Origin of the sequence: Streptomyces brasiliensis, assembly GCF_014647875.1 — a bacterium.
Lineage (GTDB): Bacteria > Actinomycetota > Actinomycetes > Streptomycetales > Streptomycetaceae > Streptomyces > Streptomyces brasiliensis.
Genome location: NZ_BMQA01000013.1, coordinates 167990 through 214816, shown reverse-complemented (window position 1 = coordinate 214816; position 46827 = coordinate 167990). Strand labels below are relative to the sequence as shown.

The following is a 46827-nucleotide window of genomic DNA, read 5'->3' as shown; positions in this document are numbered from 1 at the left end:
ATGCGGCCAACCCGCCCCCACACCCGAACCCCACCACAGAACCTAACAAAGCCCTACTAGTGCTGTGGCCGAGCACGGAATCAGCTCGACCGGACGGCTCCTGGTGCGGCCCGGGGCGTGCCTGCCTCGGGTCAGGTCGTCGGGGTTCGGGAGTGGAGCATTCGGCTCACCTCGTCCGAGCGTTCCAGGAGGGTGTTGCGGACCACCGGGGCCGCCTCGCGGGACGCCAGTCGGGCCTGTTCGATGTACGAGGGGCCGATGGCGCGCGGTGGGAAGAGCTGGCGCGCGAAGACCATCGCCGGGATCATTCCGCCTTGGTGCAGGTGCGGGATCGCGTCCAAGTAGCGCTGGGTATAGGGGGTCAGCAAGGCGTCCTGGTCGGTTCGCCAGAACACCGTCGCCACCTGGGCGACCGAGTTGACGGGGACGGCGCGGTCCACCGCCAGTTTCTGCCAGACCTCCGCCTTCGCGGCGGGGTCGGGCAGGGCGGCCCGTACGGTGAGGGCGCGGACCCACGCGTCGGGGTCCGGGTCGCGTTCCAGGAGGCGAGCGGTCTCGGAGGAGACATCGCCTCCCCGTTCCGCCTCACGGACCAGCGCACGCCAGTGCAGGTCCACGTCGTCGCCGGCCTGTTCGCGGAGCCAGGCCAGGTCGTCCGGGTCCGTCGCGGTGCGGGCCAGGCCGCGCAGGGCGATCCGACGGCGGCCGGGGTCCGCGGCGAGGCGTCGGCAGGCCGCGGCCACCTCCGCCGTCAGTCCGGCACGTTCGCCTGGCGGCGCCCACAGTTCGGCGATGTCCGCCGCGAGCGTCAGATACGGCTCGATCACCGCGTCGGACGTTTCGGCGGCGAGGACCGCGGTGATGCATCGGCCCGCCTCCGCTGCCGTGGCCTCGCCGGTGGTCAGCATGTCCCAGACCGTCGCCGTGGCCACACCCCGGGAGATGGCCGTGGGCAGGGACGCCGCCGCACGGAAGAAGGCGTCCCGGGTCGTGGGGTCGGGGCGGGTCGTGGCGAAGGTCAGGTCGTCGTCGTTGATCAGCAGAACGTCCGCTTCGGGCGGGAGGCCGGTGACCGGGGTACGGGTCCGCGTCACCCCGACGCGTACCAGCGCCGTGCGTTCCAGGGTCTCGCCGTTCCTGCCGTACGCCCCGACCGCCAGCACCTGGGGGCGTGGGGTGCCGGCGGCGACCAGCGTGACCGTGTCGCCATCGCGTTCCAGTGAGAAGCGGTCGGTACCGGCCGTCTCCAGCCAGGTCGTACGCCAGGTGTCCAGGTCGCGTCCGCCGGCCTCGGAGAGAGCGTCGACCAGATCCTGGAGCGTGGCGCTCCCCCACGCGTGGCGGGCGAAGTAGGCGGTCATGCCGGCCCGGAAGCGCTCTTCGCCGACGTACGTCATCAGCTGCTGGAGGACCGAGGCGCCCTTGGGGTAGGTGATGTTGTCGAAGATCGACGCGGCCTGGGCGACGTCGTGGATGGGCTGGTGGATCGGGTGCGAGACGGGGCCCTGGTCGGAGAGGTACGCCCTGAGCTTGTCGCCCGCCAGATGGCCCGCCCACGCGTCGGTGAACCGGGTGGCGCGCTCGGCCGCCCAGTGGCAGGCGAACTCCGCGAACGCCTCGTTGAGCCAGAGGTCGTCCCACCAGCGCATGGTGACGATGTTGCCGAACCACATGTGCGCCATCTCGTGCAGCAGCACCTTCGCGAGCAGCTCGCTCTCGGCGGGCGTCGGCGTCGCTCGCCGCAGGAACACGTCCGACCAGGTCACGCAGCCGTAGTTCTCCATCGCCCCGCCGAACTCGGGCACGAACACCTGGTCGTACTTGCGTTGCGGGAACGGCATCGCGAAGGCCTCGGCGAAGAAGGCGAGTCCCTGGCCGGTGAGCGTGAAGATCTCGTCGGCGTCGCGGTCGAGGATCGCGGCGAGGGAACGGCGCGTGAGGAGGCCGAGGTCGTGGCCGTCGACCTCGCGGCGGATCTCGTGGAAGGGGCCCGCGTTGATGACGGTGTTGTACACGGACAGGGGCGGGGTGTCGGGGAAGGTCCAGCGCCGTGCCCCCTCCACCTCCTCGACGCGCGGGTCACCGGAGTTGCTGGTGACGGTCCACGCGGGCGGGGCGGTGACGGTGAAGGCGTGCGGGGCCTTGAGGTCGGGCTGGTCGAAGCACGCCCAGACGAACCGGGCCTCGTCGGGTTCGAAGCTCATCCACACGTAGACCTCGCCGTCCGCGGGGTCGGTCGCCTTGTGCACGCCCTGGCCCGTGGTCGTGTCGGCCTGAACGCTCTCCACGCGCAGCACGTTGCGCTCGGTGAGGTCGGGCAGCGGTATCCGGCCGTCGCCGGTGGGGGTGAGGGGCTTGCCGTTCAGAGTGGCGCTCCGCACCTGTGCCGCGCAGTCCACGAAGGTCTCGGCGCCCGGTTCGTGGCAGTCGAAGGTCACGGTGGAGACGCACCGGACCTCCGGCCCCTCGGGCAGGTCGGTGAGGTCGACGTCCACGTCGTACCGCTCGACCGTCACCAGCGCGGCCCGGCGCTCGGCTTCGGTACGGGTCAGGCTCCGGATCTCCATGCGTTCTCCCTCGGCAGACGGCGGGCGTCAGCGTACGACGGAGAACGGAGTTGGGCGCAGGGGTTTTCGGTGTGTCGGGCGCGCCGCGGGTGTCTGGCAAGGCAGGTGAGCCACGGGTCCCTGGGGGGCCGGGGGTGGTCCCGTTACCGTCACGGCTTCTCCCCCCGGCCGGCATCCGGCCCGACCGCTTGTACGTACGTCAGCCAGGGCCGTACGTCGCCTTCACCGCGCACCTCGAAGCCGGCGTCCCGGATGAAGTCGCCCAGCAGGTCGACGCGGTGGTGCGCCATGGCGTGGGCGCTGCCCAGATGCACCAGGTGGCGGCCGAGGCGGTTCGTCGGCGGCCTGAACTCGACGACCAGAAGGCGTCCGCCCGGCTTCAGCACACGGCACATCTCCCGCAGGGCGGCCGGCCGCAGCTCCTCCGGCAGGTGATGCAGCATCAGACTGGTGACGACCGTGTCGAACGATGCGTCGGGGAACCCGAGGGCCTCGGCGATCCCCTCCTGATACGAACACGGCGCGCCCAGCACGCCGGCGCTCCTGCGGCGGGCGTAGTCGAGCATGGGCGGCGACGCGTCGACGCCGGTCACCGCGCCCTTCGGCCCCACCCGAGCCGCCATGCACCGCGTCAGATATCCGGTGCCGCACCCGACGTCCAGGACGCGGTCGCCGGTTTCCGCCCCGCTGAGCGCGGCGAGTCGGGCGAAGACCCGGGGCCGTCGGCCCGCGAAACAGACCGCGCCGAAGAGCTCGTACGCGCGCGGCGTCGCGATGGTGATGCCGGGGGTGTCGGCGCGGGCTTTGCCCTGCATGAGCTGTCCGAGGTTCACGACCCCACTCTCCTTAACTTAGTCACGACTAAGCACATGTCCAACTTAGTCGCGACTAAGGAAAGGGGCAAGGGGGCATACGATGGCATCCGTGACCGAGTCCGATGTGCCCCCACCGGCCGCCGCCAGGGCCTCCGCCCGCCAGGACGGTGGCCGCACGCGTACCCGTATGCGCGCGGCGGAGCGCCGTGCCTCGATCCTGGCCGCGGCCACCGAGGTGTTCGCGGAGACCGGCTACCAGCGTGGCAAGGTGTCCGACATCGCCAAACGGGTCGGCGTCACCGAGCCAGTGGTGTTCCAGAACTTCGGTTCCAAGTCGGCGCTCTACGAGGCGGTTCTCGATCATGCCGCGACCGCGGTGATCACGCTCCTGGCGGCCGCCGCGGATGCCGGACGCCCGATCCTCGAGGTACTGACCGCCTTCCTCGACCCGGCTCACATGGACCGCTTCCACCAGCGCGGCGCCCACGGCTTCCTCTTCGCCGACGCGGCGTCCCTCGCCCACGACCCGAACCTCGGCCCGGTCGCCCGCCACGTCCACCAGCACTTCGCGGGGGCCCTGGCGGACCTCGTCCGCCAGGGCCAGAGCGCCGGCGACATCCGCCGCGACATCAGTCCGGACACCGCCGCCTGGTGGCTCGTCTCGCTGCTGGCAGGACGCGGTTTCCGCGCGGCCGTCGTCCCTGACCACGGCGTGGTGGAAGCCCGGTTGACGCAGATGGCGCTCCGATCCCTCGCACCCGAAGCGGACGGCGCCTGACGCGGGACGGCATCCGGGTGAGAACCGGACACTCACCGGGGACAGCAGCTCCACGATGCCGTCCGTTCCGTTGATCCTGGCCGACGGGTCGTGAGCGGTGACGGTGTCCGCCAACTGGCGGGAAGCACCGGAGGCCGGCAGGCGGGCCACGCTCTGCGTGGTAGGCATCCCGTGGTGGCATGCGAGGAGCGGAGCGCAGGTGATCCGGGTACTGGTGGTCGACGACGAGGCCCTGGTCCGTACGGGCTTCACACACATTCTCAACGCGGCGGGCGACATCGAGGTCGTCGCGGCGGTCCCGGGCGGCGAGGCCGTACGGACGGTTCGGGAGCTGCGGCCTGACATCGTCCTGCTGGACATCCGGATGCCGGACGTCGACGGGCTCACCGTCCTGGCGTGCCTCCGCCGCCTGCCCGACCCTCCGGTGGTGGCCATGCTCACCACGTTCGACACCGACGAATACGTGGCGACCGCCCTGCGCTCGGGCGCTGCCGGGTTCCTGCTCAAGGACACGGACCCCGACCAGCTCCCCCACCTCGTACGAACCCTCGCCGAGGGCGGCCCCGCGCTGTCGTCCAAGGTCGCCCGCACGGTGGTGGACGGTTACCTCGACCACGGCATGCGCGACCCGGCCGCCGTCCGCCTCGCCGCACGGCTGACGGAGCGCGAGCGGGACGTCCTCGTGTTCATGGCCGAGGGACTCGCCAACACCGACATCGGCGGACGGATGCATCTGAGCACCGGCACGGTCAAAGGCCATGTCAGCTCCGTCTTCGAGAAGTTGCAGGTGACCAGCCGTGTCCAGGCGGCCGTGATCGCCGAGCGCGCGGGCCTGCTGGCACCGCCCGAGGCCGGGGACGCCCGGTGAGTCCCCGGAGACCGCCGGCTTTCCTGCTGGACGCCGCGCTCGTCCTGGCCTCGCTGGGGGACGTATGGGTCCACGTCGATGTCAATGTGCGGGCGGCCATGGCCTTCGCACTGCTCGGCACCTTCTCCCTCACACTGCGCCGGCGCCTGCCGCTGACAACCTTCCTGCTGACGCTCCCAAGCGCCATGGTCACCGACGCGGCGATCGCCCCCATGGTCGCCTTGTACACGCTCTCCTCGCTCAGCCGCCACCGCCTGCTGCTGGCCGGGTGCGCCCTCACCTTCGCCACCATCGACTTCATGCCCTGGCCGTGGTCCTCGCTGAAAGCCACCCAACTCACACAGGCCGACGTCCTGTTCCACCTCAGCTACACACTGGCCACCGCGACCGCCCCCGTCTTCCTCGGTCAGCTCGTCCAGGCCCGACGCGAGCTGTCCCTGCGGATCGCCGAGATCTCCGAGGCCCGTGAGCAGGAACGGCTCCTGACCGCCCAGAGCGTCCTGGCCAAGGAACGGGCGCAGCTCGCCCGGGAGATGCACGACGTGGTCTCCCACCAGGTCAGCCTGATCGCGGTGCAGGCCGGAGCGCTCCAGGTCGGCAGCCGGGACACCGAGACCAGACAGGCCGCGGCCACGATCCGCCGGCTCAGTGTGCAGACGCTGGACGAACTCCGGCACATGGTCAGCGTCTTGCGGGCTTCGGGCAGCCGTCCCACGGAACTGACCCCGCAGCCGTCCCTCGACGAATTGCAGCGCCTGGTGCACCTCAGCGGCATCGAGGCGAAGCTCGAGACGCACCTGCCCGACGACCTTCCGCCCGCCGTGCAGCGAGCGGTCTACCGCACCGTCCAGGAAGCCCTGACCAACGTCCGCAAGCACGCCCCCGGCGCCGCGGCCACGGTCCGCATCCACCACACGGACGGCACAGTGCACACCACCGTCACGAACACGGCGCCGACCCGCCTCGCACTCGCCCTCCCCAGCGCCCACCACGGCCTTGCCGGCCTGCGCCAACGCGCCGAACTCCTCGGCGGCACGGTCGCCTCCGGCCACACGGCCGACGGCGGCTACGAACTCCGCCTGGAACTGCCGGTGGAGCCGAACTGACCCGCTTCTCCCCCGAGCACCGCACCCTCTGAAAGGCTGCGCGGCATGGGCGGCATGGGCGGACCAACCGGGTCTGTGCGGGTGCACCTGCAAGAGCTCGGGCGGACGCCGGCCGGCGCTCCGCCGGATGTCGGTCCAGGTGGGCGACGAGGTCACGGTCACCGTCAGCGGGGTCGACCGCGAACGGCCCAGGTCGTGCCTCTCCGGACGACAGGCCTCACCCGCATGGTCCGAGCCCTGGGCAAGACCCGCACGAAGTCGGACCCTGGTCGCATGGAACCGCCGAGGCGCCAGGCAGACTCTGCGTGTTGTAGACCCGTTGGCAGAAGGATGACTCAGACATGATCACGCTCACGAAGGAAGACGGCCCGGCAGATCTGGACGGAGTGACCCATCTGTCCATCGGTGTGTCCTGGGACCCCACGGCCGGCACCAGCGGCGGCGTCATCGGCAAGCTCCGCCGCAAGGCCGGCACGGACCTCGATCTCATCGCCATCGCCATGCAGGGCGGGGACCCGGTCCGCCTGGCCGGCCTCGACTCGCTCGACCCCATGGGCAACGGCTCTCTGGTGCACAGCGGCGACAATCAGACGGGGCGCGGGGACGGCGACGACGAGACCGTCACGGTCGAGTTCGCGCGCATCCCGGCCAACATCACGTCGATCGTGTTCATAGCTGCCGCCTTCAAGAAGGGCAGCTCTTTCCAGAAGGCGCGCAACATCAGCTTCAAGGTCTACGACGCGACCGGGGGGAGCTCCCAGCAGGTCGCCGACATCTGGCCCAGCCTGCTCACCCAGGACAACGGCTGCGCGGTGGCCAAGGCCATGCGGGTCGGTCACACATGGAAACTCGAAGTCATCAATGTGACGGGGAAGATCAAGCAGGGTGACGAGCACGCCCTGATGCGCTTCGCGGTCAGCAAGTAGTCCGTCCGTCTCTTGGGCCGGGCGTCCGAACCGGCGCCCGGCCCAAGGAGTCGTGCACTTACACATGGGGGAATCGGTGAGCCAGGCGCTCTATTCCGAGCGGTCGTGGAATCCACTGGCGCGGACCGTGGAGCTGACCGGGGACCGGCTGCAACGGGGCGGCAGGACCACGCCGTTGACCGAGCTGAACCTCGGCGCCATGGCCGAGGCGTATCTGCGCGGGAGCTGGCTGGGGGGCGGCGGGGCGGAGCGGCCTCTGGAACGGCTGCCGCAGGGGGCCGAGATCGTCCCGGTGACCCGGGTGACCGGGACCGCCACGCCGGTGAGGGTGCGGCAGGCCGCCGAATTCGCCCGCGTCTTGGGCGAGTTGGCTGTACGGCACTGTGGTGGGCCCGATCAGGTGGTGGCCCTGGCGGCCCGAGCCCGGGCCGAGGGCGTACCGCTGTGGATCGCCCGGCGGTTCGCGCCGGGGCCCGCCGGGCCGGTAGCCGTCGCCGTCGACCGGCGTCTGGTGCGCGTGGACGTCTGGGGACCACATGCTCCTGTCGTACGGATCCGGGCACCACACGGCTTCCACCGCGACGCCCCCGGGCCGGCCAGGGGCCTGCATCTGACGGTCGGGGACATCACGGCGGAGTTGACACTGAAGCAGAAGCTACGCAAGTCCAAGAGCTCCGCGGAGGTGCGGCTGCCCGGGCAGCGCTGGGTGCTGCGGCGGGAGAACTCGGTGAGTTCGTGGCTCCTGCGCGACGAACGCCGCGTCGCCCTGCTGACGCGTCCCCCGCGCCGACCGGCGGTCGAGCCAGGGACCGTACTCCTGCCGCTCGCGGCGGTCCGGCACGAGAGCCTGGATCCGCTGGACGCCGTCATGGCGCATGCCTTCGCCGTCGCGTTCGGGCTGGGCGACACGACAGGCTCGGCCCGGTTCCGGCCGGAGCGGCGCCCGTCGAACGGAGCCGAGCCGATCGCCGCCGACGACGACTGGGACCGCCACTGGTTCAGCAACCTCGGCGAGGGCAGCGACGACAACGAGCCGGGCGGCGGCGACGGCTGGGGCTCGGACAGCGGCGACGGCGGTGGCGGCGACGACGGGGGTGACGGTGGGGGTGGCAACTAGGCCCGCTATGGCCAGTGGGAAGGCAGGACACCGGCCGGACCGCCACCCCGCGGAACCGTCGCCGCTCCACCCGTGCGGACGCCGCCACCCACTTCCGTGAACTCGCCGAGCACCGCGTGCCCGGGCACGCGGCGACCGGCATCGAGCGCGTACTCATCGACAGCGACGGCGCCGTCGTGCTCGGCGAGTTCGGTCAGACCGTCACCACCCGCCGTGCTGGTCGCGCCGGGTTCACTCTGGCACGCGGTCGTGTCGATGCGGCCCGACCCAGGGTCCGACCCGGCCCCGTTGCAATCGCGCATGTGCTGTGACTTCCCCCACCTGCTCTTGCCTCGGCCGGATAGGGTTACCTAAGTTCGGTCGTATGTCCTCCCATGGCCCCACCCAACCCGCCGATCCGGACGAACCCGACTCGGCGCGTCGGCGCGCGGCCGGGCGACCGGACGCTTCCGCGCCGCTCGACTTCGCCGTCGACCTGACCTCGCACGAGATGCTCCGCCGGGCCCACGTTCTGGACGCCCTCGGCCCCGACTGGGATCCGGTCGCGGTGCTGCGCGACGAAGAGGCGGCGTACGACCTGCTGTACTCCGGGCTCGGCGCCGAGCAGCAGAAGGTGTACGACGAGTTGGTCGCGGCCGGTGTGCTGCCGCGGAGAGGGAGCGGTCATGCTCCCGCTTGACCCGCAGGCCGACATCGGACGCCGGGCCTGGGTGGCGTGCCCGAAATGCGACGACGGGCAGGGCTGCGACACGTGCGAGCAGCGTCGTACATGTTCGGATCACTGGCGCTATCTGCTCTCCAACAACGGCAGCCTGCTGCACCTGCAGTGCCCCTCCTGCACCCACATCTGGGCCCATGAGACCGGGTTCGGCGCCACCCGATCCGGCTGGAAGCGCATCGTCGGCGGCCTGGGAGCGCACTGATCGGCGCGTGATCCTTTTCGCGCGGGCCAAGAGCCTCGAAACCTCCGCCGGCAGGCCACCTCGAGCCGCCAGACCTACCGTGGATGGTAGACAAGGGGCGGTTCGTATCGTGAGTGCGCGCGCCCGGAACAGCGACGTCAAGGACCACGTCATGTCGCGCAACACCAACTTCGCCGTCCTGGAGGGCTTCGGGTCGGCTGTGAACAGCGACCGGCTCGGTGAGCTCGACAGCTATGTCGCACCCGACTCGGTGGACCACGACCCGGCCCCGGGACAGGTCCCCGGCCCAGAGGGTTATGAGGAGATGTTCGCCTCGATGAGACGCGCCTTTCCGGATCTGCACGTGGACATCGAGCACATCATGGCGACCGACGACGAGATCGCGTTCGCGTACACCATCACGGGTACGCATCTCGGCGAACTGATGGGACACGGTCCCACAGGCAGGACGGTGCGGTACCGGGGTATACAGATCAGCCGGTTCGCGGACGGGAAGATGGTCGAGCGCTGGGGCAGCAGCGATGAGCTCGGCATGCTGCGTCAGCTCGGCTTCGCACCGTGATCACCGCGCGCCGTCCGTAGCCGAGCTCATTCGGAGACGGCTTTGAGCATCCCTGAAGGAGGCGGCCCGGCCGACGGACCGCACGGCACAGCCACGGAGGACAAGGGCGCGGCAGCGGCAGTGATCGACGAGGACGGTACCGTCGTCGGCTGGACGCACGACGCCCACCGGCTGCTGGGTTACGCCGCCGAGGAGGTACTGGGGCAGCCCTTCCCCGGTCTGCGGGAGCCCACCGACGCGGCGGGATGGTCCGGTACGGCACGGCTGCGTCACCGCCGCGGCCCCACCGAGCAGGAGGCGGTGGAACTCATCAACGCCCGTTTCCCGGCGTCCCCGTACTGACCGCAGAACACCGCCCTAGCCACCTTGGGTCCGGTGAACCCGAGCAGGTGGTCATCGCAGTACCGCACATACCGTAACCGCCTCGCACGGCGCGACGGCCCGGCGGGGCCCGAGGTCCTGATCTCCCGGCGGGCCGGCGACGTGTATGTGGCGGGCTGCTGGCACCTCCCGTCCGGACATCTGGATGGCCCATGGGAGGACATGGTCACGTCGCTGGTGCGCGAGACCAGGGAGGAGACCGGCGTCGTGGTCGATCCGGCCGATGTCCGCGCAGCCGTCACCGTGCACCACCGCTCCCCCGCCGGCCACGCGCGGGTCGGCGTCTTCTTCGAGGTCCGGCGCTGGCGCGGCACCCCGCAGGTCATGGAACCCCAGGTCTGCGATGCCATGGGCTAGTTCGGGCTCGACGAACTGCCGACGCCGATGGTCGCGTACTGCCGGGCCGGGCTGGACGCCTAGCGGGCCGCCGCGCGGATGGCCGCCATTTCCAGGAGCCCGGCGACCCGATCGCCTACGACCCAGCTGTTGACCGGCTGGTCCTGGTCCCCGACCACGGCAGCTGCGGCGTCGAACCGGAAGGCGCGATGCGCGCCTTCGCCGAGCGGGCGGTGGGCCGGATCACCGGCTGGACGGACGTCTCCTGGGCACGAGAGGAAAGCCGCATCTGGCGGGCGCACGGCGCCGAGGGCGGAACCGGGTACGTCAAGATCCACCAGAACGACCGCTTCCACCAGCGTGAAGTGACGGCGCTCCGTGGATGGGTCCCCGCTCTGGGCGCAGCCGCGCCTCGCCTGGTGGCTGCCGATGCGGGGCTGCGGGCCGTGGTGCTCACCGAAGTGGGAGGCCAGTCCCTGCATGGCGCGGTTCACCCGCCAAAGCAGCAGCGTCGCGTCTTCTACCGCATCGGGCAGCTCGCGGCGGCCTTCCACGGCAGTGCCCCGCCCCGGCAGGCCAGCGGCACACTGCCTCTGGGGAAGCTGGATCGGCACCCGGACGGTGCCCGCGCCCATCTCGCCTCCGGGGACGAGGAGTTCATCCGCGCAGCAGCCGAGGAGGCGGCCGCCCTGCCCGCCCTGGATGCAGTTTCCACGCACGGCGACTTCCAGCGGCTTCACTAGGCAAGTGGGATGTCGGAACTCAGGCTGTCGGGATCGGCGGGGCCCTGCAGCCGTGCTCGGGGCCCCTGGCCGCTCAAGCTGAGCGAGCGGTATACGGTCCGCGCCCCGGCGGAAGCCCACACGTGGTATGGGGATTGCGTAGGCGTCGATTGGTTCGTCTATGCGCCGGCGTGGAGGTAGCCCGCCCACAGGGAGGGGGTGGCCGGGTAGCGGTCACGTACCGCCCGGATGGTGTGGTGCAGTGCGGCAGCGGCCTGATCAGGATCGAGCATTCCGTGCGGGCCGGTGCTCAGGCGGGCGTAGAAGGACTCGGCGATCTCGACAGCCAGGTAGTCGTCGATGGGCCACTGCGTCCCGATCACGTGGCGGAATCCTGCGAGTTGGAAGGCGCTGGTGAGGTGGATGGCCTCGTCCAGCAGGGTGGAGCTTCCGGGGATCGCGGTGCTGCAGGCGGAGAGGTAGGCCAACTGCGCCTGTTCGAGGTTGATCTGGGCCAGTGCGGAGACGGTCAATGGCGTAGCGGCGTGGTCGTGCAGGAGCAGTCGGCTTCGCGAAGGGTCGATGGGGTCGGTGGCCCCGTGACAGGCGAAGTGGGCGATGGCGCACTGCGGGAGGCGAGCGAGGACTGCGGCCGTCGTCGGCATGTCGGGACTTCGGCAGGTCGGGGTGCCGTCAGAGCTCGGGGTGGATCCGGTGAGCTGGACCGGGCGATGCAGGAGGGCCCGGACCCGGCGGGTCTCCTCGGGTACGTTCCGTAGGTTGCTGTGACCGGGAGTAGTGGGCATAGCGACGATCAGGGACTGGGAGTGGCCGACGGCTCGACTGTGGCGCCTGCGAGCGTGCCGTAGGGCACGGATCGTCGGGGTGTAGGACGAGATGACCCGGTCCATGACCGTCCTGCGGAGTGGGCCGGACGCGGGATCGGTGTGAAAGCCCGCGGCGTGCAGGGGGAGCAGGCCGAGGGCCCCGCCGGGTATCCACCACACCCGGGACAGCGGCTGACCGTCCTGCTCCGGAGGGATGGCTTCGCCCTGCGCTGCCAAGGCGGACAGGACCGGTTCGGTGGCGGTTTCCCAGAGCCACTCCAGGATCCGACGGACTGTCTGCTGGGCGGCGATGCGATCACCGTCGGGCGCTGTCGTTTCGGCCAGGGCCCGGTAGAAGGTGGTGACCTGCTCGTTCACAGTGTCGTGGGTGAGTCTGGGCAGCGGGCAGGAGCTGATGCCGTTGCGGGTGAGCAGGATGGCATCGCTGCGGTAGAGGCTGACGTTCAACAGCACGACGGGTCCGTGTGCGGCCTCCGCCATCAGCTCCTCGGAGCTTGGCGGCAGGCCAAAGTGGGTGAACCCCTCGCAGGCCCGGATGCTCCGCAGCAGCTGCCCCAGCTCTGCCGCCAGTTGGTGGCGCACACGGCCGCCCGTCGGCTGTGCTGGGTGGCCGTCGGTCGTGGTGGCCGTGCTTCCCGGGTCCTCGTCAAGAAGCTCACGGAGTTCGGTGAAACGCTTGGCCTGTTCGGGATGTTGGGCGCGCAGGTCGGTAAGGTCGCTTCGGGTGTCCAACGCTTGGGACAGGAGTACGGCCCGCCCGGCCTCGGCCAGCCTGAGCGCTCGGACGGCTCGTTGCCGTTCGCTGCCTCTGGTGTCGGCCAGAGCCAGGGCGGTTGCGTTGGCGGCGAGACCGGAGGCGTAGCTGTCGAGGGCATGCTGCTGGTCACCGCGGCGCAATCGGCGCGGAACCATCTCCGGCAGTATCAGTACCGCCTGTTCCAGGAAGTCGGCTGCCTGGCCCGGATCCGAGGACCTGGCCAAGGCCGCTGCCCGACGTGCCGCAATGATCCGATGCCCCGGCGGACCCGCCTCCTTGGTGACGGCCTCCCCCAGTACGGACAGTGCCTCGTCCCGGAAGGCCGACTCCCCCGTGCCGTCGTACCGCGTCATCAGAATCACGCCGAGGTCGACTAGTCGTCCGACGCGGGCGGGGACGTCGTGCGGGGTGGCTTCGACGGCGTCGCGCGTCACCTCGATCGCCTCTTCCAGATCGTCTGGATTCCCCGTATGCCCGAACTGCAGCTCCAGGGCCCGGCCCAGCGTGCACTGGAGGGAGGCGCGGCTCACCGCGCCGTGAGGGATGGCCTGGACGGCGGCACGCCCCGCCGCCACTGCCTCATCGAGATCGCTCGACTGCCTGGTGTGCCAGAACCGCGTCTGCAGAGCGACGCTGAGACAGTTCATGTTCAGGGCCTGGAAGGGGTGGTCGTCGGGTGTGGCTGCGATGGCGGCGCGCATCGTCGCCACCGCCTCGTCCGCATCCCTCGGCTCGCCGGTGCGCTTGAAGCGTCGCGAGATGGCCACGCCGAGATTGACCAGGCGGAAGGTGTGCTCGGGGTTGTCGGAGGGTGTGGCTTCGACGCCGGCGCGGATCGTGGCCACCGCCTCATCCAGATCCCCCAGGTCCCCAGTGCGTGCGAAGCGGTTGTCCAGAGCCGAGCCGAGCGCCACCAGTTGCTTGCCGCGATCGGCGTGATCGTCAGGGATGGACTGGACACCGGTGCGGATCGTGGCCACCGCCTCGTCCAGATCTTTCAGCTCCCCGCTCCACTTGAACCGGCTCTCCAGGGCACGGCCGAGGCCGACGAGGAAGGCGGCGTGCTCGGGGTTGTCGGAGGGTGTGGCTTCGACACTGGCGCGGATCGTGGCCACCGCCTCATCCAGATCCCCTCGGTCCCCAGTGTGATGGAAGCGTTGAAGCAGAATGCCGCCGAGACAGTTCGCATACCTGGCATGGAAAGAGTCGTGAGGGGGCGTGGCTTCGAAACCGGCGCGACTCGCCTGCACAGCCTCATCAAGGTCCCCCAACTCACCAGTACGTACGAAGCCCTTCCCTAGGACAGCGCCGAGGTTGACCAGGTAAGGACCGCGCTTGGGCTGGTCGGGGGGTGTGGTTTCGACACCGGAGCGGAGTGTTGCCACTGCCTCATCCAGATCCCCCAACTCACCGGTGCGCTCAAAGCGCTTTCCCAGCGCGATGCCGAGGTCGACCAGGAAGCGAGCGTATTTAGGGTGGTCATGAGGGGTGATCTCTACAGCGGAGCGGGTCGCCGCCACCGCCTCATCCAGGTCCGCCAGTGTCCCGAACCGCTCGAACCGCAACCGCAGGACGTGGCCAAGAGCGTTGAGGCGCACAGCGCGGTCGGGGTGTTCGTTGGGGGTGGCGTCCGAGGCGGCGCGGCCCACGTGTACCGCCTCGTCCAAGTCCTCCACCGACCCGAACCGCTCGAAGCGGTCCTTCAGTCCGTAGCTGAGTCTGCCGAGGCGGGCGGCGCGATCAGGAACATTGTGGGGGGTGGAATCGAGTGCACCTCGATACGCCTGTACGGCCCCGTCCGCATCCGCCGCATCCCCCGTACGACCGAACCGCAACGTCAAGGAGTGCCCAAGATGGTCCAGAACGCGGGCATGGTGAGGGTGGTTATACGGGGCCACCGCGGCGGCGCGACTGGCCTCCACGGCCTCATCGAGATCGCCCAACTGCCCCGTACATGCGAACCGCGCCATCAAAGCCTCGTTGAGATTGGCTTGGAGGGCGGCGTAGTCTGGGGCGTCTCGGGACGTGGCCCTGACAGCGGCACGACCCGCTTCCACCGCCTCATTCGCATCCCCTGGCTCCGCAGTGCGCCGGAACCGCGCCACCAAGGCATTCCCAAGATTGGAAAACGCGGCGGCGTGGTGAGGGTGGCCGTGTGAGGTGGCCCTGACGGCGGCACGACCGGCTTCCACCGCCTCGTCTATGTCCCCCAACTCATGGGTGCGCTTGAAGCGTAGAAGCAGGGCGATGCTGAGATGGACAAGATTGGTGGCATGGTGGAAGTGGTCGTGGGCGGTGACTTCACCAATGGTGCGGAGTATGTCCACTGCCTCGGCCGAATCCCCCAACTGCCCAGTGCGCTCGAACTGCGCGACCAGAGTGCGGCCAAGGGTGGACAGGATCCTAAGGTGTTCAGGATGGCCGTGGGCGGCGGTGCTGAGGACTTTCACCGCCTCGTCCGCATCCCCCCAATGCTTGCTGTGTTCGAAGCGCCTCACCAGAGAGCGCCCGAGATTGGACGTCAAGGGGACATGGTCGGGGTGATCGAGCGGAGTAGCCTGGAGGGCGGCCCGACTGGCCTCTACCACCTCATCGAGATCATCCAACCGCCCGGTGCGCTCGAACCGCGCCTCCAGTGCGCCGGCGCGAATGGTCAGAATGACGGCGCGCTCGGGGTGATCGTGGGACATGGCCTCAACGGCGGCACGACTCGCCTCCACCGCCTCATCCAGATCCTCTGACTGGCCGCAGAGCCTGAACCGTACCTCCGATACAAAGCCGAGCATGCTCAGGCGCACGCCGCGTTCGGGGTGGTCGTCGGGGGTGGCTTCGACGGCGGCGCGGCTCGCCTCGACGGCCTCATTCATGTCTCCGGAGTTTCCAAACCGCGTGAACCGTTCCTGCCAGACGTGCCCGAGTGCGTACAGGCGATCTGCCTGGGCGGGGTGGTCGTCGGGGGTGGCTTCGACGGCGGCACGACTCACCTCCAGCGCCTCGTCCAAGTCCTCCGCGTCCCCCGTCCGCCGGAATCGCGTTTGCAGGACATAGCGGAGGCTGCTCAGGCAGTCGGCACGATCAGGGTGATCGTCAGGGATGTTGTTCGTGATGCGTCGCCACAGCTCCACGGCCGATGTCAGGCTCGGAGGGTCAGGGTTCGTGCATATCTCCTCCTTCAGATCCCGCGCGGCAGGGAGTGCCGTTCCGGCAAGAGTGGCGAGAAGAGACGGCGGTAGGCCCCCTACTCCCGCAACGAAGCACTCCGTGAAGAAGCGGATCGCGATCGCCCAGTCCTGCCCGGCTGCCGTCTGTGGGAGGGCATACGCGCGACGGTAGTGCAGCCACCCTAGGACAAATGCAGCCTCCAGATCCGGGGGATCGGCTTCGGCGTACGGCGCCAGCCGGTGTGCCTCCGCGTGGGCGGCCGTGGAGAGGACCGCGGATGTGTCGCCTGCGACGTTTTCCCGCTGCACGCGGTCCCAGACCGCCGTCACCAGCTCATCACGGCCTTCCACGAGCTCACCTCCCATCTGTCGGACCGTCAATTATGGAAAGAATGATGCCCGTTGCCTAACCAGGGCCGATTCGGACAGCATGAGCACTTCGACTACGGATCGGTGTCGTGATCTGCGCCACGAGACCACATGAACCGCTGTGAGGTACCGCAGAGATCGGGGGACGGTAGTGTCCGACCAAGCCAACCACTACGACGGCGGAACGGCACCGGACCTGCGCGAGGACATCGGCTACGTGTGCGACCAGTTGGACCGTATCCGCGCGGCTCTGGCGGCGTACGGCCTTGACGGCGCAGCTCCGCTGGATCGCCTGCTGGCAGCGTTGCGCGACGGGGAGGGGCTCGCCGCACCGTTGAGCGCGCTCCACGAGGCCCTGCTGGCCGCGGGCGACGCCGCGGGCGTCCGCGGCACCGCCCGCGGCCTGAACCCCATCGGCGTCGGCCCCGCCACGCCCGACGAATGGGTCCTGCTGTGCCCGACCCGTCAGTGCTCGCGTCACGCCTGGCCCGACAGCTCCGGCGCGACCCCATGCCGGATCAGCGGCCAACCCCTGCGCAAGGAGCGGTTGTAGTGGTGAACGGGTTCTTGAGCACCCTCGGGCAGAAGCTCGCCGAGCGCTGGCTGTCCCTGCTGGTGCTACCCGGGGTTCTCTTCCTCGCCACTGCCACCAGCGCCCGGATCCTCGGTCAGGCCCACGCCTTGGACTACGGCCGCCTCACCGATCGGATCACCCTCTGGGCCAAGAGTCCCGCTGCGACGACAGCCGGCGGCCAGGTGGTGCTGATCGGCGCGGTCCTCGCGGCCGCTGCCGCGGCCGGACTGGCTGCCCAGAGCCTGGGGACCCTGGTCCAGCGCACCGCACTGGCCGCCGACTGGCACACCTGGCCCCCTCCGCTGGATCGATGGGCCGGCGCCGTCGTTACACGCCGCCGCGCCCGCTGGACCGCCGCCGTACACCGCTACCGGCATCGACTCGACACAGACGCCCGATCCTTGGCCCGCACCGGGAGCCGACCCGATCCCGGACCACGCAGGGCTGCGCACGTCGCCATGCAGCGCATCGCCACCGAGGAACCAGACCGACCCACCTGGAGCGGTGACCGCATCCACGCAGCAGCCGTACGTCTGGAGCGGGACCATCACCTCGACGTGGCCGTGCTGTGGCCGTATCTGTGGCTGACTTTGCCCGAGATCCCCCGCGCCGAGATCACGGCGGCCGAGCAGGCCCTCACGCGTGCCGCCGCCCTCGGCGGCTGGGCCCTGCTCTACGCCCCGCTGACCGTCTGGTGGTGGCCCGCCGGCCCGCTCGCCGCCGCCCTTGCCCTGACCTCCAGGTACCGCTTCCGTAATACCGTCGACGCCTATGCCCAGCTCTTGGAAGCCGCCGTCCGCCTTCAGGCCACCGACCTGGCTGCCCAACTCGGCATGGACCACGGAGTTCCTCCCGACCCCGTCCTGGGCGACGCCCTCAGCCACTATCTCGGCCCCCGAGTCCCCACCCCACCCGCCTCCGGCGGAGCGTTGTCGGACTAACTTCAGAGTTTGGTCATGCCCGGCCGGAAGCCAGTGGTACGACGTATAACGACGATCTTGACTTGGGTGCCCGGGCGCGTGGCCTGGCCGGAACGGCGGCGCTCGGTGGTCGTAACGGGGAGGAGACGGAATGGCTGTCGAGGTGATCACGGACTGCGGCACGGCTGCGTGCCCGAGAGGCTCATGGGCGCTCTTCGGCAACCTGCACTTCAACACGGACGCCGGTGACAACGCCAACCGGGTCCTGATCAGTGACGAGAGCGTCGTCGACCTGTCCGCCTACGGCTTCCAGGGCAAGGGCATGTCGTTGGTGAACCGCACAGGGTATGACCTGACCTGCTACACCGGGCCCGCCTTCGTGTCCAACGAACTGGTGATTCCGAACGGGGGCGCTCGCCCGAACCTGCACGACACACGCGTGTCGAACACCAGTTGGGACTCCAGACGGTGGAGCATGAGTATCGACTCCGTGCGCATTGGCGTCCCCTCCGAGGGAGAGCTGCCCAAGAACCGTGTGTACCTGCTGGCTGAGCGGAAGTGGGGCTATCTCCTGGGCCTCGCCGACGAAAGCAAGGACAACGGTGCAGCTGCGCGGGCTACTCGAGGGAATGGCCAGGCCATTCACCAGTGGGAGCTGGCCCAGGTGGACGGCGCCCGCTTCACCCTGCGCAACGTCTTCAGCGGCAAGTGTCTGGACAACCCCGCGGGGAGTACTGAGGACGGTGCCAAACTCCATCAGTGGGAGGCCGACGGCAGCATCAACCAGCAGTGGCAGCTCACCCGGACTGCAGAAGATATCTACACCCTCACCAGCGCCGCCAGCGGCAAGCTCCTGGACGTCGTGTCCGCCGGCACCAAGAGTCATCACGTCGTGCAACATGAGGCAAGCGGCTCTGTAACGCAGCAGTGGCGCCTGATCCCGGTCGGAGAACCGCACGCCGTCATCGACCAGCAGATCAACGCCTTCTACGTGCGCGCCACGGCCGTGGTCAACGCAGACGGCACCCTGGTGCGTGCCAGGGGAGTCACCGGTGTCACCAAGCTCGGCACGGGCCGCTACGACGTCACACTGGAAGCGTCCGTGAGGCTGCGAGGAGCGGCCTACCAGGCAACACTCGACCAGAACGCAGCCCCGGGCAGCGAGGTCTACATCGGCGACTCCGACACCCCCAACAGCGTCCGCGTGATTACCGGCCGCAGCGGCAACGCCTCCGACCAGCCCTTTCACATCGCCGTCCTGTAACCCGGGGCCCAGACAGCCAGGCCCATGCTGAAGGCACCCGAATCGCTGGCGTGGCACCGGGCGGGCATCGGCCCAACGCCGCGAGGATTGCCGCCATCAAGAGAACATGACCACGTGTTGGGTATCGTCGAGCGAGACGAGGCGGTGCGTGAAGGCTGTCCGCATCGCATTGCAGCGACGATCTGCCGTGATCGGGCAGGGCGGATCTTGGCGCTGCGGCGGTCCGATACGCTGTCCCGTTTCCCGGGCTATTACGACGTGTTGGTCGGCGGTGCCGTGGACGTGGGCGAGTCGTATGAGGAAGCCGCGGCCCGGGAAGTGTCCGAAGAGCTGGGCGTTCGTGTGCCCGTGCGTTTCATGTTCAAGTTCCTTTGCCGGGAGGGGATCAGCCCCGTGTGGTTTGGGGTGCATGAGGCTGTCGTGACGGACCCTTTGGTCCCGGACCCGGATGAGATCGCCTGGCAGGACTGGTTGACACAAGCCGAATTGTGCGAGGTCGTCGATCAATGGATCTTCGTTCCGGGAGGGCGGGAAGCTCTGCGCCGATATCTGCAGTCCGGGTCCGGCAGCTGAAGAAGGAGTCTCCCCGGGCGATCTGCCGATGTCAGTGGCGGCTGCGATGCTGTCGGCATGATCCCTTGGAACCTGCTGGATATCGACAAAGCCCTGCACGCCAGTTGGGCCGCCGACACCTGTTCTCCGGACGACCTCGCTCGCTGCAGCTGGCAGCCCGGCAACCCGGCGTGGGGCCACTGTGACATCACGGCTCTGATCGTGAACGACATCTTCGGTGGCGGCCTCGTGGTCGGGGAGGTCCACTGCAGCGGGGAACAGCAAGGCTTTCACTGGTGGAATCGACTGCCCAGCGGTGTGGAGCTCGACCTGACGCGCGAGCAGTTCCAGGATGGCCAGGCTGTCACCGCAGCCCGTGACGTCAAACGCCCGCCGGGGCCTCTGCCTCGGCGCTGGGAGGAGTACCTCCTCCTGCGCGAGCGCGTCCTCAAACACCTCGGTCACCTCCCGGAATCGGCTGCCTGACCCGCGAAGATCGTGCTTCAACTGCACGTTCCGGTCACCGTGGTTCGTGGCGCGGGGGGTCGGCTGACGCGGCTTGTTCCGGCGACCGCTTCGCGGAGCCGGACGATCTCCTCGTGCTGAGCGGCGAGCCGGGCCAGGGCTTCGGTGCGGAAGTCCGTGAGACTGTCGATCGTCTGCTCCGACTGTGCCAGCCGCTCTCTGAGCTTGACGTTCTCCGTCTTGAGCCTGTTGATCTGGGCTTCGCGGGGGTCGGGGGTGTCTCCGGCCTGCTGGAGGGCCTGAAGGCGTCGCTCGAACTCGACGCGGAGGTGAGCGTAGGGGCGGGTGCCGTAGAAGGCGGTGCGGTCGACGCCCGCTTCGCGAGCGAGGGTCTTGATGTCGCACTTTCCGCTGGGCGGGATCTCGCCGCGCAGGAGGCGGTCCATGGCGGCGCGGATGCGGTTCTCGTTCTCGGTCCGCTGGGCTGCGGAGATTCTCATGCGGACTCCTCGGTCATGCTGGCGCTGGCGGCGTCGATCTCGGCGACGACGCGGCTGGCCCGGTCGAAGTCGGCCTGGAGCCGGGTGCGTTCGGTCTTGCGGGTGGTGCCGAGTTGGCCGATGAAGATCTTTGTCCTGTCGGCGTGCTCGGCCCAGACGGGCCGGTGGCAGGGGTGGTGGGTGGCCTGCGGGCAGCGGGCGGAGTCACACATCCCGATCAGCGGACGGTCTGCGGCGGGGGTGCCGGCGAGCCTGAGGCAGAGCGCCCGGGAGGGGGCGGTGAACCAGCAGTAGTTCGCCGGTCCGAGGTGGAGGACCTTGGCACGTTTGGTCAGCAGGTTGAGCACGTCGCGGTCACTGCGCTGGGCCTTCGGCGCCGGTGCGGCTGCCGGGGCGAGCTTTTCGTGGATGCTGGCGAAGAACTCGGTGAGGCTGCGGGCGCCGGGACCGGCTGACAGGATGCCCTGCTGGTAGTTGCGGAACTCGGCCAGAACCAGTTCGAGATTGCGTTGCCGTTCGTGGTCGTTGACCTCGGCCAGCAGTTCGGCTGGGGCCCGCCGGGGCGCGAAGCGCAGCCTTCCGTAGTCGCTGTACTCACGTGGTGCAGGTAAATCTTGGTCGCCGGCAGGCCGCCGGGGCGATAGGTGAGCTCGATCGCCAGCTTCCTTCGCAGCATCCTCAGCGTCAGGCGATCGCCGGGGATCGACGCGAGGCCGAGCCGCTGCCCGTCCGGTCCGTTCACCCAGTCGCGGAACCACTGGTAGCGGGATTTGAAGTGGAACCGGCCAAACAGCAGGTTGCCGTCCGCGGGGTCATCGTGGAGTTGTTCGGCGAGGCCGGCCGCCTCATAGATGTCCTGGATGACGACCCACTCGTCGAGGACGCCGCCGAGCGGCTGGCCTTTGACGAGTTTGCCGGCCAGTCCGTAGCGGACCAGTCCGGGGCCGCACTCCTCGGTGGGCTGACGGCAGCCGACCTGCAGTTCCATGAGTTCGCTCGCGCGCATGCCGGTGATCGACGCCAGTGTGAGGATCGCCGTGGTGCGGGCAACCTCCGAGCACCGCGACGCCAGCAGGGATCTCGGTCTTCACGTTGATGGCCATGGTCGCCGCATCCCCGGCTTGGTCTCCCCCCGGCACAGAGCCACGGAGGGCAAGCCGGTACGCGCAGACCCCGTAGCGCGCCCCGGCCGCCCTCCTGACGTGGCTAGTCCTTACCGGCCGCGCCCCGACGCATCGTGCGCGACCGTCTCCTGGCTCGCCCCGGAAACCGGCTCCGCGCTCAAAGCGCCCGTCGCGACTGCCGGTTCCGCCGCCCTGTCGCCGTGCCCCGGCCACCACGCCGCGTGGCCGATCAGTGCGGTGAGACTCGGCGTGAAGAACATCGCCATAACGAAGGCGGCGATCGCGATGCCGAAGGAGACCGCGAAACCCATCTCCGTGAGCAGCGAGTTGCCGGCCAGCATCATCGTGGCGAAGGTCGCCGCCAGGATGAAGCCCGCTGCGGCCACGGTCGGCCCGGCGTACCGCAGCGCCATGCCCGCCGCTTCGCGCGGGTCGCGGCCTTCGCGGGCCTCCTCTCGGAGCCGGGCGATCATCAGGATGTTGTAGTCGGTTCCGATGGCGACCACGAACAGATACATGATCACCGGGAGCATGAACATCAGGCCGGAGTGCCCCTGCCCCTCCTGGAAGATCCAGACGGTGGCACCGAGGGTGGCACCGAAGCCGAGGCCCACCGACGCGATCAGGTACCAGGGGGCGACCACGCTGCGCAGCAGCAGCCCCAGGATGACCATGATCAGGACGGCGGCCACGGGGAAGACCGTCCGGTAGTCGTGGTTGACCGCGGTGTCGATGTCCTTGTAGATCGAGGACATGCCGCCGACGAGGGCCTCGGTGCCGTCGGGCGCGTTGGAGTGCGCGACGTCTCGCACCTCGGCCACGGCGTCGATCGCCTTGTCCGTGGAGGCCTCGTACTTGAGCGTGACGGTGAAGTCGGCCGTGGTGCCGGCCTTGTTCAGCTGGGTCATCCGAGCGCTCGCGACCCCGTCCACGGCGCCGAGCTTCCTCGTATACGCGTCGAAGGCGGTCTTGTCCAGGGGCTTGCCGTCGGTGCTGGACAGATAGACATCGGTGGGCGCGGCGGCGCCGGCCGAGTACGCCTTCTGCATCTCATCCTGGACGACCATCGACTCCTTGGTCTTGGGCATGGAACCCGAGGCGAGGTCGAAGGTGGCGTTGTAGCCGAACGTGCCGAGCGACAGCGCGATCAGGACGAGGCCGGACGCCAGGGCGGTCAGCGCCGGACGACGTCGCACCCCGCGGCCGAGGGCGGCGAACCGGGCGTTCTCCGGCTCCCGCTGCCACGACTTGGAGGGCCAGAAGACCTTCGGCCCGATGAGCGAGACCACGGCCGGGATCAGGGTCAGACCCGCGACGAGGGTGGCGGCCACGGCGATGGCGAGCGCCGGACCCATCTGCTTGAGGAAACCGAGTGTGGACAGCACCAGCGCGAGGAAGGCGATGATGACCGCCCCGGCGGCCGAGGCGATGGCCTCGCCGACCCGGGCCACCGCGTTGACCATGGCCTGCTTCGGTTCGTCACCGGCCCGCAGGCGTTCGCGATACCGGAACATCAGGAAGAGGAAGTAGTCGGTACCCACGCCGAACAGGACGACGATCAGGATCGACGAGATCGAGCTGTTGGCCTGGAGGTCGAACAGCTTGGTGGCGTACGCGATCAGCCCGTTGGCGATGGCGGACACCAGGCCGATCAGGATCAGCGGCAGTACGGCCAGGATCGGGGCACGGAAGATGATCAGCAGGGTCACCAGGATGATCACGAAGGTGCCGATGCCGATCAACGCCTGGCCGCGCGTGGACGAGTCCTGCTGGTCGAGGGCCTGCGCGGCCGAACCGCCGAGCTTGACGTCGAGGTGCGTACCCTTGGCCAGTTCCTTGACGTCGTCGCGCAACACCTTGGCCGCGTCGGACTGTTTGGGCTGTCCGGCGTTCTTGCTGTCCATCTGCACCAGGATCAGGGCGTATCTGCCGTCCTTGGACGGCTGGCCGGGGACGACCTTCTGCACCTGGTCGATGTGCTTGGCACCCAGTTCGGAGGCGATCCGGGCGACGTCCTGCTGGTCCGACGCGGTCAGCTTGCCGCCGTCGGTGCGCTGGTAGAGCGCGATCGCGGACGGGGTGAAGGCGCTGGGGAACGCCTTCTCCTGGAGTTCGGCCGCTTTGATGGATTCGTAACTCTTGGGCAGGAAACTGCTCTCGTCGCTGTTCGACGGCAGGCTGGGGGCAGTGGCGACGATCGCCACTGCCGCGATCAGCCATGCCACGATCGTCCAGACGGGATGTCGGACGACAGCGTTCCCAATACTTCGGAACATGCGGAAGGTCCTCCTGGACAGGAAGATCACCGCAGCCCGGGGAGCGGACCCTGGCATCGGCGACCCCGACCGGTTCTCAACTGCGGACCGGTCGAACGGTTGTCTAGGGCTCCGATGGTAGTGAGGTCCCGCCGAGAGCATCACAGGAGCCCCGTCCTCCGGCGTGCCGCGCCAGGACAAAAGGGCTCACCTGACCGTCTTTTCGTCCGATCCGGCGGCTTCCGCCGCGTGCGCGCTGCGCGCGATGCACCGGCCCACATGGGTCCACGCCGGTTCTTCCGCGGTCTCGGGTCGCGAGCCGGTGAGACCGTCGAGGTGGTCGATGGCGTGGCGCGTGACATAGCGGTCGGGGTCGGGTGTCTGCAGATAGCGGCGTACGAGGTCGTCGTCGACCTGCTGCCGCTGAAGGTAAGCCGCCAACGCGCCGACCAGCAGATGGTTGTGGGCGAGTGCGTCGGTGAGGGCGTACAGAACCAGGCGTTGCCACTCCTCCATGGAGGTCTTGTGCTGGGAGCCGAGGTTCTGGGCCTTGGCGAGGTGCTTGCTGATGTAGCGGCAGTGATAGGTGACGGCCGCCATCAGCTCCTCGGGGACCGCGGCGGCCACGGGCCGTGGGTCCGGCTCGGCGGTACGGGCGTGACGGGCCGGCGGCAGCGCGTCGCGGATCTGCTGGAGTCCTTCGTCGGACGGCCGGGGCCCGCCGGGTTCCTCAGTACGTAGCGCTCGGCGCTTTCGCTGGTGTTGCGTCATGGCGGATCGCTCCTGCTGTTCCCACGGACCGACGTTGCAGGTGGCAAGGCCACACCGGGGAACGGTGATCGATACGGTATGTCCGGAGTCTGTCCGACCGCGGCAGACGTGGGCTGCCTCGGCACACGGTCAGGCACGGTCACGGCCTTGAGAGGTGGCACCGCTTGGTCAACGAGGTGCTCGACGACCGGTCACGCCTCGTCCCCGCCGAACAGAGAGGCGACGGTGTCACACTGCGGTCGGCGCGCTCTCAAGGGGGATGATCCGAGCCGCCGCGGTCGCCGACGCGATCGTCGCGCGCCCTGCCGGTCGTCAACGCCCCTTCGCCGGAGGCGATGTCGCCGTCCCGGTGCACCACGCGCCGTGTCCAAGGATCGGACCGGGGCGAACCGGCCGCATGAGCGACACGTCCAGTTCCCGCGTGGACTGGTATCGGTCGGACGGGAGCGTGGCGGGGAGGGCCGGACCGACCGTCACGGCCCGCTCTTCGACACCGTTTCTCGCACAGACCCGGCCTGCCGGGTTACATCCGTCGAACAGTTGGGGAAACGCTCGCCCCGAGGTCGGTCCAACTTCTTGTAGCGCACAATCTACGCGCGTATCTTCTCACCTGGCCCACAAACCGGCCTGCCACCTCCCACGGTTCAGGGGCCTCGTTCTGTCATCGACTCCTGCACGAAAGAGCCCCACGTGTCCTCACGCATACCGCCGTCCCTGCGCGGCAAAGGCGCCAAGGCCGGCCTCATAGCGCTCCCGCTCGGCATCGCCGGATCCCTGATCGGCCTTCCCCTCGTGGCCGAGGCGGCGCCGTCTCCGGACGCCGTCATCTCCGAGGTCTACGGCGGCGGTGGCAACTCCGGCGCCTCCCTCACCAACGACTTCATCGAACTGGGCAACGCGGGCTCCGCGCCGTTCGACCTGAGCGGATGGTCGGTGCAGTACCTCAGCGGCGCGCCCACCGCCAACAGCAAGTGGCAGGTCACGCCGCTCAGCGGATCCGTTCCCGCAGGTGGCAACTACCTGGTCCAGGAGGCCATGGGCACGGGTGGCGACACCGCTCTGCCCACGCCCGACGCCAGCGGCGCCATCCCGATGTCGGCGACCAGCGGAACCGTCGCGCTGGTCCACTCCACCACCGCGCTCACCTGCCTGACCGCCGCCGACTGCGCGGCCGACGGCACCGTCAGGGACCTGGTCGGCTTCGGCACCGCCGTGGTGCGCGAGGGCTCCCCCGCCACCGGGGCGAGCAACACCGCCTCCGTCGCACGCGGCACCGCTCTCGCCGACACGGACGACAACTCCGCCGACTTCACGGGCGGCACACCGAGCCCCCGCAACAGCACGGGCGGCGGCTCCGGCGACCCCTCGCCCTCCCCCACTCCGTCGCCCACCGACACCACGCCGGGAAGCCTGCGCATCCACGACATCCAGGGCAGCACCCGGATCTCGCCGCAGAACGGCAAGACCGTCACCAACGTGCCCGGCGTGGTGACCGGTGTGCGCAGCAGCGGCTCGAAGGGCTACTGGATCCAGGACCCCGACGCGGACGGGAACGCGGCCACCAGCGAGGGCATCTTCGTCTACACCGGCTCCGCCACCCCGACCGTCAAGGTCGGCGACTCGGTGCTGGTGTCGGGCAAGGTGAGCGAGTACTACCCGGGCGGCCAGAGCAGCGGCACGCAGTCCGTGACCGAGCTGACCGGCCCGAAGGCCATTGTGCTGTCGTCCGGGAACGCGCTGCCGGAGGCGGAGACCATCGGCTCGGCCACGCTGCCGGAGGCCTACGCCCCGCAGGCCCAGGGCGGAAGCATCGAGTCCCTGGAACTGAAGCCGGATGCGTACGCGTTGGACTGGCTGGAGTCCCGTGAGGGCATGCTGGTGCAGGTCGGCGACTCCCGCGTGGTGGGCGCCAGCAACGAGTACAACGAGACGTGGATCACCACCAAGCCCGAGCAGAACCCGACGCCTCGCGGTGGCACGGTACTCACCGGGTACGACGACCCCAACTCCGGGCGTCTGCTGGTCACTTCGGTCACGGGTGAGCAGCTCAAGGCCGACGTCGGGGACACCCTCGCGGGCACGACGACCGGTCCCGTGGACTACGCGGACTACGGCGGCTACAACATCCAGGCGACCGCGCTCGGGACGGTTGTGCCGGGTGGGCTGACTCCCGGCGTCGCCGAGCACGGCAAGTCCAACGAGCTCTCGGTCGCCACGTACAACGTCGAGAACCTCGACCCGACGGACCCGCAGAGCAAGTTCGACCGGCTCGCCGAGGGCATCGTCAAGAACCTGGCCTCCCCGGACATCGTGAGCCTCGAGGAGATCCAGGACAACAACGGCGCCAAGGACGACGGCACCGTCGCGGCCGACAGCACCATCAGCCAGTTCGTCGACGCCATCAAGGCGGCCGGTGGCCCGGCGTACGACTGGCGGTCCATCGACCCGGTCAACGACTCCGACGGCGGCGAGCCCGGCGGCAACATCCGCACGGTCTTCCTGTTCAACCCCGAGCGGGTCAGCTTCGTGGACCGGCCGGGCGGCGACTCCACCACGGCGGTCGAAGCCGTCCGTGACGACAAGAAGGGTGTCCGGCTCTCCGTGTCGCCGGGCAGGATCGACCCGACCTCGGACGCCTGGAAGAGCAGCCGCAAGCCGCTGGTCGGTGAGTTCACCTTCCGCGGCCAGCAGGTCTTCGTCATCGGCAACCACTTCAACTCCAAGGGCGGCGACCAGCCGGTCCACGGAGCCTTCCAGCCGCCGACGCTCGGCTCGGAGACCCAGCGCACGACTCAGGCCCAGGAGGTCAACACCTTCGTCTCCAGCCTGCTCGCCAAGGACGCGAAGGCCAAGGTCGTCGTCCTCGGAGACCTGAACGACTACCAGTTCTCCAAGCCCCTGACCACGCTGACCGCCGGCGGAATCCTCACGGACCTCATCAACACCCTGCCGGTGAACGAGCGCTACAGCTACGTGTACGACGGCAACTCGCAGACGCTGGACCACATCCTGGTCTCCCGCGCCATCAAGAAGCCGGAGTACGAGGTCGTGCACATCAACTCCGAGTTCCACGACCAGACGAGCGACCACGACCCGCAGGTGGTCCGCTTCAAGTAGTTCACGGACGACAGGCGTGGCGTGCGTGCCACGCCCGTCGCGCTCCAGCTCGCCACCACCACCGGCGCCGGCATCGAGGAAGCGGCGGCGCGCGCACCGACCACCGTTCGCCAGGTCATGCCCGCACGACTGCGCCGCCGTATCGACACCGTCCGGGCCCCGCTCGAGCCACCGCTCGAGCGGGGCCCGCAGGTCGACAGCAGCGTGCTCATGACGCTCAGCGCCCCGTCCCCACCCATGAGGTGCCGCGCTTCGACTACACCCCCGCATCCCCATCGGGAGCGGGCGACGGCGAGCGGACCGCGACTCCACCGGGCCGGGTCCGGCCCCATCACCTCGGCAATCGGGGCGGGCGCTGGTGCCTCGTCGCGTGGGACGTCGATCGCGACGACTGGCGCATTTTCCGGGCCGACCGGATCAGCCCGCGTACGCCTGCAGGGCCCCGCTTCACTCCACGCGAGCTGCCCGGCGGTGACGTGGCCGCCTTCGTGGCCGGCAGATTCCGGGGCTCCGTCGGTTCCGGAGGACCGGGCGGTTCCGGCGGCCGGCCCTTTCGCGACGAGGTGATCCTCGATCTGCCCGCCGACGTCATATCCCGCTACACCCGCGAAGGACTCGTCGAGGAGCTCGGCCCGGACCGCTGCCGGCTCGTCCTGGGTTCGTGGCCATGGACCGGCCTGGCCGCCACCGTCGGAAGGTTCGACGCCGACATCGAAGCGGTCGGACCAGCCGAGCTCAAGGACGCCTTCGCACGCCTGACCGACCGGTGTGCCAAGGCCGCGTCCGCCGCACCCCTCGCGCCGCCGGCCTCGTCCGACGCTTCACCTGCCCCTGAGGACGTCCCACGGTCACGGGTTTGAGCTGGAAACCGGTGCGCCGAACATCTTGTCGAAGACGGGCAGGACTGCGCGGAGCGCTTCGCGGTCCTCAGCGGTGAGGCCGGCCATGCGTTCTGCCAGCAGCTTGTTGCGGCTCTCACACACGTCCGCCGCCACCCGTCGCCCCACGGCGGTGATCTGCACCGTGCTTCCCCTGCGGGCCGGCCCCGAACGCACCACCCACCCCGCCGCCTCCATGCGATTGACGAGCTGGGTCATGGTCGGCGGCTGAACGCCTTCGGCGCGGGCCAGCTCGCCGATGCCCATGGGGCCGCCGCTCAGCAGGCTCAGTACGGCCCCCTGCGCGGTGGTGACCCGGAGACCGGCCGCTTCGCGCCGGACCGCCTGGCTGATCCGCAGCAGTCTCTTGCGCGTCTCGTTCGTCAACTCGTCCACGGCCCGGTCCCTCGGTCGGCGTTTATAGTTAGCCTACCTATAGATAGCGGGAGTGGCCTCGTGCCGATACGCGGACGCAGCAGCACAACGGTCGTCCTTATGGCTATGTGTCTGGGGCTGATGCTGAGCATGTTCAACTCGACGATGATCAACGTCGCGTTGCCCGACCTCGGCAGCTCGCTGCACGCCTCGGCGACTTCGCTCCAGTGGGTCGCGACGATCTACACGCTCACCTACGCGGCGGCCCTGTTGCTCGGCGGGGCGCTGGGCGACCGATGGGGGCGGCGATCCGCGTCCGATCTCCCTCTGGGTGCGTCGGCGTTCGCCGGCGGTCTGGTGAAGAACTCCTCGGTTCCGGAAGGCATGTGCGCGGTCCTATGCGGCGGTTCCGGAGGCGGCGAGGTGTGCCAGGCACGCGTCGGGCTCGGCGAACGGTTCGAGTCGGGTGGCCTCCAGGGGGGCGCTCAGTTCGGCCAAGGCGCCCCGGATCAGGCCCAGATGCAGTGGACAGACGATCGTGCCGTATTCCTCGGCGAGCTCGAGGAAGGGGCAGTGCCGTAGCCGTATGCTGCCGACCGGCCCGCCCTCGTCAGTGATCCACGGGTCGAAGCCCAAGTCCGTGAGCATCTCGGCGAGCCGCTCGAGGGCCTCCCGCGCGGTCGGGCGGCTGGAAGGGGGCCATTGCTCGACGAGATACCGCCCCCACGCGCGCCCCGCGGCGGTGGCCGCGGCCTCTGCATCGGGCCCGGTCGACTCCAACTGGCCGAGCAGGATCCGGGCCAGCAGACGGTAGCGGCGCTCTCCACCCCGGTCCATGCCCTGCCGTGAGGTGTAGACGGTGCGTGGCCGTCCCGGCCCGGACGGCTCCTCCACCGTCCGCTCGATACGGCCCTGCGCCACGAGCGCGTCCAGGTGGAAGCGCACCGTGTTGGGATGCACGCTCAGCCGGTCCGCGACTTCGGTGACGCCCGATGGGGCAGGGGCGTCCCGCACGGCGTCGAGTACGGCGCGACGGCGAGGCGACAACTCAGGTTGCCGCTCTCGTACGTGGCCCCTGGCCATGGCCGTCAGCCTCCCCGGACCCGCAACGGCTAGAGTTTCTCCAAATGTACATGTATTTAATGCCGTTGGTGGTGGACCGGGGTTTGCCGTGGCAAGCACCCTTCGCTCATCGGCGAGCCGGTGTTCGCAGGTGGGACACGCTGAAGCGGGCCGCCCTGCGGGCAGGTGGCGGTCGCCCACGGCGGTACGGGTACCGACCGGGCCGGGCTCGGCCCGGGCCACGTCGATGACGAAGGTCGAGGTGGTCAACGCGCCCGCGACGTGGACCGGCAGCATTGCCGAGCATCGGCGAACGCACCTGGCGCCGGAGCACGAGCAGGCCCCGGGCGCGCTGCGAGCGGACGGCACTGGGCCCCCGGCGCCGCAGACGACCTTCGGCCTCATCCGCCGTCAACCCCTCCACTGTCACGCCGAGCCCCGGAGAAGGTCGCCGGTCTCGGTGGTCGGCCTGGCCGGGGCCGTCGTCGTCACCACGACGGATCACGCAGCCGTGGCCGGACCAGCCGAGATCACCTCTGCGCCCGATAGCGCAAATACGACACGCCGCTGTCGAATCGGTGCTCGTCGACTGTCTCAGGCCGAACACGAACCCCTTCCGGGAAGACCGGTGTGCCTCCACCGACGGCACGGGCACGACGAACAGGTGATATTCGTCGACCAGGCCCGCCTTGGCCGCCTGCCCGGCGAGGGTCGGACCACCGACGCTGACGTCCGCGTGTTCCTTCAGCGTCCGGACGGCATCGGGGGCGAAACGCCGCTCGATCCGCGTCCGCGCGCTGGACACCACCTCCAGTGTGCTCGAGTGGACGACCTTGTCCGCGGAACTCCAGATCCGGGCGAAGTCCCGCACCGCGGGCGAGTGCTCCTCGACGGAAGCGGTCTCCCGGAAGACCATGGTCTCGTACATCCGGCGGCCGTACAGGTACGTCCCGATCTCCCTCTCGAGATCATTGATGGCGGCGAGCTCCTCCTCGTCCGGCTCGGCCCAGTCGAACCTGCCTTCGGGATCGGCCGTGCAACCGTCGAGCGACGTGATGACGGAATGGCTCGGCACGCTTGCTCCCTTCCGTCGCGAGTACAGACCGCCCGCACCACCGACATACATTTGCCCAGCACCGTCGCTCGGACGAACGTCCGCCCGACACAGACAAAGGCAGAGCTGATGACCACGCACACCCCTGACGTCGATCACGAACTCGTCGAAGTCGCGGCCCACGTCGCTCGCACGCGTTGCCAGGGCGACAACCACACCGTCGCAGCGGCGGCCCGCACCGGGGACGGGCGGATCGTCACCGCGGTGAACGTCTACCACTTCACCGGTGGCCCCTGCGCCGAGCTGGTCCTCATCGGCACGGCAGCCGCCCAGGGCGCCTACGACCTGGTCACGATCGTCGCTGTCGGCGACCGCGAGCGAGGGGTGGTTCCCCCGTGCGGCCGATGCCGTCAGGTCCTGCTCGACTACTTCCCCACCGTCAAAGTCATCGTCGGCACGGCTGACCGCGCCCGGGCCGTCCCCGTCACCGACCTGCTGCCCGAGAGCTACGTCTGGGCCGACCATCAACTCGACGACGAGTGAACGCCGCAACTGCCACTCCCTGTCATTCCGCAGCCTGCCGGGCCCGGTGTGCGGGCGTACGGTGTGAACCGGAGCACATGCGGGCGACCAGACAGCAGACAGGTCGGGAGTAGCGATGCGTCCAACCAATCTCACCGGGGAATCGGCCGACTACGTCAGTGCCCGCGAGGAGCTGCGGCAGGCCGAGATCGAATTGATGCGGCAGCGGGAGCGGGTCGCCGGCCTGCGTCGGCGGTTGCCGCCGGGACCGGTCGTCGAGGACTACGTGTTCGAGGAGGGGCCTGCCGATCTGGAGGAGGGTGACGCGCCGACGCGGACCGTTCGGCTGAGCGAGCTGTTCACCCGGCCCGGGCGCGACCTGGTCGTCTACCACCTGATGTACGGCAAGAAGCAGACCGAGCCGTGTCCCATGTGCACGATGTGGTGCGACGGGTTCAACGGAGTGGCCCAGCACATCGCGCAGAACGTCGACTTCGCGGTCGTCGCCGCGGCCGACCCGCCCGCCCTCCGCGCGCACGCCCGAAACCGGAACTGGACGAATCTGCGCCTGCTGAGCGCCGGGGCCGGCACGTTCAAGTACGACCTGGGCAGCGAGGACGCCGACGGCAATCAGGACTCGACGGTTTCCGTGTTCACGCGCGACGACGACGGCTCGGTGCGGCACTTCTACTCGGCGCATCCCCGGATGTCCGACGACATCGACCAGCGTGGCATCGATCTGCTCAACCCGGTGTGGCACATCCTCGACCTCACCCGGCGAGGGCGCGGCGACTGGTTCGCCGCGCTCGGTTACGCCTGACCACGGACGGTGGCGCTGACCCGTCACGGACACTCGGTCGTCCGGATCACGGGTACCCGACCCGCGGAAGTGACGAAGATCGCTGTCGCCGCGCGGCCCGTTTGCCCAAGCCATGAACGACCAGGCGACCCGTGACGGCGCCCGGGGGCACGGCGCGCCTCACGGGTGGGCTGCGCGGGTGAGGATGACGGCGTAACGGCACTCCGTATCGCCGGAGTTGACGAAGACGCGCTCGCAGGGTTCGCCGAGTTCGATGGTGTCGCCCGCGTCGAGGTGGTGGACCGTGTCGCCGTCGTGGAAGGTGAGTCGGCCCTCCAGGACCCAGACGACCTGTCGTACGAAGGCGAAGGCCGCCGCGGGATACGGCACGCGGGCTCCGGCCGGCAGACGGATCTCGGCGACCTCCGCGGGAAAGCGCGGGCCGGTGATCTGCCGGCGCCGGTAGCCGGTGGCGCGGTCGCGCCACTGGGCGGCGGCGGCCCCGCGCCGCACCCCTGCGGACTCCTCGGCGTCGTCCGGCGTTCCTTCGGCAAGGGCGAGCAGGGAGGCGACGCCGAGCTGGAAGGCGGCGGACAACTTCCCGAGGACGACAGCGGTGGGGCTGCTTTCGCCCCGCTCGATCCTGCTGATCATGGCCTGGGAGACGCCGGAGGCGTCTGCGAGCTGGGCCAGGGTCCACCGGCGGCGTTCCCGTTCGGTGCGGACGCGGGCCGCGATCTGCCTCACCAGAGGATCTACTATGTTGGACATGAATCCAATATACGAGAGGAACGGTACCTCTGTGACGGCGCGTGGGGCACGCCCCGGCGACGCGGAGGCGATCCGCGCGATCCGCAATCACGCGATCGAGTCCTCGACCGCTCTGTGGACGCAGACGACGCAGTCCCCTGCCGAGGGCGCGGCCTGGCTGGCCGCGCATCTGGAACGCGGGTCCGCGCTCGTGGCGGAGGTCGACGGCGAGGTGGCCGGGTTCGCGGTGTACGGACCCTGGCGGGAGCTGGATGGGTACCGTCACACGGTGGAGGACTCGGTCTACGTCCGCGAAGACCGGCACGGGCTCGGGATCGGGTCGGCTCTGCTGGCCGCGCTGGTCACCTCGGCACGCGAGGCTGGCCACCATGTGGTGATCGCCGGCATCGAAGCGGAGAACACCGCGTCGATCCGACTGCACGAAAGGTTCGGGTTCCAACGCGCGGGGACGATCCCGGAAGTCGGCACGAAGTTCGGCCGCTGGCTCGACCTGACGATCATGCGGTTGCCCCTGACCTGAAGCCTCCGTACGTCGAGGAGCGGCAAGTACGCTGTGACCACATGAGGCTCACTGTGCTCGGCGGGTGCGGTGCCTGGCCCGCCGCCGGTCAGGCGTGCAGCGGTTATCTGCTGGAGCACGACGGGTTCCGGCTGCTACTCGATCCCGGCTATGCGGTCCTGCCCAGGCTGCTGGAGCGGGCCGCCGCCGAGCAGGTCGACGCCGTGCTGATCAGCCATGGTCACCCGGACCACTGCGCGGACCTCAATCCGCTGTTGCGGGCCAGAGCCCTGCGCGAGGACCCGCCCCCGGCCCTGCCGGTACACACCCTGCCCGGCGCGATCGATGCGGTGCTGGCACTGGACCGGCCCGGCATGCTCCAAGACGCTTACCGCCTACGCGAGTTCACTGCCGGATCCGGATTCGAGGTAGGTCCGTTCCGCGTCGCCTCCTGGGATCTGCCGCACTTCGTACCCAATGCCGGCCTGCGTCTGAGCGCCGGAGGGCGGAGCCTCGCCTACACCGGTGACACCGGTCCCAGTCCCGACCTGGTCGAGCTGGCGCGGGACACCGATCTCTTCCTCGCCGAGGCGACGTACCCCTACCAAGTTCCCTGCGAGGACAGCACGTTCCTGTCCAGCGCCCTTCAGGCCGGCCAGTACGCCGACCGCGCCGGGACGGGTCGACTGCTCCTGACGCATCTGTGGCCCCGGTCCGATCCTGCTGCCGCCCTCGACGCCGCCCGTCGCGGCTGCTTCTGCCCTGTCGATGTCGCCAGAGCCGGCCAGGTTGTGGACCTTGACTGGCCGTCACCTCGCAGTTCCCTCTGACTCCGGCCGTCCGCCGCCCAGTTGGCGAACCGATCAGGTACGCCCCCGGTCCCAGGAGTTCCTCGACTATCACAGGCGCCTCCAAGGTTTCTACGGGCGGGCGGCTGCAGCAGGCCACGCCGTGGTCAGGGCGGTGTGGGCTTGAGACGTGGTCGCGTGCCGGTCACAGCCATTCGTCGATGGCGGCAACAAGCACTGTCGCTTCGTAGCGGACAGCAAGTTTGTCGTATCGCGTGGCGACGGCCCGGTGCCGCTTCAGCCGGTTGATGCCGCACTCGACGGCGTGCCGGGCCTTGTAGTCCTCCGGGTCGAACTTCGGTGGACGGCCGCCGCGGGAGCCGAGCTTCTTTCGGTTGCGGGCCTGGTCGGCCTTGTCAGGGATGGTGCAGCGGATTCTACGTCTGCGCAGGTAAGCGCGGTTCTTCCGGGAGGCGTACGCCTTGTCGGCGCGCACGCGATCGGGCCGAGTGCGCGGCCTGCCCGGCCCCATGCGGGGCACGCGGACCTTGTCCAGGACGGGTTCGAACTGCGGGGAGTCGCCGCGCTGTCCGGCTGTGACCACGATGGACATGGGCTTCTGCCCCTGCTCGGCGGCCAGGTGTAGCTTGGTGGTCAGGCCGCCGCGGGAGCGCCCGAGCCCATGGTCGTCCGGCTCGATGACGATGCCGCCGGGCGGTTTCCTTTGCGGGTCCCCCTTTTCCTTGCCCCGGCAGCGTGCTGGTGGGCCCGGACGATGGTGGAGTCGACGTTGAGGTCCCAGGTGATCAGGTCCTGGGCGTCGGCCCGGGCCTGCAGCTCGGTAAAGATCCACTGCCAGATACCGTCTCGCTGCCAGCGGCGGAACAGGTCGTACGCCCGGCCCCAGTGCCCGTACCGCTCCAGAACATCCCGACACGGCGTCCCGGTTCGGATCCGCCACCGTATGCCGTCGATCAGTCGTCGCCGAGTCCATATCACCGGCCGGCCCGGCTCCTTGCCCTTCGGCAACAGCGGCTCCAGCACTGCCCACTGCGCATCCGTCAGATCTCCTCGTCCCACGAATCAAGATCATCGCATGCTCAAGATCCACTTTCGATACACGCCCTAGGTCTCACGGATCACGCGCGCCGCGCACATCGCGTCAACCGTCGTCGTCATCAGCACGTCGAGCAGCGCCGAACGTGCCTGGCTTTCAACTGGCCCCTGCATTGCCCGGATGCCCCTGGGTAGCGGTGGTGGGGTGTGCTCGAAAGGGCGCAGCTCCACGGGGACACCGAGGGGCAACTCAGCCCACACGACCTTGCCGCCAACGCGCGGTCGGTAGACGTTCCAGCGCTTGGCGAGCTGTTCGACGAGCAGTAGGCCGCGCCCACCTTCTGTCTCAAGGTCGGGGTTCTTCCGTACCGGCGCCTGGTCGCTTCTGTCCCAGACCTCGACGTACAGGCTGGCTTCAATAGCCCGAAGCTGTATTCCGATGACGTGTTCGGCCGTGATCTGCCACGCCTTCGGCTCCGGCTCGGTAATGCCGCTCGCCTTCACGGCGTTGGTGACGAGCTCACTCATCACGAGCGTCGCCGTCTCCGCGTGATCTTTAAGCTGCCAGAGCTTCAAGGTGTGGCCGACGAACATTCGCGAGCAGCCGACAGCCGTAGGTACGGCGGTCAAGCGCAGCGAGGATGCGTACAGGGGGATCGGGTTCACGGTGTCGGCGCTCATGACACAGCACCCTTCAGCTGTGCGACGGTGCTTTGGATGACCCACAGCCGCGCGCCCAGCTCGCGTTCGATGTGGTCGCGCATGGCAGCTTGTAGACCAGGCAGTCGAGCGAAGTGCCACAAGGACGGCACGATCACGTTCTTGACGTCGGCGGTCTTGAGGGCGTCGACCAGAGCGAAGAAGGCGGACTCATCACGGGCGTCGAGTCGCTCGATGAACAGCCGCTCCAGCTCAAACCCCTCGCGGGTGGCGTAGGTCGCCAACTCCCGTTGGATCGTTTCGTTTTCGTCTGGGTCGTCACTTGCGGCGAGCCGCATGTAACCGAACATGGCAGGTCGCATCCGTTCCTCCGAGGGACTGGAACGGTTGGCGAGCGGTGGCACGGGGTTCTATCCGCTCGCCAACCTGCCAGCAGAGAAGCGGTTTGACCTGCGCAAACACCACAGCAAAGGTGCTGCACGGATGACGCATCTGTGTGGCATTCCTGGGTCTGGCCTGCACAGACGTCTCGTGCGCCACTACGGTGGTAACTCGCCCCATGCACCGGAGGGATGGGCGATGGCAAGCAAGCGCATACGCCTAGCTCAACGTCGCAAAGCGGCAGGCTTCACGCAAGAGGGGCTTGCCGAGTATCTAGGCGTCGAGCGTTCAACGGTAGGTCGCTGGGAGAGCGCCGACACGGAGCCACAAGCTTGGTTACGGCCAAAACTGGCGCGCGCACTCAAGGTGTCGAGCGGGGAGCTTCAAGCGCTCCTAGACGACGTGACGGCCACCGACGTTCGACCAAGTGAGCGGATGACGTATGCCCTGGAGAACCCAGGGTCGGCCGACCTCATGGTGGTCGCCTACCTTCACGAGCAGCTACGCAAGCTGGATGAGTCCTACGACCAAGAGGCGTCGACGGCGTTGCTTGGCCGAGCTGGTCAGCTTCACGGCCAGGTGCGGTTCCTCCGCGAGAACGCCGCGAACCCCCGCGTGCGGCGTGCGCTCTTCGCAGTCGAAGCCGACTCAGCGACGTTCATGGGACAGCTGGTGTGGGACGTCAGCCAGCGTCGCGACCACCACGCGCCGGTCCTGTACTTCAAAGAAGCGGTCGGTGCAGCGAAGCACGCTCACGACCCTTCGACCGAGGCATACGCAACACTCCGCATGAGCTTCGTTGCGCTCTACGGCGAGAAGAACCCTGGCCGGGGCGTGACGCTCGCCGAGCAAGCTGCCGAGGCCGCCAAGCTGGTCAGTCCGTCACTAACTGGTCTCTCGCTTCTTCACGTCGCCGAGGGGTACGCCATGACTGGTGCGCTTGCTGAGTGCGAGGACGCACTGAAGAAGGCCGAGACTCAGTTCGACCGGGTCCACCCTGACGATGTGGCCGCGCCGTACTACACGGTCAACGAGTTCAACCGGCTTACCGGATCGTGTTACCTGTTCCTCGACCTACCGGAGCGGGCCGAACCCATCCTCCGCATGACCTCGCGGGCGCTGGCGTCCAAGAAGAAGAGTCAAGCTATCGCGCTGGGGAACTTAACCTTGGCGCTCATCCGCCAAAGCAAGCTCGACGAGGCGGCGAGCGTCATGCACCGCACCATTGATGCCGTCGAGCTGACGCGCGGCGGAGGCGGTCTTAATCTGGCGTTCTCTGCCGGGCGGGAACTGCGGCAGTGGAGGAACGAGCCGTGGGCGCAGGAGATCAACGACAGGTTGCTTGCGCTCATGGCCATATAGAACAGGTGGGGCGTGACGGACATCGACCAGGCTAAGCAGGCCGTACGCGAGCGGGTGTGGCGACGACTCATCGACGGCGGCGGTGCACCAGCCGATTCGTACGGGAAGATCCCCGGCTTCTACGGAACTGAGGGGACCGCCGAACAGCTGGCCGGTCTGGATGAATGGCGGCGAGCAACGACCGTCAAGGCCAACCCTGACTGGGCGCAGCTTCCTGTACGTGCCCGTGCGCTCAAGGACGGCAAGCGCGTCTACATGGCCGTGCCGAGGATGGCCAGCCCGCAACCGTTCTACCTGCTCGACCCCGAGAATCTGACGCTCCCGCCCGAGGAGGCCGCCGAGAAGAAGGGTGCAGCCCAGGTTGCCCGGCGCGTCGGCGTTGAAGAGGTCGAGCCGATCGACATAGTCGTCTGCGGCAGCGTGGCCGTGAACCGCTCCGGTGCGCGCATCGGCAAGGGCGCCGGGTACTCCGACCTTGAAGTCGCACTTCTAATCGAGGCCGGCCTGGTCACCGAGAACACCGTGATCGTGGCGCCCGTGCACGAACTCCAGGTCATCGAGGACGACATCCCCGAGACGGAGCACGATTTCTCCGTGGACTACATCGTCACGCCCGGCGAGGTGATCCCGTGCCCCAACCGCAGGCGTCCGCGCGGCTTGGTCTGGGGCGACCTCACGCCGGAGAAGATCGCGGCCATTCCCGTGTTGGCGCAGCGGCGTCCGTCCTAGGCAGCCGCTAGGCTCCCCTGAACAAGAGTGCTCGACCTCCGCCGTGGTCGGGCGCTCTGTGTCGTTCAGGCGCTCTCGCTCTGCGGGTGGGGCACACCCTCCTCGGTGGGCGAGCCCGCCTGCTTCGGCAAGGGGATGACCGTCTTCATGCGCGGCTCCTTGCCGAAGAACTTGCGGTACTTCTCGACGGTGCCGATCTCCTTGATAATCTTCGCCACCCAGGTCGATGTGTACAGGTAGGAGTTGAACGCCTCACTGTAGATGCAATACCTCGCATCGGTGTCGTACGGCTTGGCGGAGTTCTTCGCAGGGCGCACCTTGAACCGCTGCCACATCTCCAGGTGCTCGCTGAACGGGCTGAACTCGAAGGGCAACTGCTCCTCGACGAGCGTGCAGACCTGCTTCGCGCGCAGCTTCGCCTTGTCCGCCACCTCCACCTGGCGGTCCCTAATGATGACGGTGCCCTTGCGCCCAGCCTCGACCATGACCTTGCGCTCCTCCTCGGTCAGCTCGTCGAGCTTCACGAAGTCGATCGCCAGGTCGGCCTCTGTCTTCGAGCCGACCATGGGCACGAGCCGGACGCGGTAGTCGTACTTAAGATCATCCAGTAGGTCGGGGTCGATGGCCGCCTCGAACTTCGCCACCAGGTCGCGGGTGTGCTTCGGCAGCTTCTTCGCCGCCTCCTGGAGCTGCTCGCGACCCTCGGCCGTGAGTGCCTGAAGAGAGATCGGGAAGCGAAGTCGATCGGCGAGGCTGTACTTGGAACCGAAGTAGTCCACCATCTCCTGCTCGTAGTTCATGACGAGCGCCTGCGCCTTGCCACCCGTGGCGATCTTCAGGTTGTGCTCGTACCGGTGTTCCACCTTGTTGCGGAGCGCGACGAAGAGCTCGGCGTTCAAGCGGACCGGATCGGCGCTGTTGGTGTAGCGCTGCTTCAGGCACCACTCCAGATCCCACGCCTTCGGCTCACCGTCGATCAAGACGTACTGGCCGGTCTTGGGGTCCTTGTAGTGGTAGTCGATCTTGTCCATGTGGAACTCCGCGTGAAGCAGGTAGTGCCACGCCTTATGCATGTGCGTGAGGAAGTCGGAGTAGTTGCCACTTGAGCAGTTCCACTCGTCAACTGCCTTCAGGACGTGGCGCTGCGACACCATGAGGATGTGGTGCCAGCGGGCGTGTGCCATGTCGTACATCCTTCTCGTTCGATAGAGGGATCACATTCACGGTCACCCCGGGACAAGCGGTATTCCCACGGCACGTCAGGTGAATCAGGGTGATCATGGGTCACAAGATCACCCGTTTGATGAACCCGTCCTCCACGGCGCTTCACTCGTGGGGTAGAAGCCCTAGAACTGCTCCGTCTGCCCGGAAGGCGCCAGACGACCGAGGAGCGGGTTTTGCCTGGTCAACAGGGGTGGAGGCCGGTAGACTGGGCAGTGCCCACGGGATACGTAGCCAGGTTGTTGACGAAGCAACAGAAAGTGGTCCCGTCGGGGACGTCCGGCTGCTCGTAGCGCGGCTTCACGCGGGCATCGTAGCCCGGGAGTCGGCCGTGCGCCTGAGGGACAACCGAGTACCAGAAATGGGCAACAGCCGTGTGGCAAAGCCGGTTTCGCGCTGCGACGGTGGAGACCGGCAACCCGCCCTCCCCCTGACGTATGAGGAGCAACGCGACATGACCGCGCTGCCGCACGCACCCGTCTGCGAATTGGACACCGCCTACGACGGCCTGACCCCGACCGCGACCGCCGACTTCAACCGCGACGGCTTCGTCCACCTCTCCGGCGTGCTGTCCCCGGAGGCGATCGCGGAGTACGAGCCGACGATCACCTCCGAGGTGATCAGACTGAACACCCAGCATCTGCCATTGGCGGAGCGTGACACGTACGGCAAGGCGTTCTTGCAGGTGACGAACCTGTGGCGGGAGAACGAGAAGGTCAAGCGGCTGGTGTTCGCGCGCCGGCTGGCCGGTATCGCGGCCGCGCTCCTCGGTGTGCACGCCGTGCGCCTCTACCACGACCAGGCCCTGTACAAGGAGCCTGGCGGCGGCATCACGCCCTGGCACGCCGACCAGTACTACTGGCCGCTGTCCTCCGACCGGTGCCTGACGATCTGGCTGCCCCTCCAGGAGACCCCTCTCGACATGGGTCCCCTGGCCTACGCGCGCGGCAGCCACAACTTCTCCTACGGCCGCGACCTCCCCATCTCCGACGAGTCCGAGGCACGACTCGAGGAAGCCCTGGCCGAGCAGGACTTCGAGGACGTCGTCGAGCCCTTCGCCCTCGGTGACGCCGGCTTCCACCGCGGCTGGACCTTCCACCACGCGGGCCCGAACCACGGCACGGAGCCGCGCCGCGTGATGACCGTGATCTACATGGACGCGGACATCCGGGTCGCCGAGCCCACCAACAGGCAGCAGACTCGCGACCTGGGCTGGATGCCGGACACGGAAGCCGGCCGAATCCCCAGTACCCCGCTCAACCCCGTGTTGTACGACGGCCGCGCCGACTGACGCGCCTGGTCGGACGGCAGAAGCCGGACAGCGCGAGACTTCAGGACCCGGCGGCGACAACGGCCGCGTCCGGCGCGCCCTGCACCGGGTCCTGGGTCAACCTGTCCACGGCGTCCTGCATGTGCTCCTCCATCAGCCGCAGCAGGTGTTCCTCGTCGCCGTCCCGGATGGCCTGGATGATCGCCGCGTGCTCGTCGACCATGACGTCCGGCACCGGGTACTTGTCCTGGAGTGCCGTGATGCACATGCGGGTCTCCACGAAGAGCGTCTGCGCCATGCGCTTGAGCCGGGGGCTGCCGGACTCGTCGACGAGCACCTGGTGGAGCTCGGTGTCGGCAGCACTCAGCGCGGTGTGGTCACCTCGTTGCGCCGCCTCCGCCATGGCGCCGTGCACGAGCGCCAGGCGGTCCGCCGAGCCCTGGGGGTCGCGTCCGAGGATGAGCCGGCAGGCGGCGGACTCGACGGCCGTTCTGGCGAGGTAGATGTCCCGGACGTCGTCCTGGGTGAGGGTGATCACGAAGACGCCGCGGTGGGGCTCGCTGCGGGCGATGCCCTGCTGCACGAGACGCTGCATCGCCTCCCGCAACGGCCCCCGGCTGACACCGAGTTCCGCGGCCAGCTCGGCCTCTCCGAGCTGGGTGCCGGGCGGCAGCGTGCCGTCCATGATCGCCTGGGTCAGCTGGTGGGCGATCGACAGGGCGGCGGGCTCGCGCTTGACGGGCTGCAGCCGTTTGGCTCCCGGCATGTTCACTTCTCCTTCTTCCGTTCCACCGTCATCTTGCCGACGGAGGCAGGGGCGTGACCTGGCGGAACAGCCGTCCGAGGCCGTCCCGCGCGGCGGTGTCGCCCGCGAGCCGGAGCCCCTCCCAGACGGTGACCTGATTGGCCGTCAGGACGGTCTTGCCGACGGCCTGTTCGAGATCGTCCAGCCATGCCGCGGTGTGCAGGGCGGTGTCCGGCAGCAGGACCGCCTCCGCGTCCTCGTGGTCATTGGCCTGGGCCAGGTCCAGGACCTGCTCGCGGGAGAGCGTACCGACCTCGGCCGCCGTGATGATGCCCCGCCCGGACACCTGGGCCACCCGGATCCCGGAGTCCTCGAGGAAGCGGACGAAATACCCGGCGACGTCCTCCGGATAGGTGGCGGCGACGGAGACGCTGCGCACGCCCAGCGCCTGGAGCGCGTCCACGAAGGCGAAGGAGGTGCTGGACGCGGGGACGCCCGCCGCCTCCGCGAGTTCCTCGGCCTGCTGGCCGGCGCCCTGGCGCCCGTAGATGAAGCTGGCGCTCGTGCAGGCCCACACCACGGCGTCGACGTCGTAGCGCTTCAGCTCGGCCAGGCCCCCGGTCAGCCGGTGGATGGCTCCCATCTCCCGGAGGGCGTCCACGCGGTGCGCGTCCTCACCCATGTCCGTGTGCACCAGGGGGAATCGGACTCCCCCGCCGATCAGGCGCTCCAGCCGTGGGTAGTCGTCCTCCGCGGAGTACCCGGGGTAGAGGAATCCCACCGTCGTCGTGCGGTCAGCCACGTGCACCCGCCCTCCCCGCATAGAAGTGTAGATTGTTGACAATCCTACAGAGCTGGTCCTACGGTGTCAATCGGTGGGCGCGCCCGGCCGGCCGCGCGCGCCGCGCGTCCCGCCTGCGCCGATCCTGATGCAGGTACGGGATCGTGCCGAGCCCGCGTCGCAGCGACCCGAAGGGCTGCCATGAGGACAACCGAACTCCCCCTCGTCGTGGTGCTGGGAGACCAGGAGCCGCCGCTCCTCGACCGGGTCAAGGACCGGGCGCGACTGCGGCGGGTCGGCGAGGCGGACCTCGCCGAGGCGCTGCGCGAGGCAGACGCCCTGCTGGTGTGGGACTTCCTCACCGAGGCCCTGCCCGCCGCCTGGCCCGAGCACGGCGGGCCCCGCTGGGTGCACACCGCGAGCGCGGGCGTGGACCGCCTGCTCTTCCCCGCGCTGCTGCGCTCGGGCGCCGTCATCACCAACTCGCGCGGCGTTTTCGAGGAACCGATCGCCGAGTACGTGGCGGGGCTGGTACTCGCCATGGCCAAGGACCTGCCGGGCACGCTGGACCGCCAGCGCTCCCGTATCTGGCAGCACCGGGAGACGGAGCGCGTGGCGGGCACCCGCGCGGTCGTGGTCGGCGGCGGCCCCATCGGCCGGGCCGTCGCCCGGGTGCTGAGCGCCCTCGGGCTGCGGGTCGCGCTGGTGTCCCGTACGGCGCGCGGGCGGGACCCGGACTTCGGCCGGGTGTACGGCTTCGGCGAGTTGGCGGGGCTGCTGCCGGACGCGGACTGGGTGGTCTGCGCCGCGCCCTTGACGGACGAGACCGCGGACATGTTCGACGCGGCCGCCTTCGCCCGAATGAAGCGAGGTGCGCGGTTCGTCAACGTCGGGCGCGGACCGCACGTCGTCGAGGCCGACCTGGTGGCCGCGCTGCGCGACGGCCGGCTCGGCGGTGCCGCGCTCGACGTCTTCCGCCGGGAGCCGCTGCCGCCGGACAGCCCCCTGTGGACCGCGCCGGGGCTGCTGATCTCCCCGCACATGTCGGCCGACACCCACGGCTGGCTGGAGGATCTCGCGGAGTTGTTCCTCGCCAACTTCGCGCGCTGGACAGCGGATCGCCCGCTGCGCAACGTCGTCGACACCACGTTGGGGTACGTGCCCATGAGCGAGGCACCGGGCGGCACCCCGCACACCGAGGAGGGCTCGCCATGACCGCACCCACCGACCGTGCCGCGGGCGCCGGGCACCAGGAGCGGGACGCCGTACACGACGACCTGTGTGCGCGCACCGCCACCGACCTCGTCGCGGGCTACCGGGACGGAAGCCTCTCGCCCGTCGAGGTCGCCGACGCCGTACTGGCGCGCATCGAGCGGCTCGACCCCCTGGTGAACGCGTACTGCCTGGTCGATCCCGAGTCGGCCCGTCGCGACGCCGCCGCCTCCGCGGAACGCTGGCGGCGGGGCGAGCCGTGCGGCCTCCTCGACGGGGTGCCGGTGTCCGTCAAGGACCTTCTGCTGACCAGGGGTTGGCCCACACTCCGTGGTTCTTTGAGCACGGACCCCGGCGCCCCCTGCGATCAGGACGCCCCGTCGGTGGCGCGACTGCGCGAGCACGGCGCGGTCCTCGTCGGGAAGACGACGACTCCGGAGTTCGGCTGGAAGGGGGTCACCGACAGCCCGCGCACCGGCGTCACCCGCAACCCGTGGGACGTGGCGCGTACGTCCGGCGGGTCGAGCGGGGGCAGCGCGGCAGCGGTCGGGGCCGGCCTCGCACCACTCTCCGTGGGCACCGACGGCGGGGGCTCGGTCCGTATCCCCGCCGCCTTCTGCGGGATCTTCGGGCTCAAGCCCACGTACGGGAGGATTCCGCTCTACCCGGCGAGCCCCTTCGGCACGCTCGCGCACGCCGGACCCATGAGCCGTACGGTCACGGACGCGGCGCTGATGATGGACGTGCTGTGCGGGGCCGACGACCGCGACTGGTCCGCACTGCCGCCGCAGGAGGGGGATTTCCGCGCCGAGTTGGACGAGGGCGTGCGCGGGCTGCGCGTCGCGTACAGCCCGACCCTCGCGGGCGCGCCCGTCGACCCGGAAGTCGCCGCGCGCGTGCGGCACGCGGTCGACGTGCTGGCCGGTCTCGGAGCCGAGGTGGAGGAGGCGGAGCCCGGCTTCACCGATCCCGTCGAGGCGTACCACACGCTGTGGTTCTCGGGCGCCGCCAAGGTCGTGGAGCACCTGAGTCCGGAGCGGTTCGAGCAACTCGACCCCGGGCTGCAGGAGGTGTGCCGTCAGGGCGCGTCGATGAGTGCGCTGGACTATCTGGGCGCCGTCGACGTGCGGATGGCGCTCGGCGTGCTCATGGGCCGGTTCCACCGCACATACGACCTGCTGGTCACGCCCGTTCTGCCGGGCACCGCCTTCGAGGCGGGCCACGAGGTCCCGCCTGCCGGCGGCCTGACCCGGTGGACGGGCTGGACACCCTTCACGTACCCGTTCAATCTCACGCAGCAGCCGGCGGCCAGTGTGCCGTGCGGAGTCGCCGCCGACGGACTGCCGGTGGGTGTGCAACTGGTCGCGGCACGGCACCGGGACGGACTGGTCCTGCGCGCGTCGCACGCGCTGTTCGAGGCGCTGGCGGCCGAGGGCACCGTCTCGGCGGCGCCGGTGACCCCGCGCGCCTGAGAAAGACGCGGGTTGCGGCCGCCCCGCCGCAGCCCGCGTCGTCCGGGTCAAGCCCGCCGGAAGGTCAGTGACTCGCCGATCACGCCCGACAGCCACAGGTCCTGCGCCGCCTCCGCCATGCGGTCGAGGCCGTCGACGATCGTGGCGAAGATGTTGGCGGGCACGAAGCCGGTGTCCGGATTGAGCAGCAGGTTGTTGCGCTCGTAGAAGACGGCGAGGTCGACGATGCGCTCCGCCGCCTGGGGCCGCCCGCCCTGGGCGTAGCCGTGCGAGCTGGTGTTCAACTGCCAGTTGTCGAAGGTGAAATAGGCGACGTCGCCGGGGATGGGCGTGATCGTCGGGTTCTCCGTGCCCGGCTCCTCGGGCGCGAACGCCGGGACCAGCGTGTAGATCTCGTTGCGCGCGTACTTGCCGTGGAAGACGTCCTTGCCCAGCGGCAGGGCGTTCCAGACGGCCGCGCAGGTGCGCGGCGCCCGGTCGTCCAGGAGCTTGGCGACACAGCTGACGCCGCGCTTCTCCAGCGCGATCTCGATGTGGCGGTCCATGGGCCACGCTCTCCGTTCCCCGGCCTGCGGGCCGGTCCCGTTGCTCGGTCGTGTGCGCTTGCTCGTCCTCGGTGGGCCGTCCGGTGGTGGCCGGGAGTGCCGCGGTCCGGCCACCGGGGACGTCAGGGCGACGGCATCGCCAGGTAGCGGGTCTCCAAGAACTCCTCGACTCCCGCCCGGCCGCCCTCGCGGCCGAGCCCGGACTGTTTGACGCCGCCGAACGGGGCGGCGGGGTTGGAGACGACCCCCTTGTTCAGGCCGATCATCCCGGTGTCCAGCCGTTCGGAGATCCTGAAGGCGCGCCGCAGGTTCTCCGTGAAGAGGTACGAGACGAGGCCGTACGGCGTGGCATTGGCGGCCGCGATCACCTCGTCCTCGTCGTCGAAGGCGATGACGGGCGCCACGGGTCCGAAGATCTCCTCGTGCAGCAGCGCGGCGTCGGCGGGGACGTCCACGAGCACGGTGGGCGCGTAGTAGTAGCCCTCGCCCGGCGGGGACTCGGCGCCGGTCAGTGCCTTGGCACCGCCGTCGAGGGCCTGGCCGACGAGTTCGCGGACCTTGCCGCGGCCGTCCTCGTCGATCAGCGGCCCGACCTCGACGCCGGGCTCGGTGCCGCGCCCGACGGCCATGCCGCCCATGCGCCGGGCGAGCCGCCGCGCGAACTCGTCGGCCACGCCCGCGTGCACGTACAGGCGGTTGGCGGCGGTGCACGCCTCACCGATGTTGCGCATCTTGGCCTGTACGGCGCCGTCGACGGCCGCGTCCAGGTCGGCGTCCTCGCAGACGATGAACGGGGCGTTGCCGCCGAGTTCCAGCGACACCCGCAGTACCTCCTGGGCGCTCTGGGCGATCAGCAGCCGCCCGACG

General features: G+C 69.2%; 47 protein-coding genes and 2 pseudogenes (1 of these 49 running past the window's edge). 29 read left to right on the top strand and 20 right to left on the bottom strand.

The genetic code is table 11. From position 1 onward, the window contains the following. Positions 1 to 131: 131 nt before the first annotated feature. Both pepN and IEZ19_RS21910 read right to left on the bottom strand, forming a co-directional pair. Positions 132 to 2567: an aminopeptidase N gene (gene pepN / locus IEZ19_RS21915; protein ID WP_189312927.1), complete on the bottom strand. Its 2436-nt coding sequence runs from the start codon at positions 2565 to 2567 to the stop codon at positions 132 to 134. Positions 2568 to 2716: 149 nt separating this feature from the next. Beyond that, positions 2717 to 3400 (bottom strand): class I SAM-dependent methyltransferase, encoded by a 684-nt coding sequence (locus tag IEZ19_RS21910; RefSeq protein ID WP_189312926.1) that lies wholly within the window; start codon positions 3398 to 3400, stop codon positions 2717 to 2719. A 91-nt stretch (positions 3401 to 3491) separates the two neighbouring features. Here IEZ19_RS21910 and IEZ19_RS21905 point away from each other — a divergent pair, with 91 nt between their 5' ends. The 12 genes from IEZ19_RS21905 to IEZ19_RS50815 all read left to right on the top strand — a co-directional run bounded on the left by IEZ19_RS21905 (position 3492) and on the right by IEZ19_RS50815 (position 11122). Continuing rightward, positions 3492 to 4160, top strand: coding sequence for a TetR/AcrR family transcriptional regulator (locus IEZ19_RS21905; RefSeq protein WP_189312925.1), 669 nt, complete (start codon positions 3492 to 3494; stop codon positions 4158 to 4160). A 199-nt stretch (positions 4161 to 4359) separates the two neighbouring features. Next, entirely contained in the window at positions 4360 to 5028 is a 669-nt protein-coding gene (locus IEZ19_RS21900) for a response regulator (RefSeq protein ID WP_189312924.1), read from the top strand. After that, a complete protein-coding gene (locus tag IEZ19_RS21895; protein ID WP_189312923.1) occupies positions 5025 to 6134 on the top strand; it encodes a sensor histidine kinase in 1110 nt (369 codons plus the stop codon). The genes IEZ19_RS21900 and IEZ19_RS21895 overlap by 4 nt, the downstream gene beginning before the upstream one ends. A 341-nt stretch (positions 6135 to 6475) precedes the next feature. After that, positions 6476 to 7060: a TerD family protein gene (locus IEZ19_RS21890; protein ID WP_189312922.1), complete on the top strand. Its 585-nt coding sequence runs from the start codon at positions 6476 to 6478 to the stop codon at positions 7058 to 7060. A gap of 64 nt (positions 7061 to 7124) precedes the next feature. Further along, positions 7125 to 8177: a hypothetical protein gene (locus IEZ19_RS21885; RefSeq protein ID WP_229840557.1), complete on the top strand. Its 1053-nt coding sequence runs from the start codon at positions 7125 to 7127 to the stop codon at positions 8175 to 8177. Between the two features lie 14 nt (positions 8178 to 8191). Then, entirely contained in the window at positions 8192 to 8488 is a 297-nt protein-coding gene (locus IEZ19_RS21880) for a hypothetical protein (RefSeq protein ID WP_189312921.1), read from the top strand. A 53-nt stretch (positions 8489 to 8541) separates the two neighbouring features. Beyond that, complete coding sequence (locus tag IEZ19_RS21875) at positions 8542 to 8856, top strand: DUF6400 family protein (protein ID WP_189312920.1); 315 nt, start codon at positions 8542 to 8544, stop codon at positions 8854 to 8856. Further along, positions 8843 to 9100: a hypothetical protein gene (locus IEZ19_RS21870; protein WP_189312919.1), complete on the top strand. Its 258-nt coding sequence runs from the start codon at positions 8843 to 8845 to the stop codon at positions 9098 to 9100. The genes IEZ19_RS21875 and IEZ19_RS21870 overlap by 14 nt, the downstream gene beginning before the upstream one ends. 109 nt (positions 9101 to 9209) lie before the next feature. Continuing rightward, positions 9210 to 9662 carry an ester cyclase gene (locus IEZ19_RS21865; protein WP_229840555.1) on the top strand — a complete coding sequence of 151 codons (453 nt, stop codon included), beginning with the start codon at positions 9210 to 9212 and terminating at the stop codon, positions 9660 to 9662. 42 nt (positions 9663 to 9704) lie between these two features. Further along, positions 9705 to 10004, top strand: coding sequence for a PAS domain-containing protein (locus IEZ19_RS21860; RefSeq protein ID WP_229840553.1), 300 nt, complete (start codon positions 9705 to 9707; stop codon positions 10002 to 10004). A 33-nt stretch (positions 10005 to 10037) separates the two neighbouring features. After that, positions 10038 to 10400 carry an NUDIX domain-containing protein gene (locus tag IEZ19_RS50820; protein ID WP_229840551.1) on the top strand — a complete coding sequence of 121 codons (363 nt, stop codon included), beginning with the start codon at positions 10038 to 10040 and terminating at the stop codon, positions 10398 to 10400. Between the two features lie 188 nt (positions 10401 to 10588). After that, entirely contained in the window at positions 10589 to 11122 is a 534-nt protein-coding gene (locus IEZ19_RS50815; protein ID WP_229840549.1) for a phosphotransferase, read from the top strand. A gap of 158 nt (positions 11123 to 11280) precedes the next feature. On the opposite strand, the gene IEZ19_RS21850 is transcribed toward IEZ19_RS50815, so the two are convergent. Further along, entirely contained in the window at positions 11281 to 16233 is a 4953-nt protein-coding gene (locus IEZ19_RS21850) for a CHAT domain-containing protein (RefSeq protein WP_189312918.1), read from the bottom strand. Between the two features lie 154 nt (positions 16234 to 16387). On the opposite strand from IEZ19_RS21850, the gene IEZ19_RS21845 reads away from it, so the two are divergent. The 5 genes from IEZ19_RS21845 (at position 16388) to IEZ19_RS21825 (ending at position 20032) form a co-directional block, all read left to right on the top strand. Then, positions 16388 to 16789 carry a hypothetical protein gene (locus tag IEZ19_RS21845; protein WP_189312917.1) on the top strand — a complete coding sequence of 134 codons (402 nt, stop codon included), beginning with the start codon at positions 16388 to 16390 and terminating at the stop codon, positions 16787 to 16789. Positions 16790 to 16791: 2 nt separating this feature from the next. Further along, a complete protein-coding gene (locus IEZ19_RS21840) occupies positions 16792 to 17751 on the top strand; it encodes a hypothetical protein (RefSeq protein ID WP_189312916.1) in 960 nt (319 codons plus the stop codon). 130 nt (positions 17752 to 17881) lie between these two features. Further along, the gene (locus tag IEZ19_RS21835; protein ID WP_189312915.1) at positions 17882 to 18994 is read left to right on the top strand and encodes an RICIN domain-containing protein; all 1113 of its coding nucleotides are present in this window, start codon (positions 17882 to 17884) and stop codon (positions 18992 to 18994) included. Positions 18995 to 19018: 24 nt separating this feature from the next. Further along, the gene (locus IEZ19_RS21830; RefSeq protein WP_189312914.1) at positions 19019 to 19567 is read left to right on the top strand and encodes an NUDIX hydrolase; all 549 of its coding nucleotides are present in this window, start codon (positions 19019 to 19021) and stop codon (positions 19565 to 19567) included. Positions 19568 to 19624: 57 nt separating this feature from the next. After that, complete coding sequence (locus tag IEZ19_RS21825) at positions 19625 to 20032, top strand: YunG family protein (protein WP_189312913.1); 408 nt, start codon at positions 19625 to 19627, stop codon at positions 20030 to 20032. A gap of 17 nt (positions 20033 to 20049) precedes the next feature. Here IEZ19_RS21825 and IEZ19_RS21820 read toward each other — a convergent pair whose 3' ends face one another. The 5 genes from IEZ19_RS21820 to IEZ19_RS21800 all read right to left on the bottom strand — a co-directional run bounded on the left by IEZ19_RS21820 (position 20050) and on the right by IEZ19_RS21800 (position 24661). Then, entirely contained in the window at positions 20050 to 20511 is a 462-nt protein-coding gene (locus tag IEZ19_RS21820; protein WP_189312912.1) for a hypothetical protein, read from the bottom strand. Beyond that, positions 20508 to 20858, bottom strand: coding sequence for a hypothetical protein (locus IEZ19_RS21815; RefSeq protein WP_189312911.1), 351 nt, complete (start codon positions 20856 to 20858; stop codon positions 20508 to 20510). Before IEZ19_RS21815 ends, IEZ19_RS21820 begins: the two co-directional genes overlap by 4 nt. Further along, positions 20843 to 21517, bottom strand: a complete 675-nt coding sequence (locus IEZ19_RS21810) for a glycosyltransferase family protein (RefSeq protein ID WP_189312910.1) — start codon at positions 21515 to 21517, stop codon at positions 20843 to 20845. The genes IEZ19_RS21815 and IEZ19_RS21810 overlap by 16 nt, the downstream gene beginning before the upstream one ends. A 207-nt stretch (positions 21518 to 21724) precedes the next feature. After that, complete coding sequence (locus IEZ19_RS21805) at positions 21725 to 23911, bottom strand: MMPL family transporter (protein ID WP_189312909.1); 2187 nt, start codon at positions 23909 to 23911, stop codon at positions 21725 to 21727. A 186-nt stretch (positions 23912 to 24097) separates the two neighbouring features. After that, on the bottom strand, positions 24098 to 24661 hold the full coding sequence (locus tag IEZ19_RS21800; RefSeq protein WP_189312908.1) for a hypothetical protein: 564 nt from the start codon (positions 24659 to 24661) through the stop codon (positions 24098 to 24100). A 690-nt stretch (positions 24662 to 25351) separates the two neighbouring features. Here IEZ19_RS21800 and IEZ19_RS21795 point away from each other — a divergent pair. Continuing rightward, positions 25352 to 27778 carry a DUF8508 domain-containing protein gene (locus IEZ19_RS21795; RefSeq protein WP_189312907.1) on the top strand — a complete coding sequence of 809 codons (2427 nt, stop codon included), beginning with the start codon at positions 25352 to 25354 and terminating at the stop codon, positions 27776 to 27778. Positions 27779 to 27784: 6 nt separating this feature from the next. Beyond that, a pseudogene (locus tag IEZ19_RS21790) lies at positions 27785 to 28638 on the top strand (helix-turn-helix transcriptional regulator); the annotation flags it as partial. Here IEZ19_RS21790 and IEZ19_RS21785 read toward each other — a convergent pair. Continuing rightward, entirely contained in the window at positions 28627 to 29052 is a 426-nt protein-coding gene (locus tag IEZ19_RS21785; protein ID WP_189312906.1) for a MarR family winged helix-turn-helix transcriptional regulator, read from the bottom strand. The pseudogene IEZ19_RS21790 and the gene IEZ19_RS21785 overlap by 12 nt on opposite strands. A gap of 99 nt (positions 29053 to 29151) precedes the next feature. Here IEZ19_RS21785 and IEZ19_RS53520 point away from each other — a divergent pair. Further along, positions 29152 to 29367, top strand: a pseudogene (locus IEZ19_RS53520) (MFS transporter); the annotation flags it as partial. Positions 29368 to 29427: 60 nt separating this feature from the next. Here IEZ19_RS53520 and IEZ19_RS21780 read toward each other — a convergent pair. Next, on the bottom strand, positions 29428 to 30114 hold the full coding sequence (locus IEZ19_RS21780) for a helix-turn-helix transcriptional regulator (RefSeq protein WP_189312905.1): 687 nt from the start codon (positions 30112 to 30114) through the stop codon (positions 29428 to 29430). A 106-nt stretch (positions 30115 to 30220) separates the two neighbouring features. After that, positions 30221 to 31168: a dihydrofolate reductase family protein gene (locus tag IEZ19_RS50810; RefSeq protein ID WP_229840547.1), complete on the bottom strand. Its 948-nt coding sequence runs from the start codon at positions 31166 to 31168 to the stop codon at positions 30221 to 30223. A 108-nt stretch (positions 31169 to 31276) separates the two neighbouring features. Here IEZ19_RS50810 and IEZ19_RS21770 point away from each other — a divergent pair, with 108 nt between their 5' ends. Next, complete coding sequence (locus tag IEZ19_RS21770) at positions 31277 to 31690, top strand: cytidine deaminase family protein (RefSeq protein WP_189312904.1); 414 nt, start codon at positions 31277 to 31279, stop codon at positions 31688 to 31690. 115 nt (positions 31691 to 31805) lie between these two features. After that, positions 31806 to 32489: a DUF899 family protein gene (locus IEZ19_RS21765; RefSeq protein WP_189312903.1), complete on the top strand. Its 684-nt coding sequence runs from the start codon at positions 31806 to 31808 to the stop codon at positions 32487 to 32489. A 159-nt stretch (positions 32490 to 32648) separates the two neighbouring features. Here IEZ19_RS21765 and IEZ19_RS21760 read toward each other — a convergent pair whose 3' ends face one another. Next, complete coding sequence (locus IEZ19_RS21760; protein ID WP_189312902.1) at positions 32649 to 33239, bottom strand: helix-turn-helix domain-containing protein; 591 nt, start codon at positions 33237 to 33239, stop codon at positions 32649 to 32651. Between IEZ19_RS21760 and IEZ19_RS21755 the strand changes: the two genes are divergently transcribed. After that, entirely contained in the window at positions 33238 to 33759 is a 522-nt protein-coding gene (locus IEZ19_RS21755; protein WP_189312901.1) for a GNAT family N-acetyltransferase, read from the top strand. The genes IEZ19_RS21760 and IEZ19_RS21755 overlap by 2 nt on opposite strands. Before the next feature lie 41 nt (positions 33760 to 33800). After that, entirely contained in the window at positions 33801 to 34568 is a 768-nt protein-coding gene (locus IEZ19_RS21750) for an MBL fold metallo-hydrolase (RefSeq protein WP_189312900.1), read from the top strand. A gap of 163 nt (positions 34569 to 34731) precedes the next feature. Here IEZ19_RS21750 and IEZ19_RS21745 read toward each other — a convergent pair. The 3 genes from IEZ19_RS21745 to IEZ19_RS21735 form a co-directional block, all read right to left on the bottom strand. Beyond that, positions 34732 to 35606 (bottom strand): IS5 family transposase gene (locus IEZ19_RS21745; protein WP_229840545.1). Its coding sequence is split into 2 segments (ribosomal slippage): positions 34732 to 35216 and positions 35216 to 35606, totalling 876 coding nucleotides; the frame shifts between segments, so codons are not numbered across the junction. A 45-nt stretch (positions 35607 to 35651) separates the two neighbouring features. Beyond that, positions 35652 to 36263 (bottom strand): ATP-binding protein, encoded by a 612-nt coding sequence (locus IEZ19_RS21740; protein WP_229840543.1) that lies wholly within the window; start codon positions 36261 to 36263, stop codon positions 35652 to 35654. After that, on the bottom strand, positions 36260 to 36592 hold the full coding sequence (locus IEZ19_RS21735; RefSeq protein ID WP_229840535.1) for a recombinase family protein: 333 nt from the start codon (positions 36590 to 36592) through the stop codon (positions 36260 to 36262). Before IEZ19_RS21735 ends, IEZ19_RS21740 begins: the two co-directional genes overlap by 4 nt. On the opposite strand from IEZ19_RS21735, the gene IEZ19_RS21730 reads away from it, so the two are divergent. Next, entirely contained in the window at positions 36591 to 37985 is a 1395-nt protein-coding gene (locus tag IEZ19_RS21730) for a helix-turn-helix domain-containing protein (protein WP_229840534.1), read from the top strand. The genes IEZ19_RS21735 and IEZ19_RS21730 overlap by 2 nt on opposite strands. Before the next feature lie 12 nt (positions 37986 to 37997). Beyond that, positions 37998 to 38714, top strand: a complete 717-nt coding sequence (locus IEZ19_RS21725; RefSeq protein ID WP_189312898.1) for a 5-formyltetrahydrofolate cyclo-ligase — start codon at positions 37998 to 38000, stop codon at positions 38712 to 38714. A gap of 65 nt (positions 38715 to 38779) precedes the next feature. Here IEZ19_RS21725 and IEZ19_RS21720 read toward each other — a convergent pair whose 3' ends face one another. Further along, on the bottom strand, positions 38780 to 39898 hold the full coding sequence (locus IEZ19_RS21720; RefSeq protein ID WP_189312897.1) for a DUF3644 domain-containing protein: 1119 nt from the start codon (positions 39896 to 39898) through the stop codon (positions 38780 to 38782). A 491-nt stretch (positions 39899 to 40389) separates the two neighbouring features. Between IEZ19_RS21720 and IEZ19_RS21715 the strand changes: the two genes are divergently transcribed. After that, a complete protein-coding gene (locus IEZ19_RS21715) occupies positions 40390 to 41226 on the top strand; it encodes a phytanoyl-CoA dioxygenase family protein (RefSeq protein ID WP_189312896.1) in 837 nt (278 codons plus the stop codon). 40 nt (positions 41227 to 41266) lie between these two features. Here IEZ19_RS21715 and IEZ19_RS21710 read toward each other — a convergent pair whose 3' ends face one another. Beyond that, a complete protein-coding gene (locus IEZ19_RS21710; RefSeq protein WP_189312895.1) occupies positions 41267 to 41971 on the bottom strand; it encodes a GntR family transcriptional regulator in 705 nt (234 codons plus the stop codon). Positions 41972 to 41999: 28 nt separating this feature from the next. After that, positions 42000 to 42773, bottom strand: coding sequence for a maleate cis-trans isomerase family protein (locus IEZ19_RS21705; RefSeq protein ID WP_189312894.1), 774 nt, complete (start codon positions 42771 to 42773; stop codon positions 42000 to 42002). A 159-nt stretch (positions 42774 to 42932) separates the two neighbouring features. On the opposite strand from IEZ19_RS21705, the gene IEZ19_RS21700 reads away from it, so the two are divergent. Then, positions 42933 to 43946: a D-2-hydroxyacid dehydrogenase gene (locus tag IEZ19_RS21700; protein WP_189312893.1), complete on the top strand. Its 1014-nt coding sequence runs from the start codon at positions 42933 to 42935 to the stop codon at positions 43944 to 43946. Further along, positions 43943 to 45415 (top strand): amidase, encoded by a 1473-nt coding sequence (locus tag IEZ19_RS21695; RefSeq protein ID WP_189312892.1) that lies wholly within the window; start codon positions 43943 to 43945, stop codon positions 45413 to 45415. The genes IEZ19_RS21700 and IEZ19_RS21695 overlap by 4 nt, the downstream gene beginning before the upstream one ends. A 47-nt stretch (positions 45416 to 45462) precedes the next feature. Here IEZ19_RS21695 and IEZ19_RS21690 read toward each other — a convergent pair whose 3' ends face one another. Both IEZ19_RS21690 and IEZ19_RS21685 read right to left on the bottom strand, forming a co-directional pair. Next, positions 45463 to 45960, bottom strand: a complete 498-nt coding sequence (locus IEZ19_RS21690; protein WP_189312891.1) for a DUF3830 family protein — start codon at positions 45958 to 45960, stop codon at positions 45463 to 45465. 122 nt (positions 45961 to 46082) lie between these two features. Further along, positions 46083 to 46827, bottom strand: the 3' portion of a protein-coding gene (locus tag IEZ19_RS21685) for an NAD-dependent succinate-semialdehyde dehydrogenase (protein ID WP_373297027.1). The gene runs 728 nt beyond the window's last position; 745 of the gene's 1473 nt are visible here — the last part of the coding sequence; the start codon falls outside the window, past its right edge; the stop codon is at positions 46083 to 46085.

What these genes read in the sequence shown, in the direction of transcription:
- pepN (WP_189312927.1), bottom strand. Translation starts at nt 2,567, where the DNA reads ATGGAGATCCGGAGCCTGACCCGTACCGAAGCCGAGCGCCGGGCCGCG.
- IEZ19_RS21890 (WP_189312922.1), top strand. Translation starts at nt 6,476, where the DNA reads ATGATCACGCTCACGAAGGAAGACGGCCCGGCAGATCTGGACGGAGTG.
- IEZ19_RS21885 (WP_229840557.1), top strand. Translation starts at nt 7,125, where the DNA reads ATGGGGGAATCGGTGAGCCAGGCGCTCTATTCCGAGCGGTCGTGGAAT.
- IEZ19_RS21875 (WP_189312920.1), top strand. Translation starts at nt 8,542, where the DNA reads ATGTCCTCCCATGGCCCCACCCAACCCGCCGATCCGGACGAACCCGAC.
- IEZ19_RS21870 (WP_189312919.1), top strand. Translation starts at nt 8,843, where the DNA reads ATGCTCCCGCTTGACCCGCAGGCCGACATCGGACGCCGGGCCTGGGTG.
- IEZ19_RS50815 (WP_229840549.1), top strand. Translation starts at nt 10,589, where the DNA reads ATGCGCGCCTTCGCCGAGCGGGCGGTGGGCCGGATCACCGGCTGGACG.
- IEZ19_RS21850 (WP_189312918.1), bottom strand. Translation starts at nt 16,233, where the DNA reads ATGGGAGGTGAGCTCGTGGAAGGCCGTGATGAGCTGGTGACGGCGGTC.
- IEZ19_RS21835 (WP_189312915.1), top strand. Translation starts at nt 17,882, where the DNA reads ATGGCTGTCGAGGTGATCACGGACTGCGGCACGGCTGCGTGCCCGAGA.
- IEZ19_RS21830 (WP_189312914.1), top strand. Translation starts at nt 19,019, where the DNA reads ATGCTGAAGGCACCCGAATCGCTGGCGTGGCACCGGGCGGGCATCGGC.
- IEZ19_RS21825 (WP_189312913.1), top strand. Translation starts at nt 19,625, where the DNA reads ATGATCCCTTGGAACCTGCTGGATATCGACAAAGCCCTGCACGCCAGT.
- IEZ19_RS21820 (WP_189312912.1), bottom strand. Translation starts at nt 20,511, where the DNA reads ATGAGAATCTCCGCAGCCCAGCGGACCGAGAACGAGAACCGCATCCGC.
- IEZ19_RS21810 (WP_189312910.1), bottom strand. Translation starts at nt 21,517, where the DNA reads ATGCGCGCGAGCGAACTCATGGAACTGCAGGTCGGCTGCCGTCAGCCC.
- IEZ19_RS21805 (WP_189312909.1), bottom strand. Translation starts at nt 23,911, where the DNA reads ATGTTCCGAAGTATTGGGAACGCTGTCGTCCGACATCCCGTCTGGACG.
- IEZ19_RS21800 (WP_189312908.1), bottom strand. Translation starts at nt 24,661, where the DNA reads ATGACGCAACACCAGCGAAAGCGCCGAGCGCTACGTACTGAGGAACCC.
- IEZ19_RS21780 (WP_189312905.1), bottom strand. Translation starts at nt 30,114, where the DNA reads ATGGCCAGGGGCCACGTACGAGAGCGGCAACCTGAGTTGTCGCCTCGC.
- IEZ19_RS21770 (WP_189312904.1), top strand. Translation starts at nt 31,277, where the DNA reads ATGACCACGCACACCCCTGACGTCGATCACGAACTCGTCGAAGTCGCG.
- IEZ19_RS21765 (WP_189312903.1), top strand. Translation starts at nt 31,806, where the DNA reads ATGCGTCCAACCAATCTCACCGGGGAATCGGCCGACTACGTCAGTGCC.
- IEZ19_RS21755 (WP_189312901.1), top strand. Translation starts at nt 33,238, where the DNA reads ATGAATCCAATATACGAGAGGAACGGTACCTCTGTGACGGCGCGTGGG.
- IEZ19_RS21760 (WP_189312902.1), bottom strand. Translation starts at nt 33,239, where the DNA reads ATGTCCAACATAGTAGATCCTCTGGTGAGGCAGATCGCGGCCCGCGTC.
- IEZ19_RS21750 (WP_189312900.1), top strand. Translation starts at nt 33,801, where the DNA reads ATGAGGCTCACTGTGCTCGGCGGGTGCGGTGCCTGGCCCGCCGCCGGT.
- IEZ19_RS21740 (WP_229840543.1), bottom strand. Translation starts at nt 36,263, where the DNA reads ATGAGCGCCGACACCGTGAACCCGATCCCCCTGTACGCATCCTCGCTG.
- IEZ19_RS21730 (WP_229840534.1), top strand. Translation starts at nt 36,591, where the DNA reads ATGGCAGGTCGCATCCGTTCCTCCGAGGGACTGGAACGGTTGGCGAGC.
- IEZ19_RS21735 (WP_229840535.1), bottom strand. Translation starts at nt 36,592, where the DNA reads ATGTTCGGTTACATGCGGCTCGCCGCAAGTGACGACCCAGACGAAAAC.
- IEZ19_RS21720 (WP_189312897.1), bottom strand. Translation starts at nt 39,898, where the DNA reads ATGGCACACGCCCGCTGGCACCACATCCTCATGGTGTCGCAGCGCCAC.
- IEZ19_RS21715 (WP_189312896.1), top strand. Translation starts at nt 40,390, where the DNA reads ATGACCGCGCTGCCGCACGCACCCGTCTGCGAATTGGACACCGCCTAC.
- IEZ19_RS21710 (WP_189312895.1), bottom strand. Translation starts at nt 41,971, where the DNA reads ATGCCGGGAGCCAAACGGCTGCAGCCCGTCAAGCGCGAGCCCGCCGCC.
- IEZ19_RS21705 (WP_189312894.1), bottom strand. Translation starts at nt 42,773, where the DNA reads ATGCGGGGAGGGCGGGTGCACGTGGCTGACCGCACGACGACGGTGGGA.
- IEZ19_RS21700 (WP_189312893.1), top strand. Translation starts at nt 42,933, where the DNA reads ATGAGGACAACCGAACTCCCCCTCGTCGTGGTGCTGGGAGACCAGGAG.
- IEZ19_RS21695 (WP_189312892.1), top strand. Translation starts at nt 43,943, where the DNA reads ATGACCGCACCCACCGACCGTGCCGCGGGCGCCGGGCACCAGGAGCGG.
- IEZ19_RS21690 (WP_189312891.1), bottom strand. Translation starts at nt 45,960, where the DNA reads ATGGACCGCCACATCGAGATCGCGCTGGAGAAGCGCGGCGTCAGCTGT.